The sequence below is a fragment of the Pseudomonas sp. ICMP 10191 genome (genome assembly GCF_001467335.1).
In the GTDB taxonomy this organism is placed as follows: domain Bacteria; phylum Pseudomonadota; class Gammaproteobacteria; order Pseudomonadales; family Pseudomonadaceae; genus Aquipseudomonas; species Aquipseudomonas cerasi.
Window position 1 is genome coordinate 168,024 of sequence record NZ_LKGW01000179.1, and the last position, 56,893, is coordinate 224,916.

The 56,893-nt window shown below is 59.5% G+C and carries 50 protein-coding genes, 5 tRNA genes, 1 pseudogene and 1 riboswitch (2 of these 57 only partly in view); of the genes and pseudogenes, 32 read left to right on the plus strand and 24 right to left on the minus strand.

What is annotated here, in order from left to right; translation table 11 throughout:
* From astA to astE, 5 genes are all read left to right on the plus strand, one after another.
* On the plus strand, window positions 1–733 hold the 3' portion of the coding sequence (astA, locus tag AO388_RS26305) for an arginine N-succinyltransferase (protein WP_044309931.1). Its footprint begins 293 nt before the window's first position; 733 of the gene's 1,026 nt are visible here — the last part of the coding sequence; its start codon lies off the left edge, out of view; the stop codon is at window positions 731–733.
* Complete coding sequence (gene astD / locus AO388_RS26310) at window positions 730–2,199, plus strand: succinylglutamate-semialdehyde dehydrogenase (RefSeq protein ID WP_161937184.1); 1,470 nt, start codon at window positions 730–732, stop codon at window positions 2,197–2,199. The genes astA and astD overlap by 4 nt, the downstream gene beginning before the upstream one ends.
* A 46-nt stretch (window positions 2,200–2,245) precedes the next feature.
* A complete protein-coding gene (astB, locus tag AO388_RS26315) occupies window positions 2,246–3,592 on the plus strand; it encodes an N-succinylarginine dihydrolase (protein ID WP_058417441.1) in 1,347 nt (448 codons plus the stop codon).
* Between the two features lie 61 nt (window positions 3,593–3,653).
* A complete protein-coding gene (locus AO388_RS26320; RefSeq protein WP_003314741.1) occupies window positions 3,654–3,941 on the plus strand; it encodes a hypothetical protein in 288 nt (95 codons plus the stop codon).
* Window positions 3,942–3,952: 11 nt separating this feature from the next.
* Window positions 3,953–4,960 carry a succinylglutamate desuccinylase gene (gene astE / locus AO388_RS26325; RefSeq protein WP_058397094.1) on the plus strand — a complete coding sequence of 336 codons (1,008 nt, stop codon included), beginning with the start codon at window positions 3,953–3,955 and terminating at the stop codon, window positions 4,958–4,960.
* Window positions 4,961–5,066: 106 nt separating this feature from the next.
* Here the strand turns inward: astE and AO388_RS26330 are convergent, their stop codons facing one another.
* Window positions 5,067–5,579 carry a 6,7-dimethyl-8-ribityllumazine synthase gene (locus AO388_RS26330; RefSeq protein WP_058417442.1) on the minus strand — a complete coding sequence of 171 codons (513 nt, stop codon included), beginning with the start codon at window positions 5,577–5,579 and terminating at the stop codon, window positions 5,067–5,069.
* 126 nt (window positions 5,580–5,705) lie between these two features.
* A riboswitch (FMN riboswitch) is annotated at window positions 5,706–5,871 on the minus strand.
* Between the two features lie 212 nt (window positions 5,872–6,083).
* On the opposite strand from AO388_RS26330, the gene ltaE reads away from it, so the two are divergent.
* The 8 genes from ltaE to AO388_RS26370 all read left to right on the plus strand — a co-directional run bounded on the left by ltaE (window position 6,084) and on the right by AO388_RS26370 (window position 12,207).
* The gene (ltaE, locus tag AO388_RS26335) at window positions 6,084–7,088 is read left to right on the plus strand and encodes a low-specificity L-threonine aldolase (protein WP_058417443.1); all 1,005 of its coding nucleotides are present in this window, start codon (window positions 6,084–6,086) and stop codon (window positions 7,086–7,088) included.
* Window positions 7,089–7,232: 144 nt separating this feature from the next.
* A complete protein-coding gene (gene alaS / locus AO388_RS26340; protein WP_003434584.1) occupies window positions 7,233–9,857 on the plus strand; it encodes an alanine--tRNA ligase in 2,625 nt (874 codons plus the stop codon).
* 91 nt (window positions 9,858–9,948) lie between these two features.
* Window positions 9,949–11,181 carry an aspartate kinase gene (locus tag AO388_RS26345; RefSeq protein WP_003369901.1) on the plus strand — a complete coding sequence of 411 codons (1,233 nt, stop codon included), beginning with the start codon at window positions 9,949–9,951 and terminating at the stop codon, window positions 11,179–11,181.
* Window positions 11,182–11,351: 170 nt separating this feature from the next.
* Window positions 11,352–11,540, plus strand: coding sequence for a carbon storage regulator CsrA (csrA, locus tag AO388_RS26350; protein WP_002554426.1), 189 nt, complete (start codon window positions 11,352–11,354; stop codon window positions 11,538–11,540).
* 62 nt (window positions 11,541–11,602) lie between these two features.
* A tRNA-Ser gene (locus AO388_RS26355) sits at window positions 11,603–11,693 on the plus strand.
* Between the two features lie 109 nt (window positions 11,694–11,802).
* Window positions 11,803–11,879: transfer RNA gene (locus tag AO388_RS26360), tRNA-Arg, on the plus strand.
* Between the two features lie 87 nt (window positions 11,880–11,966).
* Window positions 11,967–12,043: transfer RNA gene (locus AO388_RS26365), tRNA-Arg, on the plus strand.
* 87 nt (window positions 12,044–12,130) lie between these two features.
* Window positions 12,131–12,207: transfer RNA gene (locus AO388_RS26370), tRNA-Arg, on the plus strand.
* Window positions 12,208–12,251: 44 nt separating this feature from the next.
* Here the strand turns inward: AO388_RS26370 and bamE are convergent.
* Window positions 12,252–12,743 (minus strand): outer membrane protein assembly factor BamE domain-containing protein, encoded by a 492-nt coding sequence (bamE, locus tag AO388_RS26375; protein ID WP_058417444.1) that lies wholly within the window; start codon window positions 12,741–12,743, stop codon window positions 12,252–12,254.
* 325 nt (window positions 12,744–13,068) lie between these two features.
* On the opposite strand from bamE, the gene mgtE reads away from it, so the two are divergent.
* On the plus strand, window positions 13,069–14,511 hold the full coding sequence (gene mgtE, locus AO388_RS26380; protein ID WP_003434593.1) for a magnesium transporter: 1,443 nt from the start codon (window positions 13,069–13,071) through the stop codon (window positions 14,509–14,511).
* Between the two features lie 176 nt (window positions 14,512–14,687).
* Here the strand turns inward: mgtE and AO388_RS26385 are convergent, their stop codons facing one another.
* The 3 genes from AO388_RS26385 to AO388_RS26395 form a co-directional block, all read right to left on the minus strand.
* Window positions 14,688–15,014 (minus strand): Arc family DNA-binding protein, encoded by a 327-nt coding sequence (locus AO388_RS26385; protein WP_002554423.1) that lies wholly within the window; start codon window positions 15,012–15,014, stop codon window positions 14,688–14,690.
* A gap of 429 nt (window positions 15,015–15,443) precedes the next feature.
* On the minus strand, window positions 15,444–15,629 hold the full coding sequence (locus tag AO388_RS26390) for a PA3371 family protein (RefSeq protein WP_003369912.1): 186 nt from the start codon (window positions 15,627–15,629) through the stop codon (window positions 15,444–15,446).
* Between the two features lie 36 nt (window positions 15,630–15,665).
* Window positions 15,666–15,905: a hypothetical protein gene (locus tag AO388_RS26395; RefSeq protein WP_003369913.1), complete on the minus strand. Its 240-nt coding sequence runs from the start codon at window positions 15,903–15,905 to the stop codon at window positions 15,666–15,668.
* 317 nt (window positions 15,906–16,222) lie between these two features.
* On the opposite strand from AO388_RS26395, the gene AO388_RS26400 reads away from it, so the two are divergent.
* Window positions 16,223–16,299, plus strand: a tRNA-Arg gene (locus AO388_RS26400).
* Between the two features lie 12 nt (window positions 16,300–16,311).
* Here the strand turns inward: AO388_RS26400 and AO388_RS26405 are convergent.
* A complete protein-coding gene (locus AO388_RS26405) occupies window positions 16,312–18,723 on the minus strand; it encodes a DUF3772 domain-containing protein (protein WP_058417445.1) in 2,412 nt (803 codons plus the stop codon).
* A gap of 338 nt (window positions 18,724–19,061) precedes the next feature.
* On the opposite strand from AO388_RS26405, the gene AO388_RS26410 reads away from it, so the two are divergent.
* Together AO388_RS26410 and AO388_RS26415 are read left to right on the plus strand one after the other, a co-directional pair.
* Window positions 19,062–19,763 carry a glutathione S-transferase family protein gene (locus AO388_RS26410; protein ID WP_054080885.1) on the plus strand — a complete coding sequence of 234 codons (702 nt, stop codon included), beginning with the start codon at window positions 19,062–19,064 and terminating at the stop codon, window positions 19,761–19,763.
* A gap of 212 nt (window positions 19,764–19,975) precedes the next feature.
* Window positions 19,976–20,560: a TetR/AcrR family transcriptional regulator gene (locus AO388_RS26415; RefSeq protein WP_058417446.1), complete on the plus strand. Its 585-nt coding sequence runs from the start codon at window positions 19,976–19,978 to the stop codon at window positions 20,558–20,560.
* Between the two features lie 19 nt (window positions 20,561–20,579).
* Here AO388_RS26415 and AO388_RS26420 read toward each other — a convergent pair whose 3' ends face one another.
* The 4 genes from AO388_RS26420 to AO388_RS26435 form a co-directional block, all read right to left on the minus strand.
* Window positions 20,580–21,392 (minus strand): oxidoreductase, encoded by an 813-nt coding sequence (locus AO388_RS26420; RefSeq protein WP_058417447.1) that lies wholly within the window; start codon window positions 21,390–21,392, stop codon window positions 20,580–20,582.
* Window positions 21,393–21,456: 64 nt separating this feature from the next.
* Window positions 21,457–22,458: an NADP-dependent oxidoreductase gene (locus AO388_RS26425; protein WP_003369921.1), complete on the minus strand. Its 1,002-nt coding sequence runs from the start codon at window positions 22,456–22,458 to the stop codon at window positions 21,457–21,459.
* A gap of 59 nt (window positions 22,459–22,517) precedes the next feature.
* Complete coding sequence (locus tag AO388_RS26430) at window positions 22,518–23,306, minus strand: SDR family NAD(P)-dependent oxidoreductase (protein WP_003369923.1); 789 nt, start codon at window positions 23,304–23,306, stop codon at window positions 22,518–22,520.
* A 256-nt stretch (window positions 23,307–23,562) separates the two neighbouring features.
* Window positions 23,563–24,165, minus strand: a complete 603-nt coding sequence (locus AO388_RS26435) for a TetR/AcrR family transcriptional regulator (RefSeq protein ID WP_003434607.1) — start codon at window positions 24,163–24,165, stop codon at window positions 23,563–23,565.
* A gap of 117 nt (window positions 24,166–24,282) precedes the next feature.
* Between AO388_RS26435 and AO388_RS26440 the strand changes: the two genes are divergently transcribed.
* Together AO388_RS26440 and AO388_RS26445 are read left to right on the plus strand one after the other, a co-directional pair.
* Entirely contained in the window at window positions 24,283–25,146 is an 864-nt protein-coding gene (locus tag AO388_RS26440; RefSeq protein ID WP_058417448.1) for an alpha/beta hydrolase, read from the plus strand.
* Window positions 25,147–25,363: 217 nt separating this feature from the next.
* Entirely contained in the window at window positions 25,364–25,678 is a 315-nt protein-coding gene (locus AO388_RS26445; protein ID WP_058397086.1) for a hypothetical protein, read from the plus strand.
* A gap of 112 nt (window positions 25,679–25,790) precedes the next feature.
* Here the strand turns inward: AO388_RS26445 and AO388_RS30520 are convergent, their stop codons facing one another.
* From AO388_RS30520 to AO388_RS26465, 5 genes and pseudogenes are all read right to left on the minus strand, one after another.
* The gene (locus tag AO388_RS30520; RefSeq protein ID WP_371857162.1) at window positions 25,791–26,630 is read right to left on the minus strand and encodes a methyl-accepting chemotaxis protein; all 840 of its coding nucleotides are present in this window, start codon (window positions 26,628–26,630) and stop codon (window positions 25,791–25,793) included.
* A 15-nt stretch (window positions 26,631–26,645) separates the two neighbouring features.
* Window positions 26,646–27,785, minus strand: a pseudogene (locus AO388_RS30525) (HAMP domain-containing protein); the annotation flags it as partial.
* A gap of 57 nt (window positions 27,786–27,842) precedes the next feature.
* Window positions 27,843–28,166 carry a hypothetical protein gene (locus AO388_RS26455; protein ID WP_057456577.1) on the minus strand — a complete coding sequence of 108 codons (324 nt, stop codon included), beginning with the start codon at window positions 28,164–28,166 and terminating at the stop codon, window positions 27,843–27,845.
* Between the two features lies 1 nt (window position 28,167).
* Window positions 28,168–30,246: a hybrid sensor histidine kinase/response regulator gene (locus tag AO388_RS26460; protein WP_032609672.1), complete on the minus strand. Its 2,079-nt coding sequence runs from the start codon at window positions 30,244–30,246 to the stop codon at window positions 28,168–28,170.
* Between the two features lie 289 nt (window positions 30,247–30,535).
* Window positions 30,536–31,987, minus strand: a complete 1,452-nt coding sequence (locus AO388_RS26465; protein ID WP_058417449.1) for an NCS1 family nucleobase:cation symporter-1 — start codon at window positions 31,985–31,987, stop codon at window positions 30,536–30,538.
* A gap of 343 nt (window positions 31,988–32,330) precedes the next feature.
* Here AO388_RS26465 and AO388_RS26470 point away from each other — a divergent pair, with 343 nt between their 5' ends.
* Window positions 32,331–33,050, plus strand: coding sequence for a GntR family transcriptional regulator (locus tag AO388_RS26470; protein WP_058417450.1), 720 nt, complete (start codon window positions 32,331–32,333; stop codon window positions 33,048–33,050).
* A 10-nt stretch (window positions 33,051–33,060) separates the two neighbouring features.
* A complete protein-coding gene (locus AO388_RS26475) occupies window positions 33,061–33,792 on the plus strand; it encodes an aspartate/glutamate racemase family protein (RefSeq protein WP_058417451.1) in 732 nt (243 codons plus the stop codon).
* A gap of 140 nt (window positions 33,793–33,932) precedes the next feature.
* On the opposite strand, the gene AO388_RS26480 is transcribed toward AO388_RS26475, so the two are convergent.
* The gene (locus AO388_RS26480; protein ID WP_058397082.1) at window positions 33,933–35,168 is read right to left on the minus strand and encodes a zinc-dependent alcohol dehydrogenase; all 1,236 of its coding nucleotides are present in this window, start codon (window positions 35,166–35,168) and stop codon (window positions 33,933–33,935) included.
* Between the two features lie 103 nt (window positions 35,169–35,271).
* Window positions 35,272–36,177 (minus strand): LysR family transcriptional regulator, encoded by a 906-nt coding sequence (locus tag AO388_RS26485; RefSeq protein WP_058417452.1) that lies wholly within the window; start codon window positions 36,175–36,177, stop codon window positions 35,272–35,274.
* A gap of 161 nt (window positions 36,178–36,338) precedes the next feature.
* Here AO388_RS26485 and AO388_RS26490 point away from each other — a divergent pair, with 161 nt between their 5' ends.
* Genes AO388_RS26490 through AO388_RS26500 form a run of 3 tightly spaced genes read left to right on the plus strand, consistent with a single transcriptional unit; the run spans window position 36,339 to window position 39,912 of the window.
* A complete protein-coding gene (locus tag AO388_RS26490; protein ID WP_058417453.1) occupies window positions 36,339–37,229 on the plus strand; it encodes an NAD(P)-dependent oxidoreductase in 891 nt (296 codons plus the stop codon).
* A 3-nt stretch (window positions 37,230–37,232) separates the two neighbouring features.
* Window positions 37,233–38,750 carry an aldehyde dehydrogenase family protein gene (locus tag AO388_RS26495; protein ID WP_003434615.1) on the plus strand — a complete coding sequence of 506 codons (1,518 nt, stop codon included), beginning with the start codon at window positions 37,233–37,235 and terminating at the stop codon, window positions 38,748–38,750.
* Window positions 38,751–38,754: 4 nt separating this feature from the next.
* Window positions 38,755–39,912, plus strand: a complete 1,158-nt coding sequence (locus AO388_RS26500; RefSeq protein WP_054080897.1) for a M20 aminoacylase family protein — start codon at window positions 38,755–38,757, stop codon at window positions 39,910–39,912.
* Between the two features lie 124 nt (window positions 39,913–40,036).
* Here AO388_RS26500 and AO388_RS26505 read toward each other — a convergent pair whose 3' ends face one another.
* Window positions 40,037–40,963 (minus strand): LysR family transcriptional regulator, encoded by a 927-nt coding sequence (locus tag AO388_RS26505; protein WP_032609679.1) that lies wholly within the window; start codon window positions 40,961–40,963, stop codon window positions 40,037–40,039.
* 151 nt (window positions 40,964–41,114) lie between these two features.
* On the opposite strand from AO388_RS26505, the gene AO388_RS26510 reads away from it, so the two are divergent.
* Together AO388_RS26510 and AO388_RS26515 are read left to right on the plus strand one after the other, a co-directional pair.
* Complete coding sequence (locus AO388_RS26510) at window positions 41,115–41,897, plus strand: YqcI/YcgG family protein (RefSeq protein WP_003434618.1); 783 nt, start codon at window positions 41,115–41,117, stop codon at window positions 41,895–41,897.
* 6 nt (window positions 41,898–41,903) lie between these two features.
* Window positions 41,904–42,545 (plus strand): LysE family translocator, encoded by a 642-nt coding sequence (locus AO388_RS26515; RefSeq protein ID WP_003434619.1) that lies wholly within the window; start codon window positions 41,904–41,906, stop codon window positions 42,543–42,545.
* Between the two features lie 13 nt (window positions 42,546–42,558).
* Here the strand turns inward: AO388_RS26515 and AO388_RS26520 are convergent, their stop codons facing one another.
* Window positions 42,559–43,935: an L-serine ammonia-lyase gene (locus AO388_RS26520; protein WP_003369966.1), complete on the minus strand. Its 1,377-nt coding sequence runs from the start codon at window positions 43,933–43,935 to the stop codon at window positions 42,559–42,561.
* A gap of 129 nt (window positions 43,936–44,064) precedes the next feature.
* Here AO388_RS26520 and AO388_RS26525 point away from each other — a divergent pair, with 129 nt between their 5' ends.
* Complete coding sequence (locus AO388_RS26525; RefSeq protein ID WP_003314779.1) at window positions 44,065–44,976, plus strand: LysR substrate-binding domain-containing protein; 912 nt, start codon at window positions 44,065–44,067, stop codon at window positions 44,974–44,976.
* 25 nt (window positions 44,977–45,001) lie between these two features.
* Here AO388_RS26525 and AO388_RS26530 read toward each other — a convergent pair whose 3' ends face one another.
* From AO388_RS26530 to AO388_RS26540, 3 genes are all read right to left on the minus strand, one after another.
* The gene (locus tag AO388_RS26530) at window positions 45,002–46,330 is read right to left on the minus strand and encodes a DUF3100 domain-containing protein (protein ID WP_003434622.1); all 1,329 of its coding nucleotides are present in this window, start codon (window positions 46,328–46,330) and stop codon (window positions 45,002–45,004) included.
* Window positions 46,331–47,257: 927 nt separating this feature from the next.
* Window positions 47,258–48,649, minus strand: coding sequence for a 2-oxoadipate dioxygenase/decarboxylase HglS (hglS, locus tag AO388_RS26535; RefSeq protein ID WP_058417454.1), 1,392 nt, complete (start codon window positions 48,647–48,649; stop codon window positions 47,258–47,260).
* Window positions 48,650–48,672: 23 nt separating this feature from the next.
* Window positions 48,673–49,920: a 2-aminoadipate transaminase gene (locus AO388_RS26540; protein ID WP_058417455.1), complete on the minus strand. Its 1,248-nt coding sequence runs from the start codon at window positions 49,918–49,920 to the stop codon at window positions 48,673–48,675.
* 253 nt (window positions 49,921–50,173) lie between these two features.
* On the opposite strand from AO388_RS26540, the gene amaB reads away from it, so the two are divergent.
* Together amaB and amaA are read left to right on the plus strand one after the other, a co-directional pair.
* Window positions 50,174–51,664 (plus strand): L-piperidine-6-carboxylate dehydrogenase, encoded by a 1,491-nt coding sequence (amaB, locus tag AO388_RS26545; protein WP_003434633.1) that lies wholly within the window; start codon window positions 50,174–50,176, stop codon window positions 51,662–51,664.
* A 42-nt stretch (window positions 51,665–51,706) separates the two neighbouring features.
* The gene (amaA, locus tag AO388_RS26550) at window positions 51,707–52,993 is read left to right on the plus strand and encodes an L-pipecolate oxidase (protein ID WP_058397075.1); all 1,287 of its coding nucleotides are present in this window, start codon (window positions 51,707–51,709) and stop codon (window positions 52,991–52,993) included.
* 12 nt (window positions 52,994–53,005) lie between these two features.
* Here the strand turns inward: amaA and AO388_RS26555 are convergent, their stop codons facing one another.
* Window positions 53,006–54,379 carry a sensor histidine kinase gene (locus tag AO388_RS26555; RefSeq protein WP_058417456.1) on the minus strand — a complete coding sequence of 458 codons (1,374 nt, stop codon included), beginning with the start codon at window positions 54,377–54,379 and terminating at the stop codon, window positions 53,006–53,008.
* On the minus strand, window positions 54,376–55,038 hold the full coding sequence (locus AO388_RS26560) for a response regulator (RefSeq protein ID WP_003349281.1): 663 nt from the start codon (window positions 55,036–55,038) through the stop codon (window positions 54,376–54,378). Before AO388_RS26560 ends, AO388_RS26555 begins: the two co-directional genes overlap by 4 nt.
* 166 nt (window positions 55,039–55,204) lie before the next feature.
* Here AO388_RS26560 and AO388_RS26565 point away from each other — a divergent pair, with 166 nt between their 5' ends.
* The 3 genes in view from AO388_RS26565 to AO388_RS26575 are tightly spaced (at most 38 nt apart) and all read left to right on the plus strand, a layout consistent with a single transcriptional unit that may run on beyond the window.
* The gene (locus tag AO388_RS26565) at window positions 55,205–55,468 is read left to right on the plus strand and encodes a PepSY domain-containing protein (RefSeq protein ID WP_003349279.1); all 264 of its coding nucleotides are present in this window, start codon (window positions 55,205–55,207) and stop codon (window positions 55,466–55,468) included.
* The gene (locus tag AO388_RS26570) at window positions 55,468–56,013 is read left to right on the plus strand and encodes a cytochrome b/b6 domain-containing protein (RefSeq protein WP_003369989.1); all 546 of its coding nucleotides are present in this window, start codon (window positions 55,468–55,470) and stop codon (window positions 56,011–56,013) included. The genes AO388_RS26565 and AO388_RS26570 overlap by 1 nt, the downstream gene beginning before the upstream one ends.
* A gap of 38 nt (window positions 56,014–56,051) precedes the next feature.
* Window positions 56,052–56,893: the 5' portion of a sialidase family protein gene (locus AO388_RS26575; protein ID WP_058417457.1), read on the plus strand. 457 nt of this gene lie beyond the right edge of the window; only the first 842 of its 1,299 coding nucleotides appear in the window; it begins with the start codon at window positions 56,052–56,054; the stop codon falls past the right edge of the window.

The window sequence follows — 56,893 nt, forward strand, 5'->3', positions numbered from 1 at the left end:
GCTGAACATCTACCGGGAAATTCCGACCCTGTTCCTGGCCAACGACCTGACCGGCAATTCCGAGCTGTGCTCGCTGTTCCTGCACAGCGATTCGCGCACCGGCCTCAACGGCCGCCTGCTGTCCAAGGCGCGCATGCTGTTCATCGCCGAATTCCCCAGGCTGTTCGGCAACAAGATCATTGCCGAAATGCGCGGCATGTCCGATGAGCAGGGCCGTTCGCCGTTCTGGGAAAGCCTGGGGCGGCACTTCTTCAAGATGGAATTCAGCCAGGCCGATTACCTGACCGGCGTGGGCAACAAGGCATTCATCGCCGAACTGATGCCCAAGTTTCCGTTGTACAGCTGCTTTCTTTCCGAAGACGCACGCAACGTGATTGGGCGGGTGCACGCCGACACCGAGCCTGCGCTGACCATGCTCAAGAGCGAGGGCTTTTCGTATCAGGGTTATGTCGACATCTTCGATGCCGGCCCGGCTATCGAGTGCGAGACCGGTAAGATTCGCGCAATCAAGGACAGCCAGGCGCTGGTGCTGGCCATCGGCACGCCCGGTGACGATGCTCCACAGTTCCTGATCTACAACCGCAAGCGTGAAGACTGCCGCGTGACCGTAGGCGCTGCGCGTTTTGCCGCTGGCACGCTGGTCGTCGCTCCGCAAACCGCCAGGCGGCTGCGCATGAGTGCCGGCGACAACGTACGCGCGGTGCCCTTGTCTGCGGCGCGGGAGGGCGTTTGATGAATAGCCTTTACATCGCAGGTGCCTGGCAGGAAGGGCAGGGTGAGCTGGTCAAGTCGCTGAACCCCGTGACTCAGCAGGTGCTGTGGTCCGGGCGTGGCGCGAGCTCCGCGCAGGTCGAGCAAGCGGTGCAGGCGGCGCGTCAGGCATTTCCCGGCTGGGCGCTGCTGTCTCTGGATCAGCGCATCGCGGTACTGGAAGCCTTCGCTGCACGTCTCAAGCATCATGCCGACGCGCTGGCGCACTGCATCGGTGAAGAAACCGGCAAACCGTTGTGGGAGTCGGCGACCGAAGTGACCAGCATGGTCAACAAGATCGCCATCTCGGTGCAGAGCTATCGCGAACGAACCGGCGAAAAGAGCGGGCCACTGGGCGACGCCACTGCGGTACTGCGCCACAAGCCGCATGGCGTGGTCGCTGTGTTCGGCCCGTACAACTTTCCGGGGCATCTGCCCAACGGCCATATCGTCCCGGCCTTGCTGGCGGGCAACGTGGTGCTGTTCAAACCCAGCGAGCTGACACCGAAGGTCGCTGAGCTGACCGTCAACTGCTGGATCGAAGCCGGGCTGCCTGCCGGTGTCCTGAACCTGCTGCAGGGCGGTCGCGAAACCGGTATCGCGCTGGCGGCCAATCCGGGCATCGACGGCCTGTTCTTCACCGGGTCGAGCCGGACTGGCAATGCGCTGCACCAGCAGTTCGCCGGTCGGCCGGACAAGATTCTTGCGCTGGAAATGGGCGGTAACAATCCGTTGATCGTCGATCAGGTTCAGGACATCGATGCAGCGGTGTACACCATCATTCAGTCGGCCTTTATTTCCGCCGGCCAGCGCTGCACCTGTGCGCGTCGTTTGCTGGTGCCCGAAGGCGACTGGGGGGATGCCTTGCTGGCACGACTGGTTGGCGTCAGCGCGACTATCGAAGCCGGGGCGTTCGATCAACAGCCTGCGCCGTTCATGGGCTCGGTGATTTCGCTGGAGGCCGCACGTGCCTTGCTCGACGCGCAGCGCAAGCTGCTCGCCAACGGCGCGCTGACCCTGTTGGAAATGCGCCAGCCGCAGCCCGGCGCCGCGCTGCTGACACCGGGCATTATCGATGTCAGCGCGGTGCCGGATCGACCCGACGAAGAGCTGTTCGGCCCGCTGCTGCAGGTCATTCGCTACGCCGGTTTTGACGCCGCCATCGCCGAAGCCAACGCCACCCGTTATGGCCTGGCCGCAGGTTTGCTCTCGGACTCCGAAGCGCGTTATCAGCAGTTCTGGCTGCACAGCCGTGCCGGGATCGTCAACTGGAACAAGCCGTTGACCGGAGCCGCCAGCAGCGCTCCGTTCGGCGGGGTCGGTGCCTCGGGCAACCACCGCGCCAGCGCCTATTACGCGGCCGATTATTGCGCCTATCCGGTGGCTTCGCTGGAGGCGGACAGCCTGACGCTGCCTGCGACACTGACCCCCGGTATCAGGCTGAGCTGACAGTGCGCACGATTGCTTATAAAAACAGATCCACGGAGCCTTGCCGATGAAGTCCTGCGAAGTGAATTTTGACGGTCTGGTCGGGCCAACCCACAACTACGGCGGGTTGTCCTACGGTAACGTTGCCTCCCAGAGTAACAGCCAGCAAAGCGCTAACCCGCGTGAGGCGGCGCTGCAAGGCCTGGCAAAAATGAAGGCGCTGATGGACCTGGGTTTTACCCAGGGCGTGCTGGCACCGCAGGAACGTCCTGATGTGTCCGGCCTGCGCCGTCTGGGCTTCACCGGCAGCGATGAGCAGGTGATTGAAAAGGCGGCCCGTCAGGACATGCCGCTGCTGGTCGCCAGTTGCTCGGCATCCAGCATGTGGGTGGCCAACGCGGCCACGGTCAGCCCCAGTGCCGACACTGCCGATCGGCGCGTGCATTTCACGGCGGCCAACCTCAACTGCAAATACCACCGCAGCATCGAGCATCCGACCACCACTCGCGTGCTGGGCGTCATGTTCGCCGATGCAAAGCATTTCGCTCATCACCCTGCGTTACCGGCTGTCGCGCAGTTCGGTGATGAGGGCGCTGCCAACCACACCCGTTTCTGTCGTGATTACGGCGAGGCTGGGGTCGAGTTTTTCGTGTTCGGTCGCAGTGCGTTCGACACGCGCTACCCGGCGCCGCAGAAGTACCCGGCCCGTCAGACCCTGGAGGCGTCACGCGCCGTTGCGCGGCTGCACGGTCTGAGCGAGGCCGGCGTGGTCTATAGTCAGCAGAACCCGGCGGTCATTGATCAGGGTGTGTTCCATAACGATGTGATTGCGGTCGGCAACGGTGAGGTCTTGTTTTATCACCAGGATGCATTCCTCAATACCGAGCCGATGCTCGATGAGCTGCGCGACAAACTCAGTCGTGTCGGCGGGCAGTTGCGGGCTATTTGCGTACCGCGTGCCGAGGTCTCGGTTCAGGATGCCGTGCGCTCCTATCTGTTCAATAGCCAGCTGTTGTCGCGGCCCGATGGCTCGATGCTGCTGATCGTGCCGCAGGAGTGCCAGGCTAATGCGAGCGTCTGGGCTTACCTGCAACGGCTGATTGCCGATGACAGCCCGGTTGCCGAGGTCAAGGTGTTCGACCTCAAGCAAAGCATGCAGAACGGCGGAGGTCCGGCCTGCCTGCGCTTGCGTGTGGCGCTCAATGACACCGAGCTGGCGGCGGTGAATCCGGGGGTGATCATGACCGCGCCGTTATACGAAACGTTGACGCAGTGGGTCGACAGGCACTACCGGGACCGCATGAGTGAAAGCGATCTGGCCGACCCCCGATTGCTCAACGAATGTCGCACGGCATTGGATGAACTGACGCAAATCCTTAAACTGGGCGCGGTTTATCCGTTTCAACTGAATTGAAGCACCCTGCGCGTCGGGCAATTGTCCTGCGCACTATTTCATTTATAGAGAGCATTCCTACATGAGCGACGCCCTGCAACTGATCCTTGAAGACACTGATGGCACCCAGCTGGAAACGTCCTGCACCCGCGTTGCCGTCATCTGGCAGGGCAAGGAATTGTGGATTCAGCAGGATGGCCGTGGCCAGTTGCTGATCGGCGTTGACGTCGAAGAAGACGACGCCGAATACGCCAACCTGCTGCTGCGTCCGCTGGCGACCAACCTGGTCAGCCTGCAACTGGAAATGGAGCCAGCCGACATGGGTGTCGAGGAAGACGGTCACGTTCACGGCCCTGACTGCAACCACTAAGGAAGCGCGCCATGCTCGCCCTCGGCAAACTGCTTGAACTGACCCTGGCTGGACGTGAGCCAGCGGAGAAGACTCAACTGACCGTCGAAGGCGTGCGCATGCGCTGGATGGGCGAGGGCGCGCTGGAAGTCCGCCCGCCAGAAGTTCGTGACAATGGCACCGATCTGCTGCTGTCTGCCGGTATCCATGGCAACGAGACGGCACCCATCGAGCTGCTGGATGAACTGATCCGCAGCATCGCGCGCGGCGACCTGAAACCGCGCGCACGTATTCTGTTCCTGTTCGGCAATCCCGACGCCATGCGACGCGGGACGCGTTTTGTCGAGCAGGATGTCAATCGGCTGTTCAATGGCCGGCACGAGCAGAGTGGTGGCGCCGAGGCCTTGCGCGCTTGCGAGCTGGAGCGACTGGCAGCCACTTTCTTCAGCCTGCCGGACCGCTACCGCCTGCATTACGACCTGCACACGGCCATTCGTGGCTCGACGATCGAGCAATTCGCGCTGTACCCGTGGAAGGAAGGACGTAATCATTCGCGGCTTGAACTGGCCCGGCTGCGGGCTGCGGGTATGAGTGCGGTGTTGCTGCAAAACAAGCCGTCCATTGTGTTCAGCGCCTACACCTACGATCAGTTGGGTGCCGAGGCCTTCACTCTGGAACTGGGCAAGGCGCGGCCGTTCGGGCAGAACCAGGAGGTCAATCTTGGGCCACTGCGCTTGTGTCTCGAGCAGCTCATCGAGGGCACCGAGCCCGAGCGGGATGACGATCTTGAAGGGTTGCAGCTGTTCAGCGTGGCGCGGGAAGTGATCAAGCGTACCGATGCGTTCACGTTCAACCTGGCCGATGACGTCGAGAACTTCTCGCCGCTGGAAAAAGGCTACGTGCTGGCCGAAGACGCGGGTGGTTCACGCTGGTTAGTGGAAGAGGAGGGCGCGAGGATCATCTTCCCCAACCCCAGGGTCAAAAACGGCCTGCGGGCGGGGATTCTGATCGTACCCACTGATGCGGATAGCCTCGGCTGATCGCCAGGCACTTTCAAGACCGGACGCAGAGCGTCCAGAACGGCATTCCCACGCTGAAGCGTGAGGAACGATAGGTGTCCGGGAGAACACCTACCGATGCTTCGTCTTAGCAGGCCGCTTTCTGCTGTGCATCCAGACGGCGCAGACTGCGTACCTTGTTCAGGGTGTCAGCGCAGGTCTTGGCCGCTTCTTCGCCCTTGTGCACGAAGTGATCGAAGAAGAACCTCTGATGCTCTTCGCCTGCATGGAAGTGATGCGGTGTCAGGACCACGGAGAACACCGGTACTTCGGTTTCCAGTTGGACCTGCATCAATGCGCTGACCACTGACTGCGCGACGAATTCGTGACGATAGATGCCTCCGTCCACTACCAGTGCGGCGCCGACGATGCCAGCGTAGCGGCCGGTATTGGCCAGCAGTTTTGCATGCAGCGGGATTTCAAAGGCGCCGCCCACTTCAAAGATGTCGATATCGCTTTCGGCATAGCCCTGATTGGCCATCTCGGCGATAAACCCTTTACGGCTCTGGTCGACGATATCCTTGTGCCAGCAGGCCTGGATGAACGCGACACGCTCGTTTGCGTGGCTTTTGCTTTTGCTGTCGATTGCAGTTGGTTGCACGTGTTCTGACTCCTGTTTATGGAAAAAACAGGGCATTTGGATCGAAAGGGATTCAAGCTGCGTAGGAAAGCCTCCTGAACGATGTCGTTCATGGATAGGTTTTACAGACGTTCTTGCTGACACCAATCCCGCTCTCTCTTCATCCGGACTATGACCGTCGGCCCCGGAATCACACCGGGTCTGCTGACCTTGCAGATAGCAGCCAAAGCCGCGATCCCCAAGCGCTCGCGGGCTAGACGCATTGCGCATCATTACCGCCGGTGGGGAATTGCACCCCGCCCTGAGAACGTTGCCGTCACTTTACGTGGCCGGCGCGAGATTTTTATCATAGTTCGCTGGATCATGCATGGACACTTTCGTACGGTACACCTACCTTTTTCTTATAAGGGCACGGAGTATCGAGAGCGGCGGTGCTTGATTATCATGTACCGCGGCCTCAGTAATGCCTTGTTGCAAGCCAAAGGTTGCATGCATTATCGATCTTCAACTTCAGGGAGCTTTTTCGTGACTGTCATCGATCTGCGCAGCGACACAGTGACTCTGCCTACGGCCGGCATGCTCGATGCCATGGCACGTGCGCCCGTTGGCGATGACGTCTACGGTGAGGACCCTACGGTCAATCTGCTCGAAGCAACGCTCGCCAGGCGTCTCGGGTTCGACGCCGCGCTGTTCGTGCCGTCGGGCACCATGAGCAATCTGCTGGCGCTGATGGCGCACTGTGAACGCGGCGATGAGTACATCGTCGGCCAGCAGGCCCACACCTATAAGTACGAAGGTGGCGGTGCGGCAGTGCTGGGCTCCATTCAGCCGCAGCCACTGGAGGTACAGGCCGACGGTTCTCTGGACCTGCAGCAGGTGCTCGACGCCATCAAACCCGATGACTTTCACTTCGCCCGCACGCGCCTGCTGGCTCTGGAAAACACCATGCAGGGCAAAGTGCTGCCCTTGGACTACCTGGCTGCCGCGCGTACCCTGACCCTGGAAAAGGGGCTCGCTCTCCACCTGGACGGCGCACGGCTGTACAACGCTTCGGTCAGGCTGGGTGTCGATGTTCGCGAGATTACCCGGCACTTCGATTCTGTTTCGGTCTGCCTCTCCAAGGGGCTGGGCGCGCCGATCGGCTCGGTGCTCTGCGGTTCGCACCCGTTGATCGCCAAGGCCCGCCGCTTGCGCAAGATGCTGGGCGGTGGCATGCGTCAGGCTGGAGGGCTGGCTGCGGCAGGGCTCTACGCGCTGGATCATCAGGTCGAGCGGTTGGCGGATGACCATGCCAACGCGGCGTTTCTGGCTGAAGGCCTGAGCGGGCTCGGCTACGCTGTCGAGCCGGTACAGACCAATATGGTCTATGTGCCGATCGGCGAGCGCGCGGCATCGCTCAAGGCGTTCTGCGCCGAGCGGGGCATCGTACTCACGGCCGCACCGCGGCTGCGTATGGTGACCCACATGAACGTGTCGCGCGCTCAGATCGAACAGGTCATCGCCGCATTCGCAGCCTTTGAACACTCATGACATGCCGATAATCCAGTTACTTGTTTCTATCGCACAAACACACTGTACCGAGGGCGCAACGCCTATATAATGCGGCCCTTTGCCGTCGCTACGTCATTTGACGTTTTGCACTTGCCTCTGGCCGCAGTCTCCGTGGAAGAACCTATGAAAAGCGCAGAAATCCGTGAAGCCTTCCTTGGCTTCTTCGAAGAGCAAGGCCACACTCGTGTCGCTTCAAGCTCCTTGATTCCGGGCAACGACCCAACCCTGCTGTTCACCAACGCAGGCATGAACCAGTTCAAGGATTGCTTCCTGGGCCAGGAAAAGCGCGCCTACACCCGCGCCGTTACCAGTCAGAAATGCGTGCGTGCCGGTGGCAAGCACAACGACCTGGAAAACGTCGGCTATACCGCCCGTCACCATACTTTTTTCGAGATGCTGGGCAACTTCAGCTTCGGTGACTATTTCAAGCGTGATGCGATCACCTACGCCTGGACGTTCCTGACCTCCGAAAAATGGCTCAACCTGCCCAAGGAAAAACTCTGGGTCACGGTGTACGCCACTGACGATGAAGCCTATGACATCTGGACCAAGGAGATCGGCGTGCCAGCCGAGCGCATGGTTCGCATTGGCGACAACAAAGGCGCACCGTACGCCTCCGATAACTTCTGGACCATGGGCGATACCGGCCCGTGCGGTCCTTGCAGCGAGATTTTCTTCGACCACGGCCCGGAAATCTGGGGTGGCCCGCCAGGCTCGCCGGAAGAAGACGGCGACCGTTACATCGAAATCTGGAACAACGTATTCATGCAGTTCAACCGGACTGCAGATGGTGTGCTGCACCCGCTGCCAGCGCCTTCGGTCGATACCGGCATGGGCCTGGAGCGTGTCAGTGCGGTTCTGCAGCACGTGCACTCCAACTACGAAATCGATCTGTTCCAGAGCCTGCTGGCTGCGTCTGCCAAGGCCATTGGTTGCAGCAATGACAACCAGGCTTCGCTGAAGGTCGTGGCTGACCACATTCGCTCGTGCGGCTTCCTGATCGCCGACGGCGTGCTGCCGTCCAATGAAGGTCGCGGTTATGTGCTGCGCCGCATCATTCGTCGCGCCTGCCGTCACGGCAACAAGCTGGGTGCCAAGGGCAGCTTCTTCTACCAGATCGTTGCCGCGCTGGTTGCCGAGATGGGGTCTGCGTTCCCTGAGCTGGTGCAGCAGCAGTCGCACATCGAACGCGTACTCAAAGGCGAAGAAGAGCAGTTCGCCAAGACCCTCGAGCAAGGTCTGAAAATTCTCGAACAGGATCTGGCCGACCTCAAAGGCACCGTGGTTCCGGGCGAAGTGGTGTTCAAGCTGTACGACACCTATGGCTTCCCGATGGACCTGACAGGCGACATCGCCCGTGAGCGTAATCTGACCCTGGACGAAGCAGGCTTCGAGCGTGAAATGGACGCCCAGCGCGTGCGCGCCCGTTCGGCCAGTTCGTTCGGCATGGATTACAACAGCCTGGTCAAGGTCGATGTGGCCACCCAGTTCACCGGTTACTCGGCGACCACTGGCAGCGCCAGCGTCGTGGCCCTCTATAAGGAAGGCCAGTCGGTTTCTCACCTGAATGAAGGTGAAGAGGGCGTGGTGATTCTCGACGTCACTCCGTTCTACGCCGAGTCGGGCGGTCAGATCGGTGACAGTGGTTTCCTGCAGGCCGGTGACGCGCGCTTTGACGTCAGTGATACCACTAAGACCGGCGGCGCCTTCCTGCACCACGGCGTTGTGGCGTCCGGCAGCCTGAGTGTTGGCGCGCAGGTTGAAACACAAGTGGCTGATGAAGTTCGCGATGCAACCAAATTGAACCATTCGGCCACTCACTTGCTGCATGCCGCATTGCGTCAGGTGCTGGGTGAGCACGTTCAGCAGAAAGGCTCGCTGGTCGACAGTCAGCGTCTGCGCTTCGACTTCAGCCACTTCGAAGCGATCAAGGCCGAGCAACTGCGCGCGCTGGAAGATATCGTCAACGCCGAGATTCGCAAGAACACCGAGGTCATGACCGAAGAAACCGATATCGACACGGCGAAGAAGAAGGGCGCCATGGCGCTGTTCGGCGAGAAGTACGGCGACAGCGTTCGCGTACTGAGCATGGGCGGCGAGTTTTCTGTCGAGCTGTGTGGTGGCATTCACGCCAGCCGCACCGGTGACATCGCGCTGTTCAAGATCGTTAGTGAAGGCGGTGTCGCAGCAGGCGTGCGCCGTATCGAGGCAGTCACCGGCGCTGCGGCCCTGGCCTGGCTGAATTCGGCCGAAGATCAACTCAAGGAAGCCGCGACGCTGGTCAAAGGCAATCGCGACAACCTGCTGGACAAGCTGACGGCGGTGATTGAACGCAACCGTCTGCTGGAAAAACAACTGGAACAACTGCAAGCCAAGGCAGCCAGTGCCGCCGGTGACGACCTGTCATCAGCTGCGCTGGATGTCAAAGGGGTCAAGGTTCTGGCCACGCGCCTGGATGGTCAGGACGGCAAGGCGCTGTTGGCGCTTGTCGATCAGTTGAAGAACAAGCTCGGCCGCGCAGTGATCCTGCTCGGCAGTGTTCATGAGGACAAGGTTGTCTTGGTTGCAGGCGTGACCAAGGACCTGACTGGCCAACTCAAAGCCGGTGATTTGATGAAGCAGGCAGCTGCCGCCGTAGGTGGTAAAGGTGGTGGCCGTCCTGATATGGCTCAAGGCGGTGGTGTCGATGCCGGTGCGCTGGATTCAGCGCTGGCACTGGCCGTTCCTTTTGTAGAGCAGGGTATCTGAGTCGGGTCAGCAGGCCTGCCGCACACCGGCAGGCCTTACTTGGACTCGAATGTTAATGGGTGCTCTTAACGGGATTTGAGGCGGCTTTGAGATGGCTTTAATCGTACAGAAATTTGGCGGCACCTCCGTGGGCTCTGTAGAGCGCATCGAGCAGGTGGCCGACAAGGTCAAGAAATTCCGTGAGGCGGGTGACGACCTGGTGGTCGTACTGTCGGCCATGAGCGGTGAAACCAATCGTCTGATCGAGCTGGCCAGGCAGATCAGTGATCAGCCGGTTCCCCGTGAGCTGGATGTCATTGTCTCCACGGGCGAGCAGGTGACCATCGCGCTGCTGGCGATGGCCTTGATGAAGCGTGGCGTTCCGGCGGTGTCCTACACCGGCAATCAGGTGCGTATTCTCACCGACAGCGCGCACAACAAGGCGCGCATCCTGCAGATCGACGACCAGAAGATCCGCTCCGACCTGAAAGCGGGTCGCGTGGTGGTGGTCGCCGGTTTCCAGGGTGTCGACGAACACGGCAACATCACGACCCTCGGGCGTGGTGGCTCGGACACGACCGGTGTTGCCCTGGCGGCGGCGCTGAAAGCGGACGAGTGCCAGATCTACACCGACGTCGATGGCGTCTACACCACTGATCCGCGCGTCGTGTCGCAGGCCCAGCGCCTCGACAAGATCACCTTTGAAGAGATGCTGGAAATGGCCAGCCTCGGTTCCAAGGTGCTGCAGATCCGTGCGGTCGAATTCGCCGGCAAATACAATGTCCCGCTGCGCGTTCTGCACAGCTTCAAAGAGGGGCCGGGCACCCTTATTACAATCGATGAAGAGGAATCCATGGAACAGCCGATCATTTCCGGCATCGCCTTCAACCGCGATGAAGCCAAGCTGACCATCCGTGGTGTGCCAGACACCCCCGGCGTGGCGTTCAAGATTCTCGGCCCGATCAGCGCGGCCAATATCGAAGTGGACATGATCGTGCAGAACGTCTCGCACGATAACACCACCGATTTCACCTTCACGATCCATCGCAACGACTATCAGGCGGCCTTGCAGGTGCTTGAGGCTACCGCGCGCGAAATCAGCGCGCGTGAAGTGTCCGGCGATACCAAGATCGCCAAGGTGTCCATCGTCGGCGTTGGTATGCGCTCGCATGCCGGCGTTGCCAGTCGTATGTTCGAAGCGCTGGCCAAGGAGAGCATCAATATCCAGATGATCTCCACATCGGAAATCAAGGTTTCCGTGGTCATCGAAGAGAAATACCTGGAGTTGGCTGTGCGCGCACTGCACACGGCCTTTGAGCTGGATGCTCCGCGGCAGGGTGAATGACCCTGTCATCGAAGGGCGCGGCGTGACCGCGTCTTTCGGGTGCTGCGCAGAAGGGCTTTTGTTTTCTTTGCGTTAGTCGATATACAGGTAGTGGTTATGGCGTTTTGCTACTGTCACTGCCTATAGGTTTGCAGACTGTTGTCCCTGAATAAAGGCGTAAGGAGAAAAGTATGCTGATTCTGACTCGTCGGTGCGCGGAAAGCCTGATCATTGGAGATGGTGAGATCACCGTCACCGTGCTCGGAGTGAAGGGTAATCAGGTGCGTATTGGTGTCAATGCGCCCAAGGAAGTCGCGGTTCATCGTGAAGAGATTTACCTGCGTATCAAGAAAGAGAAGGACGAAGAACCAAGCCATTAATTTTTATTGAATTTTTGGTTTGCAAACGGGGAAAAGGGTGGTTATTATACGCCCCGTGTTGCGGAGAGCTGGCCGAGTGGCCGAAGGCGCTCCCCTGCTAAGGGAGTACACCTCAAAAGGGTGTCGGGGGTTCGAATCCCCCGTTCTCCGCCATTATTTATGTAGTGCGTAAGATTGGGCTTGATCTGTAAGTTGTTGAATTTACTAGAAAAAGTGCTTGACTAAACAATTTTACGACCTATAATGCGCGGCATCAACACATGCACTCGTAGCTCAGCTGGATAGAGTACTCGGCTACGAACCGAGCGGTCACAGGTTCGAATCCTGTCGAGTGCACCATTTAAAGTTGTTTGAAGTGTTGTAAGTAATTACAAGGTTTCCGATAACTGGCTCCAACCAGAGGTGATCTGGTCTAAAAACACCAATGCACTCGTAGCTCAGCTGGATAGAGTACTCGGCTACGAACCGAGCGGTCACAGGTTCGAATCCTGTCGAGTGCACCATTTAAAGTTGTTTGAAGTGTTGTAAGTAATTACAAGGTTTCCGATAACTGGCTCCAACCAGAGGTGATCTGGTCTAAAAACACCAATGCACTCGTAGCTCAGCTGGATAGAGTACTCGGCTACGAACCGAGCGGTCACAGGTTCGAATCCTGTCGAGTGCACCATACAAACGAAAAGCCCACATCGAAAGATGTGGGCTTTTTGCTTTCTAGCGTTTTCCTTTAACGCATCCGTTCTCGTCAAATGTCACCTTATTGCTGCGGCCTTTTTTCTGGTTGTACACGTAATGCAATTCTCCGTTGCGATTAGTGACTTTGTCGGGGCGTCCCAGCAGGCTCTCGACATCACGCTGCGTCATACCGGGAGGGGTGCGCTGGTTGATGATCGCAGCCCGGCGCTGTTCGGCGCTCAAGCGGTTTCCACAGCCATCATCGCGTGTGCCGACCACGACCGGTGTCTGATCGGCCGGTTTTCCACGCGCGGTTTGCGCAGTGTTGGCGGGCGGCAGCACATCGATACGGGTTCCCGGTGGTGCGTTGAAGGCTCTCTGCAGGCGGGTACTGTGTCCATCCGGGCAGCCGAGGGTGGTAAACGTAATCTTTCCGGATGCATCCTCGCAGCGATGAACGTTGCTGGCGGTTGCAGCGGCAGGAAGGCAGAGCAGGGCGCTCCACAGCAGCAGATGATTTTCAGGTCGCATGCTCAAGGTCCTCCGTGACAGGTGTCGGCAAAGGCTAACTGCGGTCTTTGAAAGGGGCGAGCGTGTTTTATTGGCTGAATGTGACGTCGAACCCTGGCTGGCTTACGGAGTTGTGCAGGTTTGCGCTGCAAACGGTTGTTATGAGCTGAATTTTCTCGCGTGCGCTTCGCTCAAAGCGGTGTATCATTGCGCCCGTCAGCTCCGCCGGGGCTTGTGGAACACCTCCATGGACATACCCAGTCGTTACTCGATAATGTTTTTCAACAATCATGAATTAACTGATTGATCTCCCGGCGTGCTCCGCTGCTGGGAGTGGAGTTCGCCTATGACCGAAAGAGAAGTAAAAAAAACGCAGGAAAGCTTGCAGGATCGCCTGGCTCAGGTTGTCGATCTGCTGCAGCGCCAGCGTATTGTTGAAGACCTGACCCACCGTCAGGAAGGTCAGCATCAGGACCGTGTAGAAAACCTGGTTCACCGGCAGAACCTCGTCGAGTTGCAACGCAAGCTCGAAGACCTTCACTCTGCCGACGTCGCCTATATCCTTGAAGCCTTGCCCCTGGAAGACCGCCTGACCGTCTGGCAGTTGGTCAAGGCCGAGCGCGACGGCGACATTCTTCTTGAAGTATCCGATTCCGTTCGTGAAACCCTGATCGCCGACATGGACGATCATGAGTTGCTCGCGGCGGCACGGGACATGGACGCCGACGAACTGGCCGACCTTGCTCCCGAGTTGCCCCGCGACGTCGTTCACGAGCTCATGGAAACACTGGATTCACAGCAGCGTGAGCGCGTGCGGTCGGCCTTGTCCTATGACGAGGATCAGGTCGGTGCGCTGATGGACTTCGAGATGGTGACGATCCGTGAGGATGTCAGCCTTGAAGTCGTGCTGCGCTACCTGCGCAGGCTCAAAGAGCTGCCTGGTCACACCGACAAACTGTTCGTAGTCGATTCCGAGGGTGTGCTCAAGGGCGTGCTGCCGATCAAGCGTCTGCTGGTCAATGATCCGGAGAAGCAGGTTGGCGAAGTCATGGCCAACGATCCGGTCAGCTTTCACCCTGAAGACGATGCCTACGATGCGGCACAGGCGTTTGAGCGTTACGACCTTATCTCCACGCCGGTCGTGGACAAGAACGGCAAGCTGATCGGCCGTCTGACCATCGATGAAATGGTCGACCTGATCCGTGAGGAAAGCGAGAGCGAAGTCCTCAACATGGCGGGTCTGCGTGAAGAAGAAGACATCTTCGCGTCGGTATGGCGTTCGCTGCGCAACCGCTGGTCCTGGCTGGCAGTCAACCTGGTAACCGCGTTTCTGGCCTCGCGTGTGATCGGCCTGTTCGAAGGCTCCATCGAGAAGTTGGTGGCGCTCGCTGCGCTGATGCCTATCGTGGCCGGGATTGGCGGCAACTCCGGTAACCAGACCATCACCATGATCGTCCGCGCGATGGCGCTGGATCAGGTCAATACCGGTAATACGGCGCGATTGCTGCGCAAGGAGCTGGCTGTCGGCTTGATCAATGGTCTGATCTGGGGGGGGGTGATCGGCGTGGTCGCCTACTTCCTGTATGACAGCTGGTCGCTGGGTGTGGTCATGACCGCAGCCATGACGCTCAACCTGTTGCTGGCAGCGCTGATGGGTGTTTCCATTCCTATGGCGCTTGCACGTTTGGGGCGAGATCCCGCGATGGGGGCGAGCGTCATGATTACGGCGATGACCGACAGCGGCGGCTTCTTCATCTTTCTCGGGCTGGCGACGATCTTTCTGCTCTAAGGCTCGCGACGGCTAGAGTCTATTGAAATAAAAAAACCGCCATGATCAGGCGGTTTTTTTATGCTTCCGCCAAGTCTTCAGGTCGCTGTGTAACGCAATAAGCCGACGACTAATAAAGAAAAAGGCTACAACGAAAAAGGCCAGCTTTCGCTGGCCTTTGTCTGTTACGTCAAATCTCAGGACTCTTCGGAAGCGAGTTCCGTGTCATGAGCAATCAGCGAAACAAGAGCGTTCTGTTGACGATGTGAAAGCTGACGAAAGCGCTGCAGCAGCTCGCGTTCGTGCAAGGACAGCTCAGGACTATCGAGGCGCAGGCTTGGTTCATCACCAAGAGCACCTTCCTGAATCAGGCTTTGTTCGAGACGAGCGATGATTTCCGAGTTCATGCTGCGGTGATGATTCTTGGCTACCTCTTGCACGCGATTACGCATGCCGTCTGGTAGGCGAACGACGAACTTGTCAGCCGTGCGGCTGGAATAAGTAGCCTGTTTCATAGGGCTCATATATTTAACCGGTTAGTTCAGGGGAAGCGGTTCTAGCAAGTGGCCGCAAGATTGTCACAGTCAGACAATCATTTTGGCCAAATGTTCAACCGGGGTTCCAAGGGGCCGACATCATGCCGTATTACGTCGAATCCTTGGCGTCAATTCTGTGACAAATATTGACTCAGGTAGCGGCGTATTGCCAGCACCAATTATCAGAAATGCGAGCGAATTTGCAAACTCATCACATTTGTCCCCGGATAAAAGGGCACGCCATTGAGCTTTTTTGCTGTCATGGCCATTTGACTCTGAGTATGCGTCTAAATTCAGCGTGACCGAGGTTAGCCGACAAAGGGTTGGCTGCGGTGCAGGAAGGTTCTTTCGGAGGAGGGGAGATTCTGGATGCGAACGGTCAGACGACCGGGCAAATTACCGCAGGTAGCTTCGCTGTCAGCGAAGCACCGGGTCGAATTTAAAGCGGCGACCGACGAACAACGCAACCACAAAGAGACTGGCGAACACGCCTGCGGCGATGTTTGCAGCGATACTCATGGCCTGTGCATTAACAGGAAGCAAAAGGTCGGCGACGACAGCCATGATCGCCAGGACCAGAAATGACAACGCGGATTTTGACATGGCTACTCTCTCTTGGAAGGGTCGTTGCGGGCGTTATCAGAAAACCCAGCGCTGTTCAGCGCGTGGAAACTGAAGTGACTCATCATCGTCATTGGCCAGCACCGCTGCGCTCGCAACGCGTTCAGTCATGATTGCCAGCTTTGGCGCCTGACTGATCTGGTGGTGGACAGGAGCAGGCGTGATGGCCTGAGCGTCCTTGATACCAGAATCCTGAAAATGAAATGCTACCAGAGCCACCAGAGCTGCCGCATTCAACACTGAGAGAGTCTTGTTCATTTTCCAGTACCTGTGTCCGACCGTTTGGGATGAGATGTGTTCCACAGATATCAATAATGCAGTCTGCATGCCAATCGGAAAATGATAAAAAGTCCTTTAAAATCAATTACTTATTAAATTAAAAAAAGTGCTCTACAGTGCGTTTTGCAATGATGGCTTTTTGGGGGATTGCAAATTGCATGATCGGTTTATCAGGCCGTGTTTTCAGGCGACATCGGCTACAGGTTCGAAGGACAATGACGACATGACAAAAGCGCCACATGCCGCTAAGATGCACGCCGTCCTCGCTGGCACCGATCGGTGTGTCGGCACGCAGTGTCTCAGTAGCTCAATTGGATAGAGCATCCCCCTCCTAAGGGGAAGGTTGCAGGTTCGAACCCCGCCTGGGACACCACACAAACAAGCATCACTGACTCTCCTCAGCCGCCGCCTCCTTCCCAGCCCCCTCATTAATCAACACCATGCTCTGCGGTGCAGACAGCGCTACACCCAATTCCCTCAGACGCCCCAAGACCGTAAACAACAGATCACTCCGTGCGCCACCCACCGAGCGTGGGCTGTTCACGTAGCCGCTGGCGCTGATGATCAAGCCGGTATTGGTCAGGTCCTTGAAGGTGACTGAAGGCGCTGGTGCATCGAGTATCGCTTCGTGTTCGGTGAAAGCCTGTAACAGCAGTTCGCGTATTTGCAGAACGTCTGTTTCCAGGGGCAGGGTAAGGGTGATTCCGACCACGCCCAGCGCATTGCCCATGGTCACGTTGCGGACGTTCTGCGTGATGAACTGCGAGTTCGGCACGATCACTGTCGAGCGGTCGCCCATCTGGATTTCGGTCGCGCGGACGTTGATCCGGCGAATATCGCCTTCGACCCCCGCCAGGCTTACCCAGTCGCCGACTTTGACCGGGCGCTCGGTCAGCAGAATCAGGCCGGAGATGAAGTTCTGCACAATGGCCTGCAGGCCGAAACCTATCCCCACCGACAGCGCACTGACCACCCAGGTCAGGTTGGTGAGGCTGATGTTGAGTGTGGACATCACCACGGCCACCACCAGCACAAAGCCGATGTAACCGATCAGGGTCACCAGCGAGGCCTGCATGCCTGCGTCCATGTTGGTTTCGGGCAGCAGGCGTTCTCCAAACCACTCCTTGAGTACCCGCACACTCAGCAGGCCGACGACCAGGCATACCAATGCCACCAGAATGTCGCTGGGGACGATGTTCAGGTTACCCATGGATTTGGACGTGACATCCAGCTGAGTAAAGCTGGCGAGCAGGTCGCCCGGGCTCGACCCTGAAGGCATGAACGCCAGCAGTACAGCGGTGAGCAGCAGCAAGGTACGGCCTATGCCGGCCAGTACGGTACTTGCCTGCGCCTGATGGCGAGTGGACAAGCCCAGCGCTGAGCCCAGCGCCAGGCCGCCAGGTTGTTTGGGCGACAGGAGGGTTTCGCAGATGTCACCGAAGCAGGCGATCAGCAGGTATGCAGTGGACGCCACCACGCTGATCCAGAGCAGTTTCACTGCCAGAAAGTAAGCCAGCGTCAGGTAGCCGCTCAACAACGCCAGCAAACTCAGGCCGACCCACACCGCAACGATAAACGGAATCAGCCCGGCGAAGCCTGCCGGCCGCTCTAGTTCAAAGCGGCGGCGGGTACGGCGGTAGCGCAACAGGGCGTAGAAGAACACCAGCGAAACCGCCAGTGCCGTCAGGCCATTGACCGCAACGGTCAGTGCCAGGCTGCTGGCAATCACACTGTTGATTCGTTCCTGCGTGCCGATGACCATCAGTGCCAGCGCCAGGGCAGGGGGGAAGCGGCCCAGTGCGGTGGCAATCTGGTCAGGAATTTGCGGCAGGCGCCACGAGGCATGTGCCAGCATCAACAGCGCGCGGCCCAGACCGACGATGAAGGCGCAGAAGGTAATCAGCGTCTGCACCTGATCGAGCAGATTGACCACGTCGTTGCTGAGCACCGCGTTGTGGACGATTCCCCAGCGCAGCAAGGATGTGGCAATGGTGATGGTAAGAATGGTCGACAGCCCGACCGCCAGGGCCAGGGCGCTGCGGCGCAGGCGGCCTTCGGGCAGCCAGCGAATCATCGCCCAGATCAGCAGGCGCTCTAGCAGGCGCCGGACAACCACCCAGATGAACAACGCGCCCAGCACCACGCTGATGAATTGCACACGGTTGTCCGGTGCCATCGCGTTGTTGAGTACTTGGCGCACGTCCACCAGAAGCCTGTTCAGGCGTCCCAGTTCGTCATCGGTCGGGCGAATCAGCGTGGACCAGAATGCCGAACTGAGCGGGCTCGCCGTGCGCGTGCTGATCTGTGAATCGAAGAGGCTGCGGCGCAGGTTGAATATCTGCGTGGCCAGATCCCGGGCTGACTGGCTCAGCTCATTGGTCTGACGTTCATCATTGACCAGCGCGTTTTTCTGCGCGGTCAACGTCTTGCGCTGACTGGTCAGGCTTTGCGCTTCGTCCGGTTGCACCGGCCCGAGAATGTTGAGCTGATCATTCAGGTGTTCGATATCGACAGCCTGCTGAGCAATCAGATTGTCGGCTTGTTTCTGGACCTGCAAAGCCGCCTGGCGCAGGCTTGAAAGCAGGTCGTCGTTGGCGCTGACCGTCACTTTCTGACGGATCTGATCGAGCTGTTGGCTCAGATCATCCAGGCTCGGGGCATCCACGGCAGGGGTCGCGCTGCTGGCGCTATCGGCCTGGGGGGCGGGAGCATTCTGGGCCAGGGCCGGCAAGGTCACGCAGAGCAAAAGCAAGGCGAGCAACCCGGTACGAAAACGGTTCAGCGAAGCGTGCTGCATTCTTTTTCCTTCTTTCTCTGCGCGATGCGGCCTGGCAAGGCCTGTGGTTCGAGCCTGGGTCTTGTACGTTTTTGAGCAGCATTCACTGGCCGCCCGAGATCGGCGCACAGGATATCAAGGCGCTCACGTTTGAGCGCTGTCAATGCGGGCCAACCCATGCCTGAAGGCTGCATTTTCAGCAGAATCTTCTCCGATTGCCAGGCTTGCGGATCAGCCGAGTGGATACTACTGGCCTAACAAGTGTTAGGTAAACGTTGACTCAGAACAAAAGTACCGCTACGGTGTGGCTACCTAACGATAGTTAGGTAGGTGTTTTACCCTACCTCACAGGCCTGACCATGACCTCTAAATTGCGACTTTTCACCTCTCCTTCGGCTTTTCCGAATCCTCAACGCCTGCGTTTGTTCATCCACGAAAAAGGCATTGCCGATCAGTTCGAAGAAACCATTTATGACATGACGCCGGGTGGAGAGCAGCGTGGCTGGCGTCATCTGAACATGAACCCGTGGGGTGAAACACCGACCCTGGAACTGGCAGACGGCAGCTTCATATCCGAGACGGCCGCTATCGCTCGCTATCTGGATCAGTCTTATCCGGGCCGCAAGATCATGGGCGAGGGCGCTCTGGAGCAGGGCCTCGATAGCATGTGGGACAACCGCATCTGGGTGCATATCCTCTATCGGATCGTTACGGCCTTTCACGTGCTGCACACCGGACTCGGTTTCAAGCTTGAACTGACCAAGAACGAAGCATGGGGCGAGCACTGCCGCAAAGAAGCGCTGAGCCACGCGGCATTGGTCAATCGTCATTTGTCCGATGGTCGCGAATGGCTGCTGGGCGGCGATGCGCCAACGTTCGCGGACATCACGCTTGCAACTGCTATTGCCTTCTCCAAGTTTCCGGTCAACGCCACGCCACTGGATGAGCGTTTCGAGTTTCTGGACCTGTACTGGCAGCGCTGGCAGAAACGTCCGGCTTTTCAGGCGGCCTATGCTGATCGCAGCAGCGGTATTCCCGAGCTGGACTCGCCGGCCGAGTGATTGAGCTGTTTTTACGCTCACCTTATCGCCGGGAACGTCATGCGGGATGTTCCCGGCGATAGCCGTTTCAGCTTGTGAGAAACCGACGATGGCCGTTCAGCAGCGTATGGCTGCTGCCATGCGCCACACCGTCTTTCTACCTAACAAAAGGCAGGTTTTTGAATTAGCATGTGCCGGTCTCCAGAAACGCGTCCGAAGTACAAGGCACTACGATGACCATCAACGCCCGTGAGGCGATCCTGCTTGCTGCGAGAAATATCGCCCAGTCCCAGGGCTACAACGGCCTGAACTTTCGCGATCTGGCCGCCCAGGTCGGAATCAAGCCGGCCAGTATTTACTACCACTTCCCCAGCAAGGCTGATCTGGGTGTCGCTGTTGCCAGGCGATACTGGCAGGACGGTGCCGCTGCACTTGAGACGATCGCCGAAGAAACCCCCGATCCCAGCGAAGCATTACAGCGCTTTCCGGAGATCTTCCGGCGCTCGCTGGAGGTTGAAAACCGCCTTTGCCTGGGCACTTTCGTCGGCGCTGAAACCGACAACCTGCCGCCGGAGATGACTGAAGAAATGCAGCTATTCGCCCAGGTCAACATTGCCTGGCTGAGCAAGCTTCTGGTGGCAGCGAACATTTGCCCGCCTGCGGACAGCGAGGTGCGGGCGCAGGCCATTTTTTCCGCTGTGGCGGGCGCTCAACTGGTTGCCAGAAGCAGGTCGGACATTTCCCTTTTTGACACGTTGATCGACACCTATCGCGCCTGCGGGCCATTGCCGAGCCAAGCCAGTATGGAAAGGCGCTGATACGTCCAGACTATGGCATCTATACCGGCAAGCGAAACTGCTTGCGCAAGCTTTTATCGAACGCTCCGGCAGGCGCGAAGCGCCTTAGCAGGCTGATTTGTCGGGCGGCCTTGCCGGCGGTGTATCGATGCCGTGGGCGAACATCGCTCGCCGCTTTCAGTACCACCGCTGCGACAACCTCGGGCAGGTCGGCTGTCGGCATCACATCGGCGAGCAACGCACGGACACCCGCTCGCGCCTGATCATACTCCGGCAACCGTGAGTCCGGCTCGATGCCGTTTTGATCGAAGACGGTGCGTACGAATGCCGGCTCAATGACCGAAACCCGGACGTCGAAGGCGCGAATTTCGTGATCGAGCGATTCCGAATAGCCTTCCAGAGCATGTTTGACCGCCGAATAATGAGCCGAGTAGGGCGCGGGTATCAGCCCCAGAACCGATCCGATATTGATAATGCGTCCCCGACCTTGTTGGCGCATCGACGGCAGTACTGCGCTGGTCATGCGCATGACGCCAAACAGATTGACGTCGAACAGTGCCTGCACTTGCGGGATCGAGAACTCCTCGGCCCCGCCCAGCATACCGATGCCGGCATTGTTGATGAGCAGGTCGATACGCCCGGTTTTCGCAAGCACGGTGGCAACGAGCGCGCGGACAGAGTCGTCATTCGTGACATCGCAGGTCAGCATGGAGACCTTTGCATAACTGTCACCAATTTTGCGGCTTGTGCCAAACACGGTATACCCCGCGCGCGCCAGCGCCTCTGCGGTGGCACGACCGATGCCCGATGAGGCACCCGTGACGATGGCGGTTCTTTCGGAAGAGGTGTCCATTTGATACTCCAATGCTCGACAGATGCGGGCCTGAATGGTGGCTGAGTGGACGTTGAATAAACGCTTACTTGATCTTCACGACGACCTTGCCTTTGGCACGGCCCTGGCCCAGGTATTCAAGCCCTTCGCTGGCCTGTTCAAACGCAAAGACCCTGTCAATCACCGGTGTTATGTGACCACTTTCGAGCAACCTGGCGATGTCGCCAAGTTGAGCGCCATCCGCGCGAACAAACAGAAACGAGTACGACACATTCTTCTTCCTCGCCAGGCGCATGATTCTGCGGCTCATCAACCCGAATACGAAGGTGAAGAAGACATTCATCCGCCGAGCCCTGGCGAATACCTTATCCAGCGGGCCGACCAGGGATACGATCCTGCCGCCGGGCTTGAGGATGCCGACAGCTCTTTCAAGGTCGTCTCCCCGGGTGGTGCCGAGCACGAGGTCAACGTCGTGCAGCACTTGTTCAAATGCCTGCTCTTTGTAATTCACGACTTCATCTGCGCCCAGGCTGCGAACCAGCTCCATATTCCCCGCGCTGGTGGTCGTGGCCACTGTGGCGCCCAGGTGTTTGGCCAGCTGGATGGCGAAGGTGCCGATACCTCCAGACCCGGCCGGTATGAACACCTTCTGGCCCGCTTTAAGAGGGGCGCGTTCCTTGAATGCCTGCCACGACGTAAGCCCGACCATCGGGATGGAGGCGGCCTGAACAAAGTCCAGATTGGCGGGTTTCAATGCGGCAGCGTGTTCCGGTACGGCGGCGAACTGGGCGATGGCGCCCCCACGCAGTTCGAACAGGCTCGCGAATACTGCGTCGCCTGCCTTGAAACGAGTGACTGCGCTGCCTACTTGAATGACCATGCCTGCCAGATCGCTGCCCATGGTGGCCGGTAGTTGCAACTTCACTACAGGCTTGAAGACCCCCGTAGTGATGATGTTGTCGATCGGGTTCAACCCGGCCGCGTGAACTTCCACCAACAGTTCGTCAGGTTTGATGGCCGGTATGGGGACGTGGGTAATCGCAATCTCAGGCGACTTGCCGTACTTTTCGAATGTCAGTGCTTTCATGACGCTCTGATTCCAGTATCGTCGAACAAGGGTGTGCATCTGCCGCGGCTTGACCCGCCTCAGGCTTGCGGGCGATAGCGCTCGGCCGCCTGAGCCTGTCGAATGTCCGACAACAGCCCTTGCCGCGCCTCATCCAGCGAGTCCCAACGACCCGCTACATGCAGCGGCGGAATGGTCACCTGCTCGCGGCGGTCGTAGCCCACCAGTGCCGCATCAACCAGTTCGTCGACGTCCATCACCTCTGCAATCGTGTTCAGATCGATCCCCGCACGCTCCCAGATTTCGGTACGCGTAGCCGCCGGGAGCACCGCCTGGACGTAGACGCCGTTGGGCGCCAATTCCACGTTCATTCCCTGGGAAAGGAACAGCACGTAGGCCTTGGTCGCACCGTAGACCGACATGCCGAACTCTGGCGCAAAGCCCACCACCGAACCGAGGTTAACGATCGAGCCCGAGCCGGACTGCGCGAAACGTGGGGCCACGGCGGCCGCAAGGCGTGTCAGGGCGACGATATTGAGGGCGACAAGCTTGTCGATGGACTCGGCGTTCTGTTGCGCGAACCCTCCGGATTGAGCAATGCCCGCGTTGTTGATCAGCACACCGATGCTGGCGTCCTCACGCAGGCGGGTTTCCAGAGCTGTGAGGTCGGCAGCTTGAGTCAAATCGGCCTGAATGACTTCAACGGCAACGCCGTTTTCTTCACGAAGGCGTGCTGCCAGATCATCAAGACGTGCCTTGTCACGAGCGACCACTACGAGATTGTGACCGCGACGGGCAAATCGTTCGGCATATACCGCGCCGATGCCGCTGGAAGCACCGGTAATGAGAACAGTGGATGGCGTTGTCATGGAGGATGTACTCGTAAACTGCGTGGAGGAGATGGCAGTTATGATTACGATCAAAATCTAAATTGTCAACGTATTGATGTCGATCGACATCAAAAATAGGCCGTGCTGATCCTGCTCGGGTTTCGGAAGGGGACGTGGGGAACATCATGGGAAGACGTGCGGGCAAATTGCATGCACACCGCCGAAACCGCTTCTGCGCAAGCGCAGTCACGACGGCGGTTGTGTATCGATCTGATGGAGGTCTGTGCGTCTGTTTTCAGTCTGACGGCATAAGCACGGCGCATGTCATCAATTGCAGTACCGACTCGGCAGAGGGAATAGGGGGGGTATTCGTCTTTCTGTCGATGGTCAGGGAAGCGTAGCCATGCGCGGTGCTCCAGGCGAGGAAGGTGCGCTGTTCAAGCAGTTCCGGGTCGGGCTCGCTACCGTATTTTGTTATCCAGGCGTTGCGTATCGACTGGCGGAGGACTTGCAGCGCACGTTCACCCGATTCGAGAAGCCTGGGCAACGTGCGGTTTACACCCGCGCCAAACATCAACCGGAAGTGCTCCGGGTAACTTTTGGCGAAACTTACATAACCAATGCCGCAACCCAGGAGGGTGTCGTCAAGTTCCTGTTGCACGGCAACGATGACGTCGGCCATGCGCTCATACCCATCGGCCACCACCTCCGCCAGCAGATTTTCCAGAGAGCCGAAATGGTGGGCGGGGGCGGCATGAGAGACATTCGCCCTTCTGGCGCACTCGCGCAGTGACATGCCGCGGACTCCCGCTTCCCCCACGATATCCCAGGCGGCCTGACGCAGGACGGCGGGCAGATTGCCGTGGTGGTAGGTCCGTGGGGCGTCTGAAGTCGACATGTAAGGCTCCCTATCATGAAACAAAAGTTATATTCCCATCGGTTCAGCCTATCTTGTCAGTGACAAGATAGACTGTTCTAATGGCGCCAGATCATCTGACGGGCGTGGGGAATAGCGATGAGCGACATCATCAACAGGCTTCGACTATTGACGCTGCGCGGCATGTTCACGCTGAGCAGCCTTATTCTACCGGGCATCACTGGAAGATACCTCGCTCAACGTTTTGTGACTCCTCAGGCGTCCGGACGTGCCAAGGCTGCCGAAATCCTGAGTACAGCGACGGATGTGCAAACCGGTAGCCTTGAATTGGACGGCATCAGAATTGCCACCTATGTCTGGGGCGATCCCTCCAGCCAGCCGTATGTGTTGCTGGCCCACGGCTGGTCAAGTTACGCAATGCGTTTTATTGGATGGGTGCCGTTACTGCGCTCGATGGGCTACGCCGTGGTGGGGTTCGATCAGCCCGCCCACGGGTTGAGCGCAGGCAATATCAGCCACATGACCCAGTTCGTGGCTGTGCAGCAGCACGTGGGACGCCATTTCGGAAAACCTGCGGCGGTGATAGCGCATTCATTGGGCGCTTCATCGATTGTTTTCGCTCAGGAACAGTCGTGGTGCCCTGGTCGTTTTATCCTGATTGCGCCGTTCCTGGCACCTACGGACAGCGTACTTCAACTATTCGATTCGGTCGGTGTTGCCCACACAGTATTCAAACCTTTCGAGGGCGTCCTGCACTCGCTGACCGGACGCCGCTTTGCAGACTACGACGCCAGTTCGCGACTGCCGCTGCTTGATCGTCCCGCCCTGATCATTCATGACCGCCGTGACCGTGAAACACCGTGGGAAAAGGGCGCTCGTTTTGCAGAACTATGGCCGGGGGCGCGTCTGTTTACCACTGAAGGGCTTGGTCACAATCGGCTGATTGATCATCCGTCGGTGATTGCGGAAGCGATGAACTTTCTGAAACCGGATCATCGTTAACGGCACCCGCAACGGATGGCCTTTCCAACGGTTCCACTCTGAAGCGTCTATACGCAGCTTCATGAAATCCGTATGTGCCAGCTGGATCTGGCTCGTTTAATTGCAAGATGAATAACGGAAGCCAGATGCGTTTCCGCTCATCACGAGCTGAGCTTCTTTTAAAAGTCCTGACACAGCCGGACAGGCGAGTCAGCGTCTTCAGAAGTGGGAGGCCGCTATGGGTTTTAATGATTTTTCCGATGAATTGGCGGTGCTTGAAATCGTCCGCAGCGCCAACTTCGTCCGCCCTGGAAAGTTGACGTCCGGTCAAATTTATCTCGCGTTGATACGCCTTCAATCAGACGTTCCGGCGGCCGGGGATTTTATGGCAATGATTGATGAGCTGGTCAAAGAGGGTCTGCTGGTTTCAGCCGCTGTGCTGGAGCACGACATCTCGTTTCCCTATGTCCAGCACATTGTTCTTGGTGTTACCGAAACAGGTGCGGCCGTACTGGAAGACCGGAGTTTTCAGGCTGACCTTTTTTACGTGTAATCGACGGTGCCGTTTCTTGCTTTTGGTGTAGGCGAACTGCCGGATGGGCTGAATGGAACAGTCGAGCAGAGCAGGCCGCTGCCTGACGCTTTCCGGCAGCGGCCTTGCCACGTCAGATTCGGAAACTGCCCACCAACTGCGTCAATCGGGTGGACTGCTGTTCAAGGTCAGTGCACGCGCGCAGGGTCGCGTTCAGGTTCTCTACGCCTTGCTGGTTCAGCGTATTGATCTCGGTGATGTCCACGTTGATCGCTTCCACGACGGCGGTCTGCTCTTCGGTGGCAGTCGCCACCGACTGGTTCATGCCGTCGATTTCGCCGATACGCTCGGTGACGTTTTCCAGACTTGTCACGGCCTTGTTGGCAATCTCGACCGTCTCAACGCTCTCGCGCTGGCTGTCGTTCATGATCGCCACGGCTTCACGAGCACCGGATTGCAACTGCTCGATCATCTCCTGCACCTGACTCGCTGATTCCTGGGTTCGGTGCGCCAGGCTGCGGACTTCATCGGCAACCACGGCAAAACCTCTGCCGGCCTCACCCGCACGCGCGGCCTCGATGGCCGCATTGAGGGCCAGTAGATTGGTCTGTTGGGAGATGCCGGTAATCACGTCGAGGATCTGGCCGATGTTGGCTGTTTTGGTATTCAACGTCTCGATCTGCTCGCTTGCGCTGCTGATGCGTTTGGAGAGACGGCTCATGGCCGAGATGTTCTGCCCGACTACGTCCTGCCCGTTAGATGCCAACGTCCGTGCATCGCTGGAGTGACCCGATGCGCGCGCGGCATTCTGGGCGATCTCCTGCGTTGCGGCGCCCAGTTCATTGATGGCTGCGGCGACGCTGTTGGTGCGGTGGGACTGTTGATCGGAGTTGAGCATCGACGAGTTGGATGCATTCAGTACCCGCTGGGCAACTTCATTGAGCTGCACGGTGGAGGAGGCGACTTCACGCATCGAGTCATGGATTCGCTCTACAAAGAGGTTGAAGCCGTTGCCCAGATAGCCGAACTCGTCCTGGCTCTCGATAATCAGGCGCTTGGTCAGGTCACCTTCGCCGGCAGCGATATCGTGCATGGCGCGGCCCATCAGGTTCAGTGGCCGCAGCAGGACACTCAGGAGCATGCCCAGCAGCAGGATGATCAGCACCACCGCAATCACAGTGGCCACGATGGCCGAGTTTCTGAACTCGCCCAGCGCCGCGTAGGCGATGTCTTTATCCATCGCCACGCCGACGTACCAGTTGACCGATGGCAGACCGTCCACGTGAGCGAAGGTAAGGATCTGTGTCTTGCCGGCATATTCGCTTTCACTGAGGTCTTGCGACAGCTTCGGTGTGTTCGTCGGGTAGACTTCGGCCAGCGTCTTCATCACCAGCGAGGTGTCCGGATGAACCAGAATGCGGCCATTCGCATCGACCAGGAACGCGTATCCGTCGCCGTGCAGTCGCAGTGAACTGATCATCTTCACCAGGATTTCCAGGCTCAGGTCGCCGCCAATCACGCCGGCCACGCCAGACTCACCCTTGATCGGTGTGGCAAGGGTCACGATCAGGCCCTTGGTCACGGCGTCCAGATACGGCTCGGTGAGGATGGTTTTGCCGGCGCGAACGGCATCGACATACCACGGCCGCGTTCGCGGGTCGTAATCGGCCGGCATGTCATCAGGCGGCTGGGTGACGAAGGAGCCATCACTTCTGCCCTGGTAAATGCTCATGAAGGTGGCGATCAGCGTGGGTTGGCCGAGCACCCGATTCTGCTCTTGCGCGGACTGAGGCGAAGAGGCGTTCTCCGCCAGGTTCTCTACCAGAAGAATTCGCCCTGAAAGCCAGTTACGGATATTGCCAGCGGTGCTTTCGCCCGTCTGGTTAAGGTTCTCCTTGAGCTGCACGCGCAACGCATTGCGCTGCAGATAATCGTTGTAGAAGGTGAACAGTGTGAAGGCGGCGATCACCACAAGGGACGCTGCCAAGAGGATTTTATGACTGAATTTTAACGATGTTCTCATGCCGGTATGAGCCTTTAGAGGGGTATTACGCAAGGAGTCATAGGTAGCGGGTAAAGCTGGGGTGGTTATCGGCGGGAATCGATGTTTATGAATGTCATATGTCATATAAATGACAAAACACCTGAAAGTTTCATCCTTCAGTTCAGAATGAGGCTGTCAATTTCAGTAGGCAGGGTGATTCAAATCGAGATACCACTGTGCATAAGGCGTGTTTTTCACCTTGCGCCGATTGAAGTCCTCGGCGCCATCGGTCCACCAGACCTCACCGCGCTCGCCAAGCGCAACCTTGGCCTTGTCCACACTGGTCCGAGCCGTCTTCAAGGCTTCGGGGTCTTCGGACGCCTTGGCGGCCTTGACTGCACGACGTGCAGCCATCAGCTCATCCACCAGATGCTGGCGGACGTCGTCGCTCAAAGAGGGATTGGAGCACCGCCAGAGTTGGTCCCTGACCACAAAATACCGACCGTCAGGCGTGGTCGGATTCAACCTACGAAAACCCGCGGGCGACTGCGTCAGCGCCGATCAGGCCTGTCACTCGCCCGGCCAGCGCATCCAGCCCGAACGGCTTGGTGAGCACTTGCGTGCAAGGCCGCAGGTGGCAATCGTCCAGCACGGATGTTTTGGCATAACCGGTGATGAACAGGGTCGGCAGGCCCGGTCGACAGTCGCCTGCCGCATCGGCCATTTCCCGGCCATTCATGCCGCCCGGCAAGCCTATGTCACTGATCAACAGGTCGATGCGTGTGTCCGACTGCAGGATCTGCAAACCTGACTGTGCGTCTGCCGCTTCCAGGCAGTTGTAGCCCAGACCGCTGATGACTTCGGCGACGAGCATCCTCACCGAGGGTTCGTCGTCCACGATCAGGACGGTTTCGCCGGTGTGATGCGGCGGTTCTTCAATGACTTCCGGCTCGACGGGGCGGGGAGCATTTTCAGCAGTGTGGCGTGGCAGGTGCATGACCACGCTGGTGCCCTGGCCTTCGACCGATTCGACGCGAATCTGCCCGCCGGACTGGCGCACAAAACCATACACCATCGACAGCCCGAGACCGGTGCCGGCACCTATGGGCTTGGTGGTGAAGAACGGTTCGAAGGCTTTGGCGGCAATGTCCGGACTCATGCCGATGCCCGTGTCGGTGACCCGTATGCTCAGGTGCTCGCCGGCAGGAATGCCATGGTCCGGATCGGTGCACTCTTCAAGGGACGCGTTAGCGGTCTCGATGATAATGCGCCCGCCGTTGGGCATCGCGTCACGGGCGTTCAGGCACAGGTTCAGAAGCGAGCTTTCCAGCTGGGCATGATCGATCAGCGCAGGCCATAGATCATTCTGGGCGACGACCTTTATGTCTATCTCCGGGCCGACGGTACGGGCGATCAACTCTTCCATGTCATGAATCAACCCGTTGACGTCGGTGACTCTCGGCGACAGTGTCTGGCGTCGGGAGAACGCCAGCAGACGGTGAGTCAGCGACGCCGCGCGGCGTACTGCGCCCTGGGCGACCGACACGTAACGGTCAACATCGCCGACGCGCCCCTGAGCCAACCGTTTGGTGATCAGTTCCAGGCTGCCGGAAATACCGGCCAGCAGGTTGTTGAAGTCATGAGCGATGCCTCCGGTCAGTTGCCCGACGGCATCCATCTTCTGCGAGTGGCGCAGGGCGTCTTCGATCTGCTCGCGTTCGAAAACGGCTTGTTCGATGCGCTGTTCGAGTGTCTGATTGAGTTCTCTGACCGCTTCTTCGGCTTTTTTTCTGGCGGTGACATCAACCGACGAGCCGATCAGACCGATCACCTCGCCGTTTTCATCGAGCAGGGGCGCTTTGGTCGAGAGCCACGTCGCTGCAGAGCCGTCAGGCAGGTTGACGTGTTCTTCGATCTGTTCGCTGACATTGTTCTGCATGATCCGGCGGTCGGTTTCCATGAGCACCCGTGCCTGCTGCGGATCATCCAGAAACTCCAGGTCCGTCTTGCCGATGAAAAACGCGGGCGGCTTGCCGATCAGTTCAGCGGTGCCACGATTGGCGACCAGCATGCGACCCTCGAGATCCTTGGCGTAGACGACGCCGGGAACGGCAGCCGTGAATATCCTCAGCAACTCGTTGAGCCGGTCGCGCTCCTCTTCAGCCGTGCGACGGCTGTCTATATCGAGCAATACGCCCGGACTGCGAACAGGTTTGCCGCGACTATCGCGCTCGATTCGTCCGCTGGCTTCGATCCAGCGATAAAGACCGTCTTCATGCAGAACCCGGTATTCGCATCGGTAGGTTTCGCTGCTTTGAAGCGCGTCCTCGATTGACTTGTCGACTCTGGCCGAGTCGTCGGGATGAATGGAGGCAATCACCAGTTCCAGTGGCAAGCCTTTGGCGCACAGCTTCGGGGACAAACCGAAGGTCCGGGCAAAACGCTCATCGCCGGTCAACTGATCGGCAATGATGTCCCACACCCAAGTGCCGACAACTGCCCCTGAATCCAGGGCGAGTTGTAGTAGCTGCTCGGCCGCTTCCTGCTCCGAAGGCGGGGGTGGCTGGGGGGCAAATGGCCTGCCGCCAGAAACATCATTGCTCATCACTATCGACCCACTTGAACGCCTGGTTCACAAAGACTCAGTCATAGGGCAGCGCAGCGGCCTGAAAGTTGTACAAAATTTATTCTATTTTGTGCCTGATGCCTCACAGAGTGATCAGTGACACTCGATCATTCCATGATTCTGGATAGGGTGATATTAAATTAATATCATTTGAGGTGCGCGCTATTTTCAGCGGAGCAGGCAGGGCAGCGCTTTCAGGTCATGCCGGGCTCGGCGAGTCACCTGAAAGCGCTGGTTTCATTCAAGTATTCAGCGTCCTGCGAACGTCTCAATGCTGGCCGACGGGCGCAGGCAGGTTGGCAGCCTGCACCGGCGACCAGCGGGTTAGCGCATAAAACACTGCGCCGCCCAGGATGCAACCGGTAAACCAGGCGAAGTTGGCAATCGGCTTGAACCACTCGACAAAGGTGAAGCACAGACCGACCAGTGCAGTGAGCAGCAATGCCTTGACCGCGATCCAGTTGACGCCGTTGGTGTACCAGTAACGACCGCTTGGCGTGTCATTGAACAGGGCGTCGACGTCGATCTGCTGTTTCTTGATCAGGTAGTAATCCACCAGCAGGATGCCGAACAGCGGGCCGATGCAGGCCGCCAGCACGTCCAGGGTGTAATGGATCACTTCCGGGTTGTTGAACAGGTTCCAGGGGGTGATGAAGATCGACGCTACGGCAGCGATCATGCCGCCTGCACGCCAGCTGATGCGGCTGGGCGCCACGTTGGCGAAGTCGAAGGCAGGGGAAACGAAGTTGGCGACGATGTTGATACCGACCGTCGCGGTCACGAAAGTAAAGGCGCCGAGCAGCACGGCCGTGGTGTTATCGATGCGCGCGACGGTCGCGATCGGGTCGTGGATCATCTCACCGAAAATCGGCAATGTGCCCGAGACGATCACCACCGTTACCAGTGAAAACGCCAGAAAATTCACCGGCAAGCCCCAGAAATTGCCGCGGCGCACGTCGGCTATGCTGCGGCAATAGCGGCTGAAATCACCGAAGTTCAGCGTCGGCCCGGAGAAATACGAGACCACCAGCGCGATGGCCATGACCACTTGCCCGAACGCCGCCCAGCCGGACAACTCTTTTTCAGCCAGGGTGAAACTGATGTTGTCCCAGCCGGCGCGCCAGACAATCCAGCCTGCCAGCGCGAACATCACCGCGTAAACGGCAGGACCGGCCCAGTCGATGAAACGTCTGATCGACTCCATGCCGGTCCAGAACACAGCAGCCTGAACCACCCACAACGCCAGAAAGCCGGACCAGCCAAGCCACGACAGCCCGAGAAAGGTCACATTCTGATACGCAGCCAGTTCCGGGAAGAAACGCAGCACCACGATCACTAGCGCGCTGGACGCCAGGTAGGTTTGAATGCCGTACCACGCCACCGCGATCAGCCCGCGAATGATGGCGGGAATGTTGGCACCGAAGACGCCGAAGGCCAGGCGGCAGATGACCGGGTAGGGCACGGCGGCTTGCTGACTGGGTTTGGCGACCAGATTGGCGATCACTTGAATGATGCAGATCCCCACCAGCAGCGCGATCAGCACTTGCCAACTGGCCAGGCCCAGAGCGAACAGACTGGCCGCGAAAACGTAGCCGCCGACGCTGTGCACGTCGCTCATCCAGAACGCCAGGATGTTGTACCAGGTCCACTTCTGCGGCACCGGCCCCAGATCGTGGTTGTGCAAGCGCGGGCTGTACCCGGTCGGGCGTTGATCTGTCATTGCGTGACTCCCTCGGTGTGTCGTGACGGGATCGGAGTACGATCGGCGATTTTTTTGTATACGATCGTGTACGCAAAACATGTGCCATACGATTTCTATTCGGCCGGGAATGGCCGCGAGTCTTGTTTCAGGGCGCTTGTACCGAGACGGGTGGGTAAATCAGACAGGTTCGAACCTGCGCCTGAAGTGCACGTAAACAGGGCGCTTTTGCTCATTTACGGTGCGATTCATGCGTTTTCGACTGAGGAGCCATTTGGCGCGCTGCTAAATTGCGCTACTCATCATGTTCCGCATCAGGCACTATTCTTGTATACGATCTGTAATGCCAATGTGATGTGAAGCCATGATCCGATCTGACAGTGCCCCGTTGTTTCTCACGCCTTCTGCCGATGAAAAAGGCCGTGATGAACAGATTTACCAGCATGTACTGGAAGCTATCGTCGAACATCGGCTCGCTCCGGGGACGCGCTTGCCCGAGGACGCTTTGGCCGACGTATTCGAGATCAGCCGTACCGGCATTCGCAAGGTCTTGCAGCGTCTGGCGCTGGAACGACTGGTGACCCTGCGCCCCAAGCGCGGCGCAGAGGTTGCGCAACCGTCGGCTCAGGAGGCACAGGATGTATTGGGTGCAAGGCAACTGATCGAGCCCGCGCTGATGGCCGATATCGCCACGCGAGTCGCCGGTCAGTGCCTGCGAGCCCTGCGCGCGCTCTGCGATCAGGAGCATGAGGCGCAACACGCCGGGCGCCACAGCGAAGCGATTCAATTGTCGGCGCGTTTCCATGTGCAACTGAGCGCGCTGGCGGGTAATCAGGTGTTGACCGAGCAGGTTGCGCAACTCACCACGCGGTCTTCGTTGATTGTGGCGGTGTACGGCTCGCGACGCAGTGTCGGCTGTGATTGTGGCCAGCATGTTGACTTGCTGACCTTGCTCGAAAGCGGGCAGGGCGAACAGGCACGTGAATGGATGGCCGAGCATCTACGGCGCATCCGTGCCAGCCTGAATGTGGATGCGCCGGTCAGCGAGACAGTGGATTTTCATAGCATTTTCAAACGGCGCTGAAGGAGTTCCGGTGCGTATTCAAGTAATCAACCCCAACACCAGCGAAGCCATGACCCACAAGATTGGCCTCGCGGCGCAAGCCATTGCGCGCCCCGGTACGCAGATTCTTGCGTGCAGCCCCGATGATGGCCCGTTGTCTATCGAAGGTCATTTTGACGAAGCGATCGCGACCCTTGGCGTGCTGGAAGAAATACGCAAAGGCCGTGAGCAGCAGGTCGACGCGCACATCATCGCCTGTTTCGGCGACCCCGGCCTGCTGGCGGCACGCGAGTACGCCAGCGCCCCGGTGATCGGTATCGCCGAAGCGGCTTTTCACATGGCCAGCCTGATTTCTACCCGTTTCGCCGTGGTCACCACACTGACCCGCACCCGGATCATCGCCGAACATCTGCTGCAGCGTTATGGCTTAAGTGAATTATGCACATCGGTGCGCTGTATCGATCTGCCGGTGCTGGCGCTGGAGGAAAGCGGGCCGGAGCTCATCGAATGCATGGCCGAACAAGCCCGTCGCGCCCGTGATGACGAAGGGGCGGGAGCCATTGTGCTGGGTTGCGGCGGGATGGCGGATCTGGGCAGGCAGTTGAGCGAAGCGATCGGCCTGCCGGTCATCGACGGCGTGGCTGCGGCGGTGAAACTGGCCGAATCGCTGGTGGATCTGGGCCTGACCACCAGCAAACACGGCGACCTGGCCGACCCCATCGGCAAACCGTTCAAAGGCCGGTTTGCCTACCTGAGCCGTTGATGGCTTCTGCCCGAAGGGCGTAGGAGCGAACGTGTTCGCGAAAGGGGCGGCATGAACGATGAATATTCATCGTCTGAATACCGTTCGCGAACAGGTTTGCTCCTGCGGCCTTAGGCCAGAATCAAAAGCGAACTTGTATCTCACATAGCCGGCACGCCACCCCCGACCAAGGCTTCGGTCGTGTCGTCGGGCACCACAATCGTGTTGTTGCCCGGCGTCAGGATGACCTTGCGGCAATCCTCTTCCTTTTTGTCGAACAGCTTGTAGCCCTTCGCCGCATCTTCCAGTGACATCCGGTGCGTGATGATAGCTTCGGGTTCCAGGCGGCCGGCCTCAATGTGTTCCAGCAGTTCAGGCATGAAGCGATGCACGTGGGTCTGGCCCATCTTGAAGGTCAGGCCCTTGTCGAACGCATCGCCGAACATGAACCCGTGGATGAAACCGGCATATACGCCTGGCACACTGACCACGCCGCCACGTCTTACCGCCGCGATGCACTGACGCAACGCCTTGCCGCTGCTGCCTTCCAGCTTCAGCGTGGCCAGGATGGTTTCAGTGGTGCTGCCCTTGGCCTCGAAACCCACCGCATCCACAACGCCGTCCACGCCACGCATGCCAGCAGTCTGGCGGATGATCGTGTCGGCCGGATCATCATCTTCGTCGAAGTTGATCGGGATCACGCCGTAGGTTTTCTGCGCATAGGCCAGACGGTACGGGTGGTGATCAACCATGAAGATCTTCTCCGCACCGAGCATTTTTGCGCACGCTGCGCTCATCAGGCCGACCGGGCCAGCCCCATAAATGGCAACAGTCGAGCCTTGGCCTATCCCGGCGTTGAGTACAGCCTGCCAGGCGGTGGGGAGAATATCGGAGAGGAACAGAACCTTCTCGTCAGCCAGCGTGCCCGGCACCTTGAACGGACCGACATTGGCCTTGGGCACGCGCACGTATTCAGCCTGGCCGCCCGGGACGCCGCCATACAGATGGCTGAAGCCGAATAGCGCCGCTCCTGGTGGAATCGACTTTTTGTTAAGAATCGCGCCACGTCCGGTGTTGGTGGTTTCGCAGGCCGCGAACAGGTCGATGTTGCAGAAAAAACAGCTGCCGCAGGCGATGACGAACGGGATCACCACGCGATCGCCTTTGGCCACGGCCGTGACGGCCGAGCCGGTTTCTTCCACGACGCCCATGAACTCGTGACCGAAAATGTCGCCATGTTCAACCGTAGGGATTTTGCCGCGATACAAGTGCAGGTCGGAACCGCAGATAGCCGTCGCGGTTACGCGCAGAATGATGTCATCCGCTTGCTCGATCACGGGGTCCGGCACCGTGTCGACCTTCACATTGTTCGCACCGTGGTAAGTCAAGGCTCTCATGGTTAATCCTCAATGGCAGCAGGAATTCCGCTCCGTTACTGAAGATGAACCATGAGATTTTTGTTGGTTCAGCGCGATTGGTCGACGTGGGACTAACGGTAGGTCAGTTGCGGAACGCCGTCATATCCTGCAACAGCATGCCCATCAGGCGGTTGGCGCCGACACTCAGTTGACGGCCCAGGCGGCTGATCAGGTGGGTCTGCGGGGTGCTGAACACCTCATGCTGCAAGGGCAGGGCCCGCAATGTTCCGGCCTTTATTTCTTCCTCCACGACAAAGGTCGGCAGCAGCGTGACGCCACCCTGCATGGCGAAATGCTTGAGCATGGCGAAAGTGCTGCAGGTCAGCGTCGGCTGCACAGTGATGCCCAACTGGTGCTCGGCTTGCAGCAGAATCTGGCGGATACCGTAAGACACTGCGGGCAGGGCGACACGGTAGTCTTCAAGTGCCTGCAGCTTTATCGGGCCTGGTTCTTCCGCCAGCGGATGATTCGGCGCGGTGATCACACAGACCGGTTGACGCTGATGCGCATGCGAGCGGATTTTCGGGTCGGCAGCCGGGTTGAAGACCAGGCCGATGTGCGCTTCATCCTCGACCACCTGGCGAATCACTTCGTTGCTGCCACACACGTTCACGATCAGTTCGATCCTGGGGTACAGCTCGGAAAACCGGGCCAGCGGCTGCGCGAGACTCTCCAGAAACCCCTCTCCGGAGACCAGCGTCACCGAGCCGCTGTGCAAGCCTTTCAGAGCCTGAATCGAATCCAGCAGGACCTCCTGCTGCGTCAGTCGCTGGCGGTAGTAGGCCAACACCTTTTCGCCCGCCTCGGTCGGTTTGACGCCGCGTCGATGACGCTCCAGCAGTGGAGAGCCCAGCTCCTGTTCCAGTTGCGCGATCTGACGGCTGACCGCCGAAGGCGCAACGTTGAGGAAGTCGGCAGCAGCCCGGACGCTGCCCAATCGTACGGCTTCGAAAAAATACAGGATGCGTCGATCTTGAACGAGGCTCATGGGCTTCCAGTGTTGCGCTAAAGGCAACATAAATTCGATTTTTGGATTATTGCTGAGAGGGGAGAGCGCTGTCCATACTCGAATCATCAGCACATTGCAGGCCGAAAGGGCCCGCAGCGTCATCCTCTAATTCGTACAAAATCTTTGATCGGGATGCAGACATGACTTTGAAAGCAGGTGTGATCGGATTGGGCAACATGGGCGGCGGCATGGCTGCGACGCTGGCGGGCAAGGGCTTTGATGTCAGCGGCTTCGACCTGTCGCAGGCCGCGCTGGCCCAGGCCGAAAGCAAGGGCGTCAAGCCGGTTGCCGATCGCACGCAACTGATTCAAGGCGTGGACATTCTGATCCTCTCGCTGCCCAAGGCCGAGCATGTGGAATCGGTGTGCCTCGGCGCGGGTGGCATCAACGAGGTGGGTCGCAAGGGCCTTATCGTCGTCGATACCACGACGTCAACGCCGGAAATGAGCCGCAAGGTCGCCACCGAACTGGCGAAGAACGGCATCGCGTTCATCGACGCGCCGGTGTCTGGCGGCCCGAAAGGCGCAGCCACCGGCACCATGTCGATGGTCATCGGTGCCGAGGACGCCGACCTGGCGCGCGCCATGCCAATCCTGGAAGGCATGAGCGGGACACGCGTGCACGTCGGGCAATGTGGCGCAGGCAATGTCGCCAAGATCGCCAACAACATGCTCGCCGCCTGTCACCTGATCAGCACTGCCGAAGCCGTGGCGATGGCCGCGCGTGCAGGGGTCGATCCGGAAAAACTTCTGCAGGGCCTGAATGCCGGTTCCGGACGCAGCGGTGCCACGCAAGTGATGTTCCCGACCTGGGTACTCAACAAGGCCTATGACTCGGGTTTCACCATGGGCCTGATGCGCAAGGACGTTGGCCTGGCCAGCGATCTGGCGGACAGCCTGGACATGGACCTGCCGCTGTCGCGCGTCGTCGCACAATTGTGGCAGGCCAGCAGTGAAACCCTGGCGGACAATGAAGACTTCTGCGCCATCGTGCAACGCACCGATGGCAAACTTTACGGTCATGGAGAATAAGCGATGAGCACTGCAAAAATCCTCGAACTGATGCGTCCTTACTGGGGCGATCGCAGTGTCATCGCCAGCTACGTAGGTGGCCAGTTCATCGAAGGTCACGGCGCGCCCGTCGAAGTGCGCAATGCCCATGACGACAGCCTGTTGCTGAGTTTTCCGGATGCCGACGAGTCGTTGGTCGAAGTGGCCGACAAGGCCGCCAGGGCTGCACAACAACAATGGTGGGCACTGACCGCTCAGGCGCGTGGCCGCGCCATGTATCAGGTGGGCAATCTGATTCGTGACGAGCTGGAAAACCTCGCTCAGATTGAATCCCTGACCGCCAACAAGCCGATCCGCGATGCGCGTGTCGAAGTGCTCAAAGTGGCCGAGATGTTCGAGTATTACGCCGGTTGGGCGGACAAGCTGCACGGCGAAATCATCCCGGTGCCGACCACGCACCTGAACTATGTGACCTACGAACCACTGGGCACGGTGTTGCAGATTACGCCCTGGAATGCGCCGATCTTCACCTGCGGCTGGCAGATCGCCCCGGCGATTGCAGCGGGCAACGCGGTCATTCTCAAACCGTCGGAACTGACCCCGCTCAGCTCGCTGATGGTCGGCGTGCTGATCGAGCGTGCCGGCGTGCCGAAAGGGCTGGTCAACGTGATTGCCGGTTTCGGTCATTCCATCGGCCAGGCGTTTATTGCCAAGGCTGACATTCGCAAGGTGGTGTTCGTCGGCTCACCCGCCACTGGCCGGCATATCGCTGTGGCAGCGGCGCAGCGTTGCATTCCTGCGGTGCTGGAACTGGGCGGTAAGTCGGCCAATATCGTGTTCGACGATGCCGACCTGGAAGTCGCCTTGCGCGGTGCCCAGGCTGCGATCTTCTCCGGTGCCGGGCAGAGCTGTGTTTCAGGTTCGCGCCTGTTGGTGCAGGAGTCGATCTTCGAGAAGTTCACCAATGCCCTGGCGGTGGCTGCGACGCAGTTCAAGGTCGGTGACCCGAGCGATCCGGAAACCCAGATCGGCCCGATCAACAACGCCAAGCAATACAGTCATGTGAAAAACATGGTCGAGCAGGCGCTCAAGGACGGCGCAAAACTGGTGGGCGAGCACGCTGATCCGATCCCGGAAAAGCCCGGTTACTACATCAACCCGACCGTTCTGGCGGGCACCAACGCGCTGTATTGCGCGCAGGAAGAAATCTTCGGCCCGGTGGTAGTGGCGATTCCATTCAAGGACGAAGAGGACGCGATCCGCATCGCCAACGACAGTCGTTTCGGTCTGGCCGGTGGTGTCTGGACCCGTGATGTCGGCCGCGCTCACCGCGTTGCAAAGCAAGTGCGAGCGGGGACCTTCTGGGTCAACGGTTACAAGACGATTCACGTCAGTTCGCCGTTCGGCGGCTATGGTGAGAGTGGTTATGGCCGGTCTTCCGGTCTGGATGCCCTGCGCGAGTACAGTGAAGTGAAAAGCGTCTGGGTCGAAACCGCCGCCAAGCCAGCCGCCAGCTTTGGCTATGGCGCGAGTCTGGAGTAAGCACATGTCCATTTCAAAGACGTTGATTGACGAAGCCACCGTGTGGCGCCGCACCCTCCACGCCGCGCCGGAACTGGGGTTCCAGGAGCTGAAAACCTCTGACAAGGTGGCTGAGTTGCTGAGCGGTTTCGGCATCGAGATCCACCGAGGTCTGGGCGGCACTGGCGTGGTTGGCACCCTGCGTAATGGTGACGGGCCGACCATCGGCCTGCGTGCCGACATGGATGCCTTGCCGATTCAGGAGCTGGGCGACAGCGTTCACAAGTCGACCCACAAGGGCTGCATGCACGCCTGCGGTCACGATGGCCACACCGCGATCCTGCTGGCCACCGCCAGGCATCTGGCCGAGACTCGCCGCTTTCGCGGCACAGTGCATTTCGTCTTCCAGCCTGCCGAAGAGAACCTCGGCGGCGCACAGCGAATGATCGAAGACAGGCTGTTCGAGCGCTTTCCGATGGAAGCCATCTACGGCCTGCACAACTGGCCGGGTGTGCCTGCGGGCAAGGTTGTGATCAATCCGGGTCCGATGATGGCCTCGCTCGACACCTTTGAAATCACCCTGACCGGCAAGGGCAGCCACGCGGCCATGCCGGACAAGGGCAATGATCCGATCGTGGCCGCAGCCGAGCTGGTGCTGGGGCTGCAAACCATTGTCTCCCGGCGCCTGTCACCGCTCGACTCGGCGGTGGTCAGCATCACTCAGTTCAATGCCGGTGAGGCGATCAACGTGATCCCGGAAACCGCCACGCTGCGTGGCACCGTGCGTTGCCTGCAAACCCCTGTGCGGGAAAAGGTCCAGCGACTGATCGGCGAGTTCGTCGAGCGTTTGCCGACGGCCTTCGGCGTGCGCGGCGAACTGGTTTACAACGTCGGCTACCCGGTGACCGAAAACCACGTCGAAGCAGCAGCCACGATCCGTCGTGCAGCGGTCGCTGCAGTGGGCGAGGCCAACGTGCAGTGGGGCTGCAACCCGTCGATGGCCTCCGAAGACTTCGCCTTCATGCTGCATGCCTGTCCGGGTGCCTACATCTGGATGGGCGTCGACGGCGAGAAGCCGTCGGCGGCGTTGCACAATCCGTACTACGACTTCAACGACCAGGTCATCGAACCCGGCGTTGCGGTCTGGACCTCGCTGGTGGAGCAGTGTTTGCCGCTGAGTTGAATGGCTCGCATACATATGTCGTAGGAGTGAGCTTGCTCACGAAAGCAATGGTCCAGACGCCCTTTTTTATGGGATTTACTGGCCTCTTCGTGAGCAAGCTCACTCCCACCGGGAACGGACTCCGTCAAGGTGCCGCGAGCAATTCCACTGCAATACCGGATATGTCCGGCAGGCAGGTCAGCAGGTGGTCGCGCAGTTCCAGTACTCGCTGGCGCTTAAAGCTGTCCTGCAGCCAGACCAGGTAATAGGCATCTCCGGTGCCAACCGCCGAGTTGAACGGCAGAAAAACCTGGCCTTCGTTCAGGTCATCAGCGACTAGAAACAGATCGCCAATCGACACACCGTGCCCTCTGACCGCGGCGGTAATGCCCTGATCAAGCGTGTCGAACACCTTGCCTTTGCTCAACGTCACCTGACCGGAGAGGTCCATCCGGTTCAGCCAGCGCCGCCAGTCGCGGCGGTCGCTGGACGGATGGATAAGTTCAGCGGCCTGCAGCCTCTCTGTTCCCCACGGCTGGTCGCCTAACGTGTCTGCCGAGCAGATCGGGATCAGCCACTCATCGAACAGCTTGCAGGTTTCCACCTCGGCACCAAAGTTGCCATTGCCCAGCAGAATCGCGCAGTCGAAAGGCTCCGAATAGAAGTCCACGCTATCAAAGTCCATCCACACGCTGGACAGCTGAACCGGCAGGGCGGGCGCAGGCTTTTTGAAGGACTCCAGCGCGTGCAGCAGCCAGCGCATGGTCAGGGTGGACGGTGATTTGAGGCGCAGATTCGCGCCCTGACCCCGGAAGGGCTGGCAAGCGTCCTCGATAATCCGGAAGCCGATCTTGAGCTGGCTGGACAGCCGCCGGCCCTCGTCACTGAGCGAAAGCCGCGGGCCATTGCGTTCGAACAATCGACAGCCAAGGGTTTCTTCCAGGGTACGAATATGACGGCTGATGGCACTCTGGGTAAGAGATAGCTCCTGCGCAGCACGCGTAAATGAGCATGATCGGGCCGCTACTTCAAAGGCTCTCAGCGCGTAAAGAGGCGGTATACGTTCAGTCATGTGATAACTAACCATGATTATTTGTCATAGTAGGTTACACCTTTTTCCATTTTTCCGCGCACGCGTCTCCGGTCAGAATCGCCGGCTCGTCCACTGTCGTAAAAATCAAACAATAAGGCGGTGTTCTTATCTGCTGCGTGCGTGAGGGAATATGCTGCCCAAGTCCGAAAAGCTGTTGCGCCAATCTGTTGTAAGACATTTGCTGGAAAGTGACACCGCCCTGGAAATGGGCTGGCGGGTTCAGGCTTACAGGCAGTTCGAGCAGGTGCTGAGTGACAAGGGCTTCCCTTGTCTGTTTGGACGCCGTGCCAACAAGTCCGGAAGTTGTCTGCTGCTGTTCATCCCCTGTGAGAATGAGCAACAAGCGCTACGTGACGGCATGGAAGCGTACGTGAAGTTCGTTAATGACACACCACTTGAAGATCGCCTGTTCAACCCGTTGATTGTCATTTTCGAGAAAACCGATTTCAACAGCCTGGCCGAAGAACAGGCCTATGCCTGGGCCACCCTGCAACATTTACATGAAGGTGACCGATCACCCTGGCCGGCCAACGCCTGCACAGACCCTGAAGTGTTCGAGTGGACCTATCACTTCGCCGGACTGCCGATGTTCATCAACATGAGCTTTCCCCGTCACAGCGCGATGAAAAGCCGTTCGCTGGGTGGGCACATTGTGTTTGTGGTCAACCCTCGGGAGAACTTTGACGAGGTGGCAAGCGCCGAGACGGAAAGTGGTCGCAAGGTCAGGGAAAAGATTCGCCAGCGAATCGCCGATTACAACAACGGCGTGGTACCCGACACGCTGGGTTTTTTCGGCGACCGTAGCAGCCTGGAATGGAAGCAATATCAACTGTATGAAGAAGGCGGGCTTTCACTGTCCCGTTGTCCTCTGCACATCAAAGTCGACAAGACTGACCATTTGAACGAGCGTTGAGTACCCATGGATATATCGTTGCTGCTGATCTACATGTTCAGCGTGTTCATGCTGATCATCACCCCTGGTCCGGTGGTGGCACTGATCGTCAACACCAGCCTGGCGTGCGGGCCGAAACGCGCGATGTTGACGGCGCTGGGCACCAACTGGGCGTCACTGGTGCTGGTGTTGGTCGCGGCATTGATTCTGACGGGAACACTGTCGGTGAGCGTAAGCATGCTCAACTGGATCAGCCTGGTGGGCTGTTTCTTCATCGCTTACCTGTCGGTGCAGGCGCTGGAACAGGCGTTGCGTTACGCCCCGTCGCGGCCTGAAACAGCGCCAGCGCCGATGCCTGCGCATAGCAGGCACAGCGGGCTGGTGACCGGTTTTCTGGTCGGAATTTCCAATCCGAAGGACATCATCTTCTTCGTCTCGTTTTTCCCGCAGTTCATTCACGTCACCGAATCGTTCAAGGGCAGCATCGCCTTGTTGTCGTTGCTGTGGATCATCATTGATCTGTCTATCCTGTTCGCCTATATCTTCCTGATGCGCCAGAAACTGGCCTTGAAGTACAAGCGCAAGATCGAAGTCGCCTCCAGCGTGACCTTGCTGCTGATCGCGCTGGGCGGGATCCTCTATTCGGGCTCGACACTGTTGAATCAGTAAACGCCTGCGCCCATCAGCACTCGATCAGGTTGACCGCCAGGCCGCCGCGTGAGGTTTCCTTGTATTTGTCGTGCATGTCGGCGCCGGTGTCGCGCATGGTGCGGATGGCGTGGTCCAGCGAGATGTGATGCTCGCCGTCGCCGCGCAGGGCCATCTGGGCGGCATTGATGGCCTTCACGGCAGCAATCGCGTTGCGCTCGATGCAGGGGATCTGCACCAGCCCGCCGACAGGATCGCAGGTCAGCCCCAGATTATGCTCCAGGCCAATCTCGGCAGCGTTCTCCACCTGCTCGGGCGTTGCGCCGAGGATCTCTGCCAGACCGGCGGCGGCCATCGCGCAGGCCGATCCTACCTCACCCTGACAACCGACTTCGGCACCGGAAATCGAGGCGTTTTTCTTGCACAGAATGCCGACCGCAGCGGCGCTCAGGAAAAAGCGCACCACGTCATCGTCATTGGCCGTGGGTTTGAATTTCATGAAGTAGTGCAGCACGGCGGGCACGATGCCAGCCGCGCCGTTGGTGGGCGCCGTCACCATGCGCCCGCCTGCGGCGTTTTCTTCGTTGACCGCGAGGGCGAAAAGGTTGACCCATTCCATGGCGCTCAGCGTCGAGCCGATCACGTTGGGGTTATCGAGGTTCTGCAGGTTCTGATGCAGGCGGTAGGCACGCCGCCGCACGTTCAGGCCACCGGGCAGGATGCCGGTTTCCACCAGGCCCTTGTCGACGCAGGCGCGCATCGCGGCCCAGATCACCATGATCTTCTCGCGGATTTCTTCCTCGCTGCGCCAGACCTTCTCGTTGGCCATCATCAGTTCGGAAATGCTCATGCCGTGGGTCTTGCACAGCTTGAGCAACTGCGCGCCGCTGAAAAAATCATAGGGCAGGACGGTTGTGTCGTTGTCCAGCACGCCGCTGGCGGCCTGTTCGGCGTCGATCACAAAACCGCCGCCCACCGAATAGTAGGTCTGCTCGTAAAGTTCGCCGTTCTTGCCGTAGGCACACAGGGTCATGCCGTTGGGGTGGTAGGGGAGGCTTTCATCGAGCAGGCACATGTCCCGCTCCCAGACGAAGGTGATGGCCTGTTCGCCCGCCAGCATCAGCTGGTTATCGGCACGCAGTGCGTCGATGCGCTGGTTGACCTGGCTAGGGTCGATCTGATCCGGCCACTCACCCATCAGGCCCATGACTGTTGCGCGATCGCTGCCGTGACCGATGCCCGTGGCCGACAGAGAACCGTACAATCGCACCTCGATCCGTTCTACGCTGTGCAACCGGTTGTGGTTGCGCAGCTCGGTCACGAACAGCGCACCGGCGCGCATTGGCCCTACGGTGTGGGAACTGGACGGCCCGATGCCGATTTTGAACATGTCGAAGACGCTGATAGCCATCACGAAGGTCCTTCAGGTGAGATGATGCACGGGAATTTGGTATTCCCCTTTTTCTGTTACTCATCTTTGGCTTCGGCTGTCGAAACGACAAACGATTGTTGCTATGCAACGCTTTAGCGGAACTCTTCAATGAGCAGAATCTTCAACGCACAGATGCACGCCTGGCTACAGGTGTTCGCCTGCGCGGCCCGTCACCTGTCCTTCACCCGCTGCGCGGAAGAATTGCACGTCACCCCCGGCGCGATCAGTCAGCAGATGCGCCAGCTCGAGGAGCGCCTGGGCTTTGCGCTGTTTCACCGGGTCGGGCGCGGGCTTGAGCTGACCGCGGAAGGTCAGCGTCTGGCGGTGGTCGCCAACGAAGTGCAGAGCCGTATCAGCGAAGAACTGCGCCTGCTGTATTCCGGGCGTATCGGCGGGGTGTTCAAGCTGCGCTGCATTCCATCATTCCTGAGCAAATGGCTGATGCCGCGCCTGCCACGCTTGCAGGCAGCGTTTCCGGACATCCAGTTGCGGATCATTGCCGAGGACAGCAGCGGGTCGTTGCGTGATGACGATTTCGATCTGGCCATCGACCTGAACGACGGCAGCTATCCGGGGTTGTCGACTACGCCCTTGCTGGAGGAGGAGCTGTTTGCGGTCTGCTCGCCAGACCTGCTGGTAGGCAAGCCGCCGCTGGATACGCCCAGTCAGCTGGTGCACTTCCCGTTGCTGCACGACATCACCGCCTGGCGCGGCAGCTATGAATATGCGGAGTGGGAGTTCTACCTGACGGCCATCGGTGCCGATGGCATCGACGTGCGTCGCGGCCACACGTTCAATCGTAATCATCTGACCATCGACGCCGCGCGTATGGGTATGGGCGTGGCCATTGCACGCAAGGCGCTGATCACCGATGAGCTGGAGCAGGGCTTGCTGATCGTGCCGTTCGGCCATCCGATAAAGGCCAGAAAGAAATACGTGCTGGCCTATCGCGAAGGGGCGCTCAGCACCCCGTCACGTCGCGCAGTGCATGACTGGCTGGTGAACGAGGCGCTGGGCTGATTCGATCCGAATCATTCGGTGCGAATCAATGAAACAGCTCGGCGATCAATACCGCGCCAATGAACGTACCGAAGTTGGCCAGGAACGACACCAGCACAATCCGCCAGCCCAGGCGGCGGAAGGCCGGGAGGTCCTTGGCAATCGACAGGCCGGCGAAGGTCAGCATCGGGGTAATGACCGCCAGCAGGTTGATCGAGCTGGTGACTCGCGCAATCTCGGCGGCCCAGGGGCAGGCCGGCGAGGTCAGGAACATTGCTACCAGCGACACCATGCACACCGCGGGGATCTTGCGGCGAAGCAGGTTGCACAGCACCTCACCCGCGAAGGCGCAGAAAATCATGATGCCCATACCGGTGAGGGCATCGGCTGACAGGGTCTTGTAGCCGACATAGTTGGCAATCAGCGCCAGTGCACCCGCCGCCAGCCAGGCACTGATCTTGCCCGACCAGCCCAGCTCCGGCACCTCCAGCGACACGTCGCTGTGGCGCAGACCTTCCTCGCTCATGGACGCCTTGGTGGTGCGGCCGATCAGCGGCTCGAGCACACGGTAGCCCCAGACCGCCAGTGGCAGGGAGATGAACAGGGTGAAGTAGGTGCCGATGGTGGTGGTGATCAGGTTCGAGGCTGCCGCCAGAGTCATGACTTCCTTGGCGACTTCTGGTGTCTGTTGCGCGGCAATCGCCCCGGCAGCGGCGGCCATCATGCTGCCCGAGCCGATCCCTGAGCCCATCGCCAGCGAGTTGGGATGGAAGATCCCCAGGCTGGCGATAAACCCGGCGACAATCGCAATGAACAGCGCGCCGAACAGGGTGCCCGTCAGGTATTCGGCCAATACACCGCGACCCTCCGGAGAGTCCATGCCATAGCGTTCGCCGATGATTGCCAGGCTTGGTTCACGGCCGACCGAGAAGGTCGCACCGATGGCTTCGCGCTTGATACCGAGCATCAACGCCACCGGCAGACCGAGCACCACGGTGCCGACGAAGTGGCCGAACTCCTGAAACATCAGCGCCCATCCGGAAGCGAACACCACCGGCAGCGAGCCGCCGACCACCAGGCCGAGCTTGGCGATGAAAATCAGCAGGGCAGGTTGCAGGATGGAGGCCGAGCGCAATTGCGTACCGTGGTCGATACCAATGGTGCCTGGCATACGGCGACTGGCAAGGCCGATCATCGCGCCCAGCAGCAGCGCCCAGACCATCGGTAACAGCACCACTTTGCCGGGGCCCAGCGGGATACTGATGGCACCGATCATTTCGGCAATGATGAGGATAATGGCGGCCCAGACATACAGTTTCACCGTCGATGAAACGGCCTGATTGTCACCCGACACTGCAGCGTGTGAGTTTTGCATGATGATCCCCTTGCCTGCTGAATGGCCTTTTTCAGGCCTTATCAATCGTTATTCTGTTTTTCAGGTCGGCGCGGTGAAGCGCCAGGGCAGCGTTGAAAAGTCCATGAAGTCATGGAGACCGTTATCCGGCCAGGTATTTTTATGAGGTCTGAATGTGATCCAGACCCAGGCTGCTTCGAGCCTTTGCAAGGGGATCACCGGGTGCGCTATTTGAAGGGATGAGCCTTTGAATACGGCACTTTGCTGTCCACACGCAATCGCAGTATGCATAGCACGAGGTTGCACACCAATATTGCGAATTTTATTTATCGTTGCTTTAAACAGAACGCAGAACGCTAAGGGAATGTGACGCCCCGCGTCCTCTTTTGTGACGCAGAGCGTCGAGACCTGCTTTCCCACGCGGAGCGTGAGGAACGATAGTCTCAACTCCGTGCCGAAGCTCTGCGTCGATCTGCACGGACAATCCGATTATCGTGCGACGCTCCGCGTCGTCATGCCGTTCTGGACGCTCCGCGTCCTCTTGGCGACGCAGAGCGTCGTGAACTGCATTCCCACGCTGGAGCGTGAGGAACGATAGTCTCAACTTCGTGCTGACGTCCCGCGTCGGTGTGTACGGATAATTCAACTATCGTGCGACGCTCCGCGTCGTCATGCCGTTCTGGACGCTCCGCGTCCTCTTGGCGACGCAGAGCGTCGTGAACTGCATTCCCACGCTGGAGCGTGAGGAACGATAGTCTCAACTTCGTGCTGACGTCCCGCGTCGGTGTGTACGGATAATTCAACTATCGTGCGACGCTCCGCGTCGTCATGCCGTTCTGGACGCTCCGCGTCCTCTTGGCGACGCAGAGCGTCGTGAACTGCATTCTCACGCTGGAGCGTGAGGAACGATGATCTCAACTATCGTGCAGCCCCTGTCGCTCTCACTAATCAGTAGGCGGGACTGCTCAGTTCCAGCGCCCTGGCGCATTCCTCCAGTGAGCGCCGCTGGGTGTCGGCATACAGGTCCAGTTCGTTGAGCGTCCCGCGTCCCAGTGCCTGCTCGAAATCCTGCTGATTCGAATTCGTCGCGTAGTGCGCCTGTGCGTTATCGCCCAGGTTGGACTGGAAAATGCCCGCCGCACTGACCGGCAAAAAGTCTTCGTACACCAGTGGCTCGAAGCGCACGTGACCTGCTTCGACAAGCTGCTCCAGACTGCCGGATGCACGCTCGGTAATACCTGATTCGGTCGGGAAATAGCGGAAGTAGGCCAGGCCCTGCCTGCGCATTTCAGCGTGGCTGTCCGGAAACGCCTCGAACGTGTTTTCCAGCAGCTCGGCATAGCGCAGGGCATTCGCCTCATTGGGGAACTCACCCAGCGCGTCTCGGGCCTCGTTCAGCAGCCGGTCATACAGCTCGCGACCTTTGGGGGTCAGTGCAGCGCCACGCTGTTCGATCTCGCCGAAGCGTGCCGAGTGGCTGCCCGACTGACTGCCACCCTGGCCCATGAAGGCAATCGGTTCTTCCAGCGCCTTGAAGCTGGTCTGGCGCAGCAGAATCGGGCACTGGCGACGTGGCGGCCCCTCGACCACCGCCTTGGGTGTGATGCCTTTGCCGGGCATACCGGCCTGAACCGCATCAATGTCCAGCGTGCGTGGCGTCAGGTGGTTGATGTGCGGACCTCGAAACGCCACCACATCGGCGATCAGTCGATGCTGAGTGTTCAGCTTCTGGTAGTCGTCCAGCGAAACGGTCGCCGTGTTGTGCCAGCGAAAGGTTTCCAGCGCCTGCTGAATGAACTCGGCCGCATCGGTTTCGTTCAAGCCGCCGTCTGCTTCATGCTTGTCGATCAACGCCAGGGCGCCGGGCGTGAAGATACTGCGTTTGCCCAGCACCTGACCGGCGAACTCACGCAGGCTGTCGCTTTCGATCAGTTCCAGACGCAGCAACGAGGTGAACACGCGAAACGGACTGACCTGCAGCGCCTGCTCATGCACGGCGCGAAAGGCGGTGGAGTGAACCGGCACGCCGGCCGCGCTCAGGTCGTAGTAACCCACCGGCTGCATGCCCATGACCGCGAACAGGCGGGCGAGGGTGGCCAGTTCCTGTGCCGTGCCGACGCGGATTGCACCGTGCCGTTCCATGTCCAGGCGCTGGATTTCACCGGTCTGGAGCAAACTGTCCAGCACACTGCTGTCATGGTTCATGACCTGTTCGTTGACTTCACTCACCAGCGCCATCAGCGTGCCGTACAGCGGCACTTCGTGCTTGTACATCTGCGACATGGCGCGAGAAAAGCCCGCGCGGATCTGGTCCGGGTCGGCAAAGCGTGCTGTGCTCATCAGGGTGTTTTCTCCGTACGGGTTCAAGCCAGCGCTGCCAGGCAGCGCTCGAAAATATCCAGCCCTTCGTGCAGCACGTCGGGCTCGATGGTCAGCGGGATCAGCAGGCGGATGATGTGCCGCGACTTGCCGCTGGGCATCAGCAGCAGCCCGGCGTCCCTGGCCAAGCTCAGCAGCTCGGCGAGCTGTCGGGTGCCGGGCTCGCCCTCCGGCGTGATCAGTTCGATACCGCGCATGCAGCCAACACCGGTCAGCCTGCCCAGATACGGCGACAGTTTGCTCGCCCGCCAGGCTTCATAGCGTGAAACGATGGCGTGTTCCTGCTGCTCGCCCCAGCTGGATAGGTTGGCATCGGTCATCTGCGCCAGTGACGCGAGGCCCGCTGCGCAGCCGATCGGGTTACCGGAATACGTGCCGCCCAGGCCGCCCTTGGGCAGGTTGTCCAGCAACTGCTTGCGACCTACCACCGCGCCCAGCGGGATGCCGCCCGCAATACTTTTGCCCAGCAGAATCAGATCCGGCTCGATGCCCAGACGACTGAACGCAAAACGCTGCCCGGTACGGCCGAAGCCGGACTGGATTTCATCGGCGATCAGCACGATGCCGTGTTTATCGCAGAACGCTCGCAGTGCCTGGGCAAAGTCCGGCTGCATGGCCAGAAAACCGCCTTCGCCCTGAACCGGTTCGAAGATGATGCAGCCCACGTCATTGACGTCGATCTCGACGCTGAACAGCCGGTCCATGGCCTTGAGCGCCTGCTCGGTGGACACGTCGTTGTCCTTGCTGGGGAACGGCATGTGAAAGACCGGACCGGGCAGCACGCCGACTTTCTGTTTATAGGGCGCTACCTTGCCGTTGAGGTTCAGGGTCGCCAGCGTTCGGCCGTGAAAGCCGCCGTCAAAGGCGATGACCGCCGTGCGGCCGGTGGCGCCGCGTACGATCTTCAGTGCATTTTCGGCCGCTTCCGCACCGCTGTTGGTGAGCATGCCGCTGAGGGGGTAACTGACCGGTACGAACTGCGTGAGCTGCTGCATGAAGCGGATATACGGGTCATGAGGCGTGGCGTTAAAGCAATAGTGGGTCAGCTTTGCCGCCTGATCCTGAATGGCCGTGACCACCTGCGGGTTGCAGTGCCCCAGATTGAGCACCCCGATGCCGCCGACAAAGTCGATATAGCGCTTGCCGGTGGTGTCCCAGACTTCGGCGTTGCGGCCGTGGGACAGCGTCATGTTGTGGACAAACGAAATGGATTCGCTGATGTGTTCGCTCATCGGCCTGGCCCTGACTCCGGGTGATCATGATGGCCTTATCCAAACAAACATCGGGCCGCGCTCGCAAACGAAATAAAATCACCGGGTCATTCCAATAATTCCCGATGTAAGGGGTTTTATGGCTATTAACGATCAGGAGTTCATTCCTAAAAGGAATCATATTTTTCAAAAACGTCGTTTGTAACCCGACCCTGAGTAGCTTGATACTGAGATCATCGATGATTTCCACCGGGTTCATGACAGGAGAATCAACATGGTTGCCGAGTTATTAGCACGTCTGGGCGTGGCGAACAGTGCCCACACACAAGGGGACTATCCGGTTTACACCCCGATTGATGGCAGCCGGATTGCCTCGGTTACGCTTGAAGACAAGGCACAGGTCGTGGCGCGTATCGACAGCGCCCACAATGCGTTTCTAAAGTGGCGCACAGTACCGGCCCCACGGCGTGGCGAGCTGGTGCGGATCTTTGGTGAAGTGCTGCGTGAGCACAAGGCTGATCTGGGCGAACTGGTATCGGTCGAGGCCGGCAAGATCACTCAGGAAGGTCTGGGTGAAGTGCAGGAAATGATCGACATCTGCGACTTTGCCGTCGGTCTGTCGCGTCAGTTGTACGGCCTGACCATCGCCTCCGAGCGTCCCGGTCATCACATGCGCGAAACCTGGCACCCGCTGGGTGTGGTCGGCGTGATCAGCGCGTTCAACTTTCCGGTTGCGGTCTGGGCCTGGAACACCACGCTGGCGCTGGTCTGCGGCAACCCGGTGATCTGGAAGCCTTCGGAAAAGACTCCGCTGACGGCACTGGCCTGTCAGGCGCTGTTCGACAAGGCGCTGAAGATTTTCGGTGACGCGCCGGCAGCACTGGCGCAACTGGTGATCGGTGATCGTGACGCCGGTGAAGCGCTGGTCGACGACCCTCGCGTGCCACTGATCAGCGCCACCGGCAGCACCCGCATGGGCCGTGAAGTCGGGCCGCGTGTCGCCGCCCGTTTCGGGCGCAGCATTCTGGAGCTGGGCGGCAACAACGCGATGATTCTGGCCCCGAGCGCCGATCTGGACCTGGCCGTGCGCGGCATTCTGTTCAGTGCGGTAGGCACCGCCGGTCAGCGTTGCACCACGTTGCGCCGCCTGATTGTGCACCGCTCGATCAAGGACGAAGTGGTCGCCCGCGTCAAGGCAGCTTACGCCAAGGTGCGCGTCGGTGATCCGCGCGAAGGCAATCTGATCGGCCCGCTGATCGACCAGCAAGCGTTTTCGGCCATGCAGAACGCGCTGACCAAGGCCCGCGACGAAGGCGGCCAAGTGTTTGGTGGCGAGCGTCAGTTGCAGGACAAATACCCGAACGGCTACTACGTCACGCCGGCCATTGCCGAAATGCCTGGCCAGAGCGAAGTCGTGCGTCACGAAACCTTCGCGCCGATTCTCTACGTGCTGGCTTACGATGACTTCGAAGAGGCCCTGCGCCTGAACAACGAAGTGCCGCAGGGCCTGTCGTCGTGCATTTTCACTACCGACCTGCGTGAGGCCGAGGCTTTCCAGAGTGCCGCGGGCAGCGATTGCGGTATTGCCAACGTCAATATCGGCACCAGCGGTGCGGAAATCGGCGGGGCATTTGGTGGCGAGAAGGAAACCGGTGGGGGGCGCGAATCCGGCTCCGATTCGTGGCGCGCCTACATGCGCCGGCAGACTAATACCGTCAACTACTCCCGCGAGTTGCCGCTGGCTCAGGGCATCGTTTTCGACTGATGTGAACCGGGCGCTTATTGCCGACATTGCTGGAGCTTTTCGATGGTGCAGTTTGCTGAAGGCTGTCTGTGGGAACAATTGACTCCGCAACGCCCGGTCAGCCCGGCCCTGAGCGGTGAGCGGAGCGCCGACGTGTGCATCATCGGCGCCGGGTTCACCGGTCTGTCGGCGGCGTTGCGCTTGCTGGAAGGCGGCAAGTCGGTGTGCGTGGTCGAAGCGCATCAGGTCGGGCATGGCGGTTCCGGACGCAACGTCGGTCTGGTGAATGCCGGGACCTGGGTGGCGCCCGATCAACTGGACAAGGTACTGGGCAGTGTCGAGGCCAGCCGATTGAATGGCGCGTTGGGCGCGGCGCCGGCACTGGTGTTCGCGACCATCGACAAGTACCGCATCGATTGTCAGGACACCCGCACCGGCAACCTGCACATGGCGCACAACGCCAAGGGTCTGGCTGATCTGCGTAGCCGTGCCGCACAGTGGCAACGGCGTGGTGCCAACGTTGAATTGCTGACCGGCAAACCCTGCGAAGACGCCTGTGGCACCGACAAGGTAAGCGGCGCCTTGCTCGATCATCGCGCAGGCACGGTGAACCCGATGGCTTATGTCTCGGGCATGGCGCTTAACGTGGTAGCGCAGGGTGGGCAAGTATTCGGTGATTCTCCTGTCAACGGTTTGCAACGCACCGCTGATGGCTGGAAGGTCTTTACTGCTGCGGGCAGTGTGCGCGCCGAGAAAGTAATCATCGCGTCCAATGCCTACACAGAGGGCGAGTGGACCGACATCAAGGATCACATCTTCGCTGGTTATTACTATCAGGTCGCTTCGCAGCCACTCAGCGGTGCCGAGCAGGCGCAGATTCTGCGCGGCGGGCAGGGTTCGTGGGACACGCGTACGGTGCTCAGCAATATTCGTCGCGACGCTCATGGGCGCCTGCTGCTGGGCAGTCTGGGTAACGCCGGCAATTATCCGCTGTGGTTCATTCGTCAGTGGGCGGATCGCGTCCAGCAGCATTACTTTCCGCAACTGGGCCGGGTCGAGTGGCAGAGCACCTGGACCGGGCGCATCGGCTTCACGCCGGACCACTTGCTGCGCCTCTTCGAACCTGCGCCAGGCTTGCTGGCGGCGACCGGTTTCAATGGCCGGGGGGTGACCACCGGGACACTGGTGGGCAAATGCTTTGCCGATTACCTGCTGAGCAACGACGCAGCTGCGCTGCCGGTGAGCTTTTCAAGCGGTAAAAAGGTTTCGGGCAGTTCGCTGCGCAGTCTGGCCTACGACGCGGGTTTCACCCTGTATCACGCCGGGCAATGCCTGCGCGTGGTGCTTTGAGCCAGGCAGGGTTCAGCTCGTCCTGCTCTTGATGCGCAGCTCTGCACACAGTCCGCCCTGCGCCGAGTTGCGCAGGTGCAGGCTGCTTTCCAGTTTGCGTACGATCATGTCGACGATCGCCAGCCCCAGTCCTGCGCCGTTGCTGTGACCCTGGCTGTAGAAGCGTTCGAACAGGCGAGCCTTCTGCTGTTCGTCGATACCAGGCCCAGCGTCTTCGACCGACAGGTGCGCGCTGCCATCTTCCTGGGCGTGCAGGGCAACGCGAATCTCGCTGGCGGTCGGGGCGAAATTCAGCGCATTGGTCAGCAGGTTCTGCAGGGCAATGGTGATGGCTGCCGGGTCGCTGCGGATCACGCAATCCTCGCCTTCTTCAAATACCAGATCGACGCGCTTCTCCAGTGCCAGCGGCGTGAGTTCGGCCATTTCCTCGCGTACCAGCGTGTTCAGCTCGAAGGTCTTTAACTGACTGACTTCAAGGCGCGGTTCCAGGCGTGCCATGGTCAATAGCTGACTGGCCAGGCGGGCGGCGCGGTCGACGCCATGCACGAGAAAGTCCAGCGCTTCCAGGCGTTGCTCCGGGGTTTCGGCCTGGCGCGCGTTCTGCGCGTGGATACGCAGGATGGTCAGCGGCGTGCGCAATTCGTGGGCCGCGTCAGCGATGAAGCGTCGCTCGCGTTCCAGCACACTTTCGATCTGGGTCAGCAGGCGGTTGAGCGCGTACTGCATGGGCTCCAGTTCTTTGGGCAGGGGCGTTACATCAAGCGGTTCCAGGCTCTCGGCATCGCGCTTGCGGATAACTCTGGCCATTGATTGCAGCGGGCGCAGGCCCCAGCCGATGGCCAGCCAGATCGCGACCACCAGCAGCGGCACACCGATCAGCGCCGGCCACAGCGTGTGACTGACAATGCGCTGAATCAGGTCTTGGCGTACGTCATCGCGCTCACCCACCCAGATCAGAAAACCCTGCTGTGGATCGGCGAGGAGAAAGCCGCACCACTCGTGCCCGTTTTCGACTAAGTCGTGGGAGCCTTCGGTTGCGGGAGGTGCGCTGAGCAGCGGGGCTTCGGCCGAGCGCACCAGCAGCTCGCCCGAGGTACGCCAGACCTGAAAGGTCAGCCGGGTTTCGTAGGGGTGGGCCACGCCGCTGGTGCCAACCCGGCTCATGGCCTGATCGAACGCCTGATACAGCTTGTCGAGATCCTGCTCACCCGCTGCGCGCTGACGTAGCACACCCTGCAGCAGACGCGCGCTCTGGGCCAGTTGTGCATCGTAGACTTCTTCGATTTCGTGATGGCTGTCGCGCAGGGCGAGCAGGCTGATCGTCAGGTCGCCGAGCAGCAACAGCATCAGTACCGGGATCAGAATACGCGCGCGTACCGAGGTCATGCCTTGAGCTCCAGCAGGTAGCCGACACCGCGCACGGTGCGGATCAGCTCGGTGGACAGTTTCTTGCGCAGGTTGTGAATCAGCACCTCCAGCGTGTTGCTTTCGACCTTGTCCTGCCAGCCGTACAGGGTATTGGACAAGCGCTCGCGGGTGACCACCTTGCCGGGACGGATCATCAGTTGATGCAGCAACTGGTATTCCATCGGCGTCATCGGTACTTCGCTGCCCTGAAAACTGACCTGTTGCGACGCCGGGTCGAGGCTGATGCCGGCGTGTTCCAGCAGCGGTTGCGCACGGCCCTGGCTGCGCCTGAGCAGGGCGCGGACCCGGGCTTTCAGTTCATCGACGTCGAATGGCTTGATCAGGTAGTCGTCCGCGCCGGCATCCAGACCAGCAATACGGTCGGCAGTCCCGTCGCGTGCGGTCAGGATCAGTACCGGCAAGGTAAGTGCTTCGGCGCGCAACTGGCGCAGCAGGTCCAGGCCATCCATGCGCGGCAGTCCAAGGTCGAGCAGCAACAGGTCGAATGGCTCGCTGCGCAGGGCGTGCAGCGCGCTCAGCCCGTCCTCTAGCCAGTCGAGGGTATAGCCCTCGGTATTCAGGGCCACGCGGATGCCTTGACCAATGGCTCGATCATCCTCGACGAGAAGCAGGCGCATAGGGCTTTGACCGGTGAGTGTGGGGAAGGGCGCCATGATGCCGTCAGCAGGCAGCAGCGCGAAGTGCCGTGTGTCCGGGAAGATGTTACGAGCTATTACGTATTAAGCTTTTCCTAAGATTCGTTTCGCACAGTAGGCGCTCCTTAACTGCTTGCGAGTATTTGTCATGCGTAAAGTCCTGCTGATTTCCTTGTGTCTGGCCAGCCCGCTGGCACTTGCCGGCCCGCAATGCACCACGGCTGACAAGTCCCAATGGCAGGATCAGGCCAAATTCCAGGAGCAACTCAAGGCTCAGGGTTACGAGATCAGCAAGTTCAAGGTGACTGACGGCAACTGCTACGAAATCTATGGTTTCGACAAGGACAAGCGCAAGGTCGAGATCTATCACGATCCGGTGACGGGTAAAGCGGTGAAGACCGAGACCAAGTAATGAGCCGTGTTTCCCTGCGCCTGTGGGACCCGCTGGTCAGGCTGTTTCATGTCTCGATCGCGGGTGTCTTCGTTGCCAATTATTTCTTCAATGAAGCAGGTGGTGACTGGCACATCTGGCTGGGCTATTACGCGGTTGCCTGGCTGGCGGTGCGCGTGGTGTGGGGATTCATCGGGCCGCGCAGTGCACGCTGGAGCGATTTCTGGCCACATCCGGCGCGCCTGCGTGCGCACATCCGCTCGCTGATCGACCGGCGGCCGATGCATCGGCTCGGCCATTCCCCGCTCGGCGCGTTGGTCATGGTACTCATGATGGTGCTGATCTTCGGCATGGGCCTGACCGGTTTTCTGATGGAAGAAGTCGATGCCCTGTGGGGCGCCGACTGGCCGCAGGACATCCACGAAATTCTCGCCAACACTTTGTGTGCCTTGGTGGTGCTGCACATGGCCGCCGCCATCTTCGAAAGCGTTCAGGTGCGTGACAACCTGCCCTTGTCGATGCTGACAGGCAAGCGACGCCCGTTGCCCGAAGATCGCCATCGCTGAAACCACACCTTTGTTCCTCTTTACAGTGATGCCTCCCGATGCGTTTTATTTCCCGAAACCTGGCTGCATGGAGCGCAGGCCTGATTGTTGTGGCGATTTTTCTCAGTGCGTGGCTCAGCCATCCACAGCACCGTATTGCGCCGTTCGCGCTCAGCCCCGCGCCGGTTGGCGCTGAAAGCGTGGCGCCCAAGGCGTCCTACATTTCGCGTTTCGCGTCTTCCGATCTGGACGACTTCGTGCATTCCTCGGCCGTGACGGCATTGCCCGGCGGCGACCTGATGTCGGTGTGGTTCGCCGGTTCTCGCGAGGGCGCGGGCGACGTTGAAATACGCACCTCGCGCTTCGACGCGGCCAGTGGTGAGTGGGGCGGCGAGCAGGTGCTGGCAACCCGTGATTCCACCCAGTCGGGCACTGGTAAATACATCCGCAAACTGGGCAATCCGGTGATCGCCCTGGCTCCGGACAATCGCCTGTGGCTGTTCTACGTTTCAGTCTCGGTCGGCGGCTGGGCGGGCAGTACGGTCAACGCCATGGTCTCCAGCGACATGGGCTCCAGCTGGTCGCCGCCGTGGCAACTGGTGACAACCCCGTTTCTGAACATCAGTACGCTGGTGCGCGGCGCGCCGGTGTTTCATGCCGACGGTTCGATCGGCCTGCCGGTCTATCATGAGTTTCTCGGCAAGTTTGCCGAATACCTGTACCTGAGCGCCGACGGTGAAGTGATCGACAAGTTTCGCATCAGCCGTGGCAACAATTCCCTGCAGCCCACCGTCGTGCCTTTGGACGGGCAGCGCGCCGTGGCCTTGTTGCGCTATGCCGGTGAGACGTTCCACCGGGTGCTGGCCAGCCGCACCGAAGACGGCGGGCAGAGCTGGAGCGA

Coding starts and splice junctions, on each gene's coding strand:
- AO388_RS26560 (WP_003349281.1), bottom strand. CDS start 55,038: ATGCGCCTGCTTCTCGTCGAGGATGATCGAGCCATTGGTCAAGGCATC.
- AO388_RS26515 (WP_003434619.1), top strand. CDS start 41,904: ATGGATATATCGTTGCTGCTGATCTACATGTTCAGCGTGTTCATGCTG.
- AO388_RS26435 (WP_003434607.1), bottom strand. CDS start 24,165: ATGTCGACTTCAGACGCCCCACGGACCTACCACCACGGCAATCTGCCC.
- AO388_RS26405 (WP_058417445.1), bottom strand. CDS start 18,723: ATGCAGCACGCTTCGCTGAACCGTTTTCGTACCGGGTTGCTCGCCTTG.
- AO388_RS26445 (WP_058397086.1), top strand. CDS start 25,364: ATGGGTTTTAATGATTTTTCCGATGAATTGGCGGTGCTTGAAATCGTC.
- AO388_RS26460 (WP_032609672.1), bottom strand. CDS start 30,246: ATGAGCAATGATGTTTCTGGCGGCAGGCCATTTGCCCCCCAGCCACCC.
- AO388_RS26390 (WP_003369912.1), bottom strand. CDS start 15,629: ATGTCAAAATCCGCGTTGTCATTTCTGGTCCTGGCGATCATGGCTGTC.
- AO388_RS26505 (WP_032609679.1), bottom strand. CDS start 40,963: ATGACTGAACGTATACCGCCTCTTTACGCGCTGAGAGCCTTTGAAGTA.
- AO388_RS26385 (WP_002554423.1), bottom strand. CDS start 15,014: ATGAGCCCTATGAAACAGGCTACTTATTCCAGCCGCACGGCTGACAAG.
- AO388_RS26510 (WP_003434618.1), top strand. CDS start 41,115: ATGCTGCCCAAGTCCGAAAAGCTGTTGCGCCAATCTGTTGTAAGACAT.
- hglS (WP_058417454.1), bottom strand. CDS start 48,649: ATGAGCACAGCACGCTTTGCCGACCCGGACCAGATCCGCGCGGGCTTT.
- amaB (WP_003434633.1), top strand. CDS start 50,174: ATGGTTGCCGAGTTATTAGCACGTCTGGGCGTGGCGAACAGTGCCCAC.
- AO388_RS26525 (WP_003314779.1), top strand. CDS start 44,065: ATGAGCAGAATCTTCAACGCACAGATGCACGCCTGGCTACAGGTGTTC.
- alaS (WP_003434584.1), top strand. CDS start 7,233: ATGAAAAGCGCAGAAATCCGTGAAGCCTTCCTTGGCTTCTTCGAAGAG.
- AO388_RS26470 (WP_058417450.1), top strand. CDS start 32,331: ATGATCCGATCTGACAGTGCCCCGTTGTTTCTCACGCCTTCTGCCGAT.
- AO388_RS26320 (WP_003314741.1), top strand. CDS start 3,654: ATGAGCGACGCCCTGCAACTGATCCTTGAAGACACTGATGGCACCCAG.
- AO388_RS26425 (WP_003369921.1), bottom strand. CDS start 22,458: ATGAAAGCACTGACATTCGAAAAGTACGGCAAGTCGCCTGAGATTGCG.
- AO388_RS26520 (WP_003369966.1), bottom strand. CDS start 43,935: ATGGCTATCAGCGTCTTCGACATGTTCAAAATCGGCATCGGGCCGTCC.
- AO388_RS26570 (WP_003369989.1), top strand. CDS start 55,468: ATGAGCCGTGTTTCCCTGCGCCTGTGGGACCCGCTGGTCAGGCTGTTT.
- AO388_RS26395 (WP_003369913.1), bottom strand. CDS start 15,905: ATGAACAAGACTCTCTCAGTGTTGAATGCGGCAGCTCTGGTGGCTCTG.
- AO388_RS26415 (WP_058417446.1), top strand. CDS start 19,976: ATGACCATCAACGCCCGTGAGGCGATCCTGCTTGCTGCGAGAAATATC.
- AO388_RS26500 (WP_054080897.1), top strand. CDS start 38,755: ATGTCCATTTCAAAGACGTTGATTGACGAAGCCACCGTGTGGCGCCGC.
- AO388_RS26530 (WP_003434622.1), bottom strand. CDS start 46,330: ATGCAAAACTCACACGCTGCAGTGTCGGGTGACAATCAGGCCGTTTCA.
- AO388_RS26410 (WP_054080885.1), top strand. CDS start 19,062: ATGACCTCTAAATTGCGACTTTTCACCTCTCCTTCGGCTTTTCCGAAT.
- AO388_RS26565 (WP_003349279.1), top strand. CDS start 55,205: ATGCGTAAAGTCCTGCTGATTTCCTTGTGTCTGGCCAGCCCGCTGGCA.
- mgtE (WP_003434593.1), top strand. CDS start 13,069: ATGACCGAAAGAGAAGTAAAAAAAACGCAGGAAAGCTTGCAGGATCGC.
- AO388_RS26490 (WP_058417453.1), top strand. CDS start 36,339: ATGACTTTGAAAGCAGGTGTGATCGGATTGGGCAACATGGGCGGCGGC.
- AO388_RS26345 (WP_003369901.1), top strand. CDS start 9,949: ATGGCTTTAATCGTACAGAAATTTGGCGGCACCTCCGTGGGCTCTGTA.
- csrA (WP_002554426.1), top strand. CDS start 11,352: ATGCTGATTCTGACTCGTCGGTGCGCGGAAAGCCTGATCATTGGAGAT.
- astB (WP_058417441.1), top strand. CDS start 2,246: ATGAAGTCCTGCGAAGTGAATTTTGACGGTCTGGTCGGGCCAACCCAC.
- AO388_RS26485 (WP_058417452.1), bottom strand. CDS start 36,177: ATGAGCCTCGTTCAAGATCGACGCATCCTGTATTTTTTCGAAGCCGTA.
- AO388_RS26420 (WP_058417447.1), bottom strand. CDS start 21,392: ATGGACACCTCTTCCGAAAGAACCGCCATCGTCACGGGTGCCTCATCG.
- AO388_RS26555 (WP_058417456.1), bottom strand. CDS start 54,379: ATGACCTCGGTACGCGCGCGTATTCTGATCCCGGTACTGATGCTGTTG.
- AO388_RS26480 (WP_058397082.1), bottom strand. CDS start 35,168: ATGAGAGCCTTGACTTACCACGGTGCGAACAATGTGAAGGTCGACACG.
- AO388_RS26440 (WP_058417448.1), top strand. CDS start 24,283: ATGAGCGACATCATCAACAGGCTTCGACTATTGACGCTGCGCGGCATG.
- AO388_RS30520 (WP_371857162.1), bottom strand. CDS start 26,630: ATGCGTGAAGTCGCCTCCTCCACCGTGCAGCTCAATGAAGTTGCCCAG.
- AO388_RS26540 (WP_058417455.1), bottom strand. CDS start 49,920: ATGAGCGAACACATCAGCGAATCCATTTCGTTTGTCCACAACATGACG.
- AO388_RS26430 (WP_003369923.1), bottom strand. CDS start 23,306: ATGACAACGCCATCCACTGTTCTCATTACCGGTGCTTCCAGCGGCATC.
- AO388_RS26495 (WP_003434615.1), top strand. CDS start 37,233: ATGAGCACTGCAAAAATCCTCGAACTGATGCGTCCTTACTGGGGCGAT.
- amaA (WP_058397075.1), top strand. CDS start 51,707: ATGGTGCAGTTTGCTGAAGGCTGTCTGTGGGAACAATTGACTCCGCAA.
- AO388_RS26465 (WP_058417449.1), bottom strand. CDS start 31,987: ATGACAGATCAACGCCCGACCGGGTACAGCCCGCGCTTGCACAACCAC.
- astE (WP_058397094.1), top strand. CDS start 3,953: ATGCTCGCCCTCGGCAAACTGCTTGAACTGACCCTGGCTGGACGTGAG.
- bamE (WP_058417444.1), bottom strand. CDS start 12,743: ATGCGACCTGAAAATCATCTGCTGCTGTGGAGCGCCCTGCTCTGCCTT.